Source organism: Luteococcus sp. H91 (genome assembly GCF_038433135.1).
GTDB lineage: Bacteria > Actinomycetota > Actinomycetes > Propionibacteriales > Propionibacteriaceae > Luteococcus.
In genome coordinates this window covers 55,184-95,890 of sequence record NZ_JBCDMV010000024.1, presented here as the reverse complement: position 1 = coordinate 95,890, position 40,707 = coordinate 55,184, and the positions used below count along the sequence as shown (strand labels likewise).

Below are 40,707 nucleotides of genomic sequence, written 5' to 3'. Positions count from 1 at the left end.
TGGGTGTGGATCTTTGGATCGGGGGGTGGGGGGTACCAGGACTTAAAGTCCCGGGCACTGTGCCGTCTGCGGCCTGACTCCGAGTCACCTTGCCATTGGTAGCCTCGCGGCATGAAGGGCGTACACATGTGGGCCGACGCGTCCATCGCCGAGCTCTACGAGTGGTTCGGCGACGAAACCGCACCGACCTCGCCGGTGTGGGGGGCCGTCTGCCGCTGGGTGGCGCACGAGCCGGAGCTGGCCGCCCTGCTGGATCCGCTGCCCGGCACGAAGCGTCAACCGAACCTCTTCCTGGGCGCATTGCGCTACCTGGACGCCCCACTGGAGCCGGGCCCGGGACTGCTCGACTTCGTGCGGCAGCGCTGGCCCGAGATCGAGCGGATCATCCTCACCCGGGCCACCCAGACCAATGAGCCGGCCCGCTGCGCGGGGCTGGTTCCCGCCCTGGGGCTGATCGAGCAGCAGACTCGTCAGCCGCTCGCCCTGATCGAGGTGGGCTGCTCCGCGGGGCTCTGCCTCTTCCCCGACCACTATGGCTATCGCTGGGAGCAATCCACCGGCGTCGTGGAAGTGCGGCCGACGGAGCAGGCGCCGGTCTTCCGCTGTGAGGTCACGGGACCGGCGCCGCTGCCCACCGAGCTGCCCAGGATCGGCTGGCGCGTCGGGATCGACCTGAACCCCTTGGACCCTGCCGACGAATCCGACGCCAGATGGCTGCGCGCCCTGGTCTGGCCGGGCCAGGAAGACCGGGAGCGTCGGCTGGCGGCCTGTCTGGAACTGACGGCAGGCCTGCCCGCCCAGCGGGTGCGCGGCAATGCGCTCGCTGTGCTCGAGGAGGTCGTCGACGCGGTACCGGACGGGATGACGCCCGTCCTGCTGCACTCCGCGGCCCTGGCCTACTTCCAGCGGGAGGATCGGGCGCGCTTCGTGGAGCTGGTGCAGGGGATGCGGTCACGTGGGGTCCGCTGGCTCTCCAGCGAGGGGGAGAAGGTGCTGCGGCCGATCCGTGACCGACTTGCCGAGCACGACGCCTGGCAGGGTGACCCGTCCTTCGTGATTGCGTTGGACGCGCACCCCCTGGCCAGGGTGGCGCCGCACGGCCAGTGGTTGGCCTGGCTGTCCTCCGGGAACCAGACGGTGGCCGCGAGCGACCCGATCGAGGTCAGCTTGCCCGACTTCGCCCCTTCTTGATCAGGCCGATCACCAGCAGGAAGATGCTGGCGATCATTCCCAGGATGGCGCCGATCAACGATCCGACGAAGACCGCGATGGTTCCCCCGTTCATCTGCTTGCCGATGAAGCCACGAAAGTCGTCGGAGGCCTCGCAGGTGACGCGGTACCGGCCGGCCTCGGGGGCAGTGAAACTCGCCACGCCGAAGTACTGGCGGCTGCCGCTGCTCGCGCTGACGCTGCTCTCCGACACCTCCACCTCGCCGGCGGGCCCCCGCACCTCGCAGGACGCGTCGGTGCGGGTGGTGCTCCACACGGTGCGGCCCTCACCCGCGTCGAGTTGCACGGAGGCGTAGCCGCTGGCCAATGACACCTTGTCGTCGTCGATGGAGGACACCCCCCTGATCAAGGACAGGACCCCGACGGCCAGCAGCACCAGGCTGAGCACCAGCAGGCCCGAGCCGAGCCAGACCAGGAGCCGACCACGCCGCGGCTAGTCCGGATCCGCAGGCTGTTGCGGCGGCTGGTAGCCCTGCTGACCCCAACCAGGTGCGTACCGTGGAGAGCCGCCTGCTTGAGGCCCCGGCTGTGGCTGTCCCGGCGGCGGGTATCCCGAATAGTGATCTCCCACCGGAGGGTAGGCGCCCGGCTGCGGTTGTGAGCTAGCCGGTTGACCGGGATTGGAGCCGATGCCGGGGTAACCGCCCGGGGCTGGCGGGTAGGGCTGGGTTGGTCGGTTGCGGGGTGACCGACCAGGGATCCTGGGAACTGGGTGGCTGCGACATCTCGGCTCCTCTGGGTCAGGTGGTGAGCACAGCCTAGGAAGAGGTTGGCTCACCCCGTCGGTGAGGGCCGGGCCGGTCAGTGGGCGATCAGCTGGAAGCCCAGCTGGGTTGCCATCTCCTGCGCAATCTCGGTGAGGTTGTCGACGTGGATTGTTGCGCCGCGCAGCCCGTCCAGCCCGCGGATCCCGGAGAGCTCGCCGCCCTGCAGCACCACCTGCTCGCAGCTGGCCTGGGTGAAGGTGGCATCGGTGAGCACACAGTCGGTGAAGGTGACGTCCAGCAGTCGGGCGTTGGTGAAGTCGGCGCCGGTCAGTTCACAGCCGAGGAACTCCACCCGGGTGAGACTGGCGAAGCGGAAATTGGCCATTCCCAACAGGCATTCGGTGTGCGAGACGTCGGCCAGGGTGCAGCCGGACAGGGCGAGCCCCACCAGCCGGCAGCGTTGCCAGGCCACGCGTTTCAGGCCCGACTCGGTGAAGGCAGCATTGGCCCCGTCCGCCCCGTCCAGCCGGACGTCCACCCAGGTGGTGCGGTACCAGTCGGAATCGGCCAGGCTGCCGCCGGCAATCTCCAGACTGACGAGTTCGGTGAATTCGCTGGAATGCGCGTCCAGTGCCAGCGCCCGGACGCGTTGTTCGGTGACCAGTTCGTCACTGCCTGCCTGCGCGGGGCCCACCTCGGCCACGTCGCTCAGGGTGACATGGCGCGGGCCGAGCTTCGGCGCCGTGGCTGGGCGGGGCAGGGCTTGCATGGCCGCCACGATAGCGAGGCGCGCCGCTGGGGCAACGCGGTGTCCACCGTCGGGTTAACCGGTGTGGGGCCTCGCGGGTTAAACTGTCGTGCCGAGCTCTCGGTAGACATCTGTGAAAGGGAAGTACGTGGTCTCCACCAATGATCTGAAGAATGGCATGGTCCTCGACCTGGACGGCCAGCTGTGGCAGGTGCAGTGGTTCCAGCACCACAAGCCGGGCAAGGGCAACACCGTCGTGCGCAGCAAGCTGAAGCACGTGCTGACCGGCAAGGTGGTTGACAAGACGTTCAACTCCGACACCAAGGTGGACACCGCCACGGTCGATCGTCGGGACATGCAGTACCTGTACCACGACGGCGACGGCTTCGTCTTCATGGACACCGAGAGCTACGACCAGATCACCATCCAGGAGGAGACCGTCGGCGACGCCAAGGACTACCTCCTGCCGGAGGCCGTCGCCACCGTCGCGATGCACGAGGGCAACCCGCTGTTCATCGAGATGCCCGCCTCGGTTGAGCTGGAGATCACCTACACCGAGCCGGGCCTGCAGGGCGACCGCTCCACCGGTGGCACCAAGCCCGCCACGCTGGAGACCGGCAAGCAGGTCAACGTGCCGCTGTTCATCACCACCGGCGAGAAGATCAAGGTCGACACCCGCACGGGCGAGTACCTCTCCCGCGTCAGCAACTGATGAGCGACGACGAGATCGTCGGGACCCCCGTTCCGGGGCGCCCCGACCTCCTCAAGATCTCCGCCGAGCCCGTGCCGGTGGTGCCCAATCCGCACCACAGCACCCGCACCAAGGCGCGCAAGAAGGCCCTGGACATCCTCTTCGAGGCCGAGCTGCGGGATCGTGACCTGCTGACGACGCTGGACGAGTACATCGCCCACGGTGAGCCGCCGGTGCGCGCCTTCACCGAGGAGATCATCCGGGGGATCGACGAGCACATGGGGATCATCGACCAGCGCGTCGCCGAGTGCTGCAGCGCCGAGTGGACGATGGAGCGGATGCCCCGGGTCGATCGGAACCTGGCCCGGATCGCCGTGTGGGAGATCGACTACTCCGAGACGGCCGACGAGGCCGTGATCTCGGAGGCCGTGGCCCTGGCCACCGAGTTCTCCACCGACGATTCGGCCTCCTTCATCAACGGCCTGCTGGCGCAGGCCATGCGGACCAAGAAGACCCCCGAGGCCTGAGGTCTCCACCAGTGCGGCCGCCGTGGTCACGGACCACGGCGGCCGCGCTGTGTGCGCGTCGACTCACCGCGGTTCGACGGCCACCTTCACGCCCAGTTGGTCCGCCACCGCCTGAACCGCCCGATCCACCTCGGTCAGGGCGAAGCTGTGGGTGACGATCTTCTCCGCGTCGATCGCCCCGGAGGCCAGGACCTGGACCGCGCGGTGGACGTCGCTGCGCCGGGCATTGGATCCGCCGGTGACCTGCAATTCCTTGTAGTGCACCAGGTTGGGATCCATCTCCACCGTGCTGCCCTTGGGGAAGCCGGCGAAGTAGTTCACCCGGCCCCCGACGCCCGCCAGGTGCAGGGCCTGGTTGGCCAGCGGCAGCGCCCCGATCGCCACCACCACCACGTCGGCGCCCTGGCCGTCGGTGACCTCGTCGACGACGGCCTGGAGATCCTCGGTGGTGGGATCGACGGCATGGCTGGCGCCCAGCTCCAGCGCGAGTTCCCGGCGGGGCGCGGAGCGGTTGGTGACGATGATCCGGCTGGCGCCCTGCGCCTTGGCCAGCTGGGTGTGCAGCAGGCCGATCGGGCCAGCGCCGAGCACCACCACCGTGTCCCCGGGGCGGGTGGTGAACTGGCTCGCGCCGTTCAGCACGCAGCTCAGCGGCTCGGCCAGGCACAGGGTCCGGGCGGGCATCTCGGGCGTCAGGATCACATTCCCGTGAGCCACGGCGTGCGCCGGCACCACCAGGTATTCGGCCAGGCCACCATCGATGGCGTAACCGATCAGTTCCAGGTTGGCGCAGAAGTGCTCCCGGCCAGCCAGACAGGCGGGGCAGCGGTTGCAGCTGACCACGATGGAGACCGTGGCCTGGGCGCCGATCGGGTAGCCGTCGACGCCGTCGCCGACTGCTTCCACCCGGCCGGCGATCTCATGGCCCAGCACGACGCCCGGCCGAATGCCCGCCGTCTTGGCGCCGCTGATCAGCCGCAGATCCGTGCCGCACAGCGTGGTGGCCTCGATCCGCAGCAGTACTTCGCCGGGCCCAGCTTCCGGGACGCGTCGACGGGTGAGCTGGAAGTCGTTGGGGGCATTCAGCACCGCTGCGTGCATATCCATGGCCCCGACTCTAGCCAGTGGCACCCTCACGAACTAGGGTGAATTTCACATGGCCTGTGTGAGTTTGGGCTCACGGGCGCCAGGACGACCAACCCAGGAGAACGCAATGACGCGTCTTGTGAACAATCCCGACGACTTCCCGGCCGAGGCGGTTGCCGGCTTCGCCGATGCCTTCAGTCAGTACGTGAAGCCCGTCTTCGGTGGCGTGGTGCGCTCCACCAGGACCCCGCAGGGCAAGGTGGCGCTGGTGGTCGGCGGCGGGTCGGGCCACTACCCGGCCTTCGCCGGTTGGGTGGGCCCCGGTTTCGCCGACGGTGCGGTTTGCGGCAACATCTTCTCCTCGCCGTCGGGTGCGCAGGCCTACAGCGTGTGCAAGGCCGCCGAGCGGGGCGCCGGTGTGCTGATCGGCTTCGGCAACTATGCCGGCGACGTGCTGCACTTCGGTCAGGCCGTGGAGCGGCTGAAGACCGATGGCATCGAGGCCCGAACCCTGCTGGTCACCGACGACATCGCCTCCGCGTGCCCCGAGGAGCACCTCAAGCGCCGCGGCATTGCCGGCGACCTGCCGACCTTCAAGATCACCGGCGCCGCATGCGAGGCCGGCTTGGACATCGACGAGGTGGAGCGGGTCTTCACCAAGGCCAACGACGCCACCCGCTCCTATGGCGTGGCCTTCGCCGGCTGCACCCTGCCCGGCGCCGACCATCCGCTGTTCACCGTCCCCGACGGCCGGATGGGGATCGGCCTGGGCATCCATGGCGAGGCCGGCGTCGACGAGGCGGACCTGGGCAGCGCGGACGAGGTGGCCAAACTGCTGGTCGACGGGCTGCTGGCCGATCACCCGGTCACCCAGGGTGACCGGGTGGTGGCCATCCTCAACGGTCTGGGCGCCAGCAAGTATGAGGAGATGTTCGTGGTCTGGCACAGCGTCCAGCGTTATCTGCGCGACGCCGGGCTGGACATCGCCCAGGGTGAGGTGGGGGAGTTCGTCACCAGCCTGGACATGGCCGGGATCAGCCTCACCCTGGTCTTCCTGGACGACGAACTGGAGCAGTACTGGTTTGCGGCCTGCGACACCCCCGCCTACCGTCGCGGCTCGGTGGGAGAGATCGAGCGGGACGACGCCGAGTTGCAGCAGGAGGCGATCAAGGCCACCGTTGCGGCGCCCGGCAGCGAGGGCTCGCAGCAGGTTGCGTGGGCCGTCACCGACGCCCTGGACGCCCTGGCAGTCCTGCTGGCAGACAAGGAACGGGAGCTGGGAGACCTGGATGCGGTGGCCGGGGACGGTGATCACGGCAGTGCCATGCACAAGGGATCCGCTGCGGCGGCCGCCACGGCCAAGGATCTGGCAGCGCAGCAGGCCGGTGCCCAGACCCTGCTGGCCGGTGCCGGCCAGGCCTGGTCGGATGCCGCGGGCGGCACATCCGGCGCCCTGTGGGGTGCCCTGTTGACCGCGATCGGTGCGGTGCTGGGCGATCAGGACGATGCCGACGAGCAGGCAGTGGGCACGGCCCTGACCGCCGCGCTGGACGCCGTGGTCCGGCTGGGCGGCGCCACGGTGGGGGACAAGACGATGGTGGACGCCCTGGCCCCCGCCGTCGACGCGTACCACGCCGCCACGGATCCGGCTGCCGGCCGGGCAGCCGCCGTTGACGCCGCGCGCCGGGGCGCGGAGAGCACCAAGGATCTGGTGGCCAAGGTGGGGCGCGCCCGTCCGCTGGGAGAGCGTTCGCTCGGCACCCCCGACCCTGGCGCGACGTCGTTGGTGATGGTGCTGGAGGCGTTGGCGGGGCGCTTCTGAGCTGAGGAGATGCTGGTGCCCGGGCGGCCGCCCGGGCACCAGCCAAGCACTGAGCCCGCGGGGCGGCACACTGATGCCATGAGACGTCCGATGATGGTCACCGGCACGCTGCTGCTCGCCCTGCTGGGAGGTTGCTCCGCGACAACCCCGGCCGAGCCCGCCGGCACCCGCACGTCGTCGGATCCCGGCTCGAGCATCCCCGCGGCCAGTGCCCCCGCCAGCACGGTTCCGGCCAGTGCAGCTCGGGCCAGCGCGGACCCCGAGGTCAGCGCCACGGCGGGGCCCACGGGGAGTGCCAGCAACCAGTCGAGCGCCACCACGGTCGCCCAGACCAAGGCCGACGGCGGGGTCACCGGCACCTCCGGCGCTGCCCACCTCTACTACATCTCCCTGGACGACGGAGGCGCCCTGGGTTGCGGCGACACGGCCGTGGCGGCGATCGCCCTGCCGGCCAGCAACACCCCGGTGCGCGACGCGATGACCAAGCTGCTGGCCAACCACTCGGAGGAACTGGGCATGTCCGGTCTGGCCAATCCGATCGGCCGGTCGCACTTGAGCTATGTGGACGGCAAGTACGACCGGTCGACCGGCCTGGTCACCGTCTGGCTGGAGGGGCGCTTCTCCCAGTCCGGCACCTGCGACGATCCGCGGCTGGAGGCCCAGCTGGAGATGACCGCCATGAGCGCGGCGCCCGGAGCCAGCAAGGCGCAGGTCTTCATCAACGGCAAGAAGCTGGAGAGCTACCTGGACATGCGCGACTGACGATCCCATTCGCGGGCGAACTGGCGTGACGGCATCCCGGTGCTGATAGGGTTCCCGTCGATCAACTCACCCGCAAGGCCTTGCCCGGCTCGGGCAGGGGAGGATGGCCATGACCTCGTCCCAGTTCGCCTCACAATCGTCGGTTCCCGCGATTCTGGTCCTGGAGGATGGCCGCTTTTTCCGCGGCGAATCCTTCGGAGCCACGGGTACCACTTTCGGGGAGGCAGTCTTCTCCACCGGCATGAGTGGTTACCAGGAGACGCTGACCGATCCCAGCTACCACCGCCAGGTGGTCGTCGCCACCGCGCCGCACATCGGCAACACGGGGTGGAACGACGAGGACGACGAGTCCCAGCAGATCTGGGTGGCCGGCTATGTGGTGCGCGACCCCGCCCGCGTCGCCTCCAACTGGCGCAGCCGCCGCACCCTCGACGAGGAACTCATCCGGCAGCAGATCGTCGGGATCAGCCAGATCGACACCCGCGCCCTGACCCGTCACCTGCGCGAACGGGGCGCGATGCGGGTTGCGATCAGCACCGAGACGCTCGATCCGGAGGCCCTGAAGCAGCAGGTGCTGGCCCAGCCCGAGATGGCCGGGATGAACCTGGTCGACGACGTCACCACCCCCGAAGCTGTGGTGGTTCCCGCCAACGGCGAGAAGTTGTTCACCGTCGCCGCCATCGACCTGGGCATCAAGTCGAACACCCCGCGCCGGATGGCCGAGCGGGGGATCGAGGTGCACGTGCTGCCCGCCGGCACCACCATGGAGCAGATCGACCAGCTCCGGCCCGACGGCGTCTTCTTCTCCAATGGCCCCGGCGACCCGTCCACCGCGGAGCACGCCACGGCCCTGCTGCGCGAGGTGCTGGCCGCCAAGTACCCCTACTTCGGCATCTGCTTCGGCAACCAGATCTTCGGGCGCGCCCTGGGCTTTGGCACCTACAAGCTGAAGTACGGCCACCGCGGCATCAACCAGCCGGTGATGGACCGCACCACCGGCAAGGTGGAGATCACCGCCCACAACCACGGCTTCGCCGTCGATGCACCCACCGACCAGGCCACCGAGACCGACTTCGGCAGCGTCACCGTCAGCCACCTGTGCCTGAACGACGACGTGGTGGAGGGCCTGGAACTGCGTCGCGACGGCGAGCTGGTCGGCTTCAGCGTCCAGTACCACCCCGAGGCCGCGGCCGGCCCGCACGACGCCGATTATCTGTTTGACCGTTTCACCGACGTGATGGTCGCCAGCAAGAACCAGGAAGGCAAGAACTGATGCCAAAGCGCACCGACATCAACTCGATCCTGGTGATCGGCTCCGGCCCGATCGTGATCGGCCAGGCCGCCGAGTTCGACTACTCCGGCACGCAGGCCTGCCGGGTGCTGCGCGCGGAGGGCTACCGGGTGATCCTGGTCAACTCCAACCCGGCCACCATCATGACCGACCCGGAATTTGCCGACGCCACCTACGTCGAGCCGATCACCCCGGCCTTCGTGGAGAAGGTTATCGCCAAGGAGCGTCCCGACGCGATCCTGCCCACCCTGGGTGGCCAGACGGCGCTCAATGCCGCGATCGCCCTGCACGAGAACGGCATCCTCGAGAAGTACGGCGTGGAGATGATCGGCGCCAACTTCGACGCCATCCAGCGCGGTGAGAACCGTGAGATGTTCAAGGAGATCGTCGAGTCCCTCGACGTTCCCGGTGGCGAGGCCGGCGTGGCCCGTTCCGCGATCTGTCACAGCATGGACGAGGTGCTGGCCGCCGCCGAGGAACTCGGCTACCCCGTGGTGGTGCGGCCGTCGTTCACCATGGGCGGCCTGGGGTCCGGCTTCGCCCACGACGAGGCCGAGCTGCGCCGCATTGCCGGCGCCGGCCTGGATGCCAGCCCCACCACGGAGGTGCTGATCGAGGAATCGATCCTGGGTTGGAAGGAGTACGAGCTGGAGGTGATGCGTGACCGCAAGGACAATGTGGTCATCGTCTGCTCCATCGAGAACCTGGACCCGATGGGCACCCACACCGGCGACTCGATCACCGTCGCGCCGTCGATGACCCTGACCGACCGCGAATACCAGTTCATGCGCGACGTCGGCATCGCGATCATCCGCGAGGTGGGCGTCGACACCGGCGGCTGCAACATCCAGTTCGCCATCAACCCGGTTGACGGCCGGATGGTCGTCATCGAGATGAACCCGCGCGTCTCCCGCTCCTCGGCTCTGGCCTCGAAGGCCACCGGCTTCCCGATCGCCAAGATTGCCGCCAAGGTGGCCGTCGGCTACACGCTGGACGAGATCGACAACGACATCACCGGCAGCACCCCGGCCAGCTTCGAGCCCACCTTGGACTACGTCGTGGTGAAGGTGCCGCGCTTTGCCTTCGAGAAGTTCCCCACCGCCGACGACACCCTCACGACGCACATGAAGAGCGTCGGTGAGGCGATGGCCATCGGCCGCAACTTCACCGAGGCGCTGGGCAAGGCCCTGCGTTCGCTGGAGGATCCCAAGGCCCCCTTCCTGCTGACCATGCCCACCCGCAGCAAGGATGAGCTGCTGGCCAGCGCCTCGCGTTCCCACGACGGCCGCCTGGGCGAGGTCTTCCAGGCGTTGATGGCCGGTGCCAGCGTCGAGGAGGTCTTCGAGGCCACCAAGATCGACCCGTGGTTCATCGACCAGCTGGTCGCGTTGAGCGAGATTGCCCGCGAGGTGGCCGATGCCCCCGAGCTCACCCCCGAGTTGCTGCGTCGGGCCAAGCGGCACGGCTTCTCCGACGCGCAGATCGCCGCCGCCCGTAAGCTGTCCACGGACGTGGTCCGCGGCGTGCGCTGGGCGCTGGGCATCCGCCCGGTCTACAAGACGGTGGACACGTGTGCCGCCGAATTCGCCGCCCAGACCCCCTACCTCTACTCCTCCTACGACGAGGAGAGCGAGGTGGCGCCGCGCACCAAGACCGCGGTGCTGATCCTGGGCTCCGGCCCCAACCGGATCGGTCAGGGCATCGAGTTCGACTACTCCTGCGTGCACGCGGCGATGGCGCTGTCGGAGGCCGGCTACGAGTCGATCATGGTCAACTGCAACCCGGAGACCGTCTCCACCGATTACGACACCTCCGACCGGCTGTACTTCGAGCCGCTCACCCTGGAGGACGTGCTGGAGGTCTACCACGCCGAATGCCAGGCCGGCCCGGTGGCTGGCGTGATCGTCCAGCTCGGTGGCCAGACCCCGCTGAAGCTCGCCCAGCAGTTGAAGGACGCCGGGGTGCCGATCGTCGGTACCAGCCCCGAGGCGATCCACCTGGCCGAGGAGCGCGGCGCCTTCGAGGCGGTGCTGGCCGACGCCGGCCTGCGCGCCCCGGCGCACGGCATGGCCGTCAGCTTCGACCAGGCGCGCAGCGTCGCCGAGCAGATCGGCTACCCGGTGCTGGTGCGCCCCAGCTATGTGCTGGGCGGCCGCGGGATGGAGATCGTCTACGACGAGGCCAGCCTGCAGCGCTACATCTCCAGTTCCACCCTGATCAGCGCCACCAGCCCCGTGCTGGTGGACCGCTTCCTGCTGGATGCGGTGGAGATCGACGTCGACGCCCTCTACGACGGGACCGAGCTCTACCTGGGCGGGGTGATGGAGCACATCGAGGAGGCGGGGGTGCACTCCGGTGACTCGGCCTGCGCGCTGCCGCCGATCACGCTGGGCAGCGAGGTGATCGACCAGATCCGCACCTCCACCGAGGCGATCGCCAAGGGCGTCGGGGTGCAGGGCCTGATCAACATCCAGTTCGCCCTGGCCGGCGACGTGCTCTACGTGCTCGAGGCCAATCCGCGCGCCAGCCGCACTGTGCCCTTCGTCTCCAAGGCCACCGCCACCGGGCTGGCCAAGGCGGCGACCCTGATCATGATGGGCGCCAGCATCGCCGGGCTGCGGGAACAGGGCGTGCTGCGCAGCGGCGTCGACGGGGCGCACACCTGGCCCGGCGCACCGATGGCCGTGAAGGAGGCCGTGCTGCCCTTCAACCGCTTCCGTACCGCCGACGGGCACAACGTCGACACCATCCTGGGCCCGGAGATGCGCTCCACCGGCGAGGTGATGGGGCTCTCCCAGACCTTCGGCGAGGCCTTCGCCAAGGGCCAGATCGCGGCCGCGCAGTTCCTGCCCACCTCCGGCACCTTCTTCGTCGCCATGGCCAACAAGGACAAGCGGCACTCGATCTTCCCGGTCAAGCGGCTGCACGATCTGGGCTTCACCATCCTGGCCACCGAGGGCACCGCGGCCGTGCTCAGCCGCCAGGGCGTCAGCACCACGGTCGTCCGCAAGCTCTCCGACGGGCGTGGCCCCAACGGCGAGCCGACCATCGTCGACCTGATCCGCGACGGCAAGGTGGATGCGGTCTTCAACACCCCCGGCAAGCCCACCGGATCCGAGCGGGCCGACGGCTACGAGATCCGCGCCTCCTCTGTGGTGCACAACGCCCCGTGCATCACCACGGCTCAGGGGCTCGCGGCCACCGTCCAGGCGGTCGAGGCGCTGTGTGCCGAGGCGGCCGATCCCGAGGCGCACCCGATCGGCGTGAAGTCGTTGCAGGAATGGGCGGACGACGTCGAGGCGGCGATCGCGAAGGCCGAGCAGTGAACGAGCTCGCCACCCGGGCGCTGCTGCTGGGCTACCGCAATGCGGTGCGGCCCGGGCTCTTCCGGCTGCGCGACGGCGACCCGGAGAAGATCCACGAGGACATGATCCGAGTGCTCGGTGCCGCTGGTGCCGTGCCCGTGCCGATCCGACGGCTGGGGGGCCGGGCGCTGGGCGCGGCCGGGCAACAGACCGTGGTGGCCGGCGTCAGCTTCCCCGGCCGGGTCGGCGTCGCCGCCGGACTGGACAAGCAGGGCGTCGCGGCGCGCGCCTGGGCCGGCCTGGGCTTCGGCTTCGCCGAGCTCGGCACCGTCACCGCGCAGGCCCAACCCGGCAACCCCAAGCCCCGGATCTTCCGGGCCAAGCAGTCCCAGGCGATCATCAACCGAATGGGCTTCAACAACGGGGGAGCGGCGGATCTGGCCCGACGGCTGGACGGCTGGGGCGTGCGCCGCGGCAATCGCGCCGTCGGCATCCCGCTGGGGATCAGCCTGGGCAAGACCAAGATCACCCCGCTGGAGGGGGCCGTCGAGGACTACCTGACCAGCCTGAGACTGCTCGCCGACAAGGCCGACTACATCGCGATCAACATCTCCAGCCCCAACACCCCGGGGCTGCGCAAACTGCAGGACGGCGACGCCCTGCGCGAACTGACCCGGGCGCTGGTGACCGAGACCAAGACGCTCGACCCGAGCAATCCGGTGCCGATCTTCGTCAAGGTGGCGCCGGATCTGTCCTGGGATGCGCTCTACGAGGTGATCGGCACCTGCGAGTTGGCCGGGGTCAGCGGACTCATCGCCACCAACACCACCCTGGAACGGCACGGCTTGGTGGGCGCCGACGTGAAACTGGCCGACGAGGCCGGTGGCCTGTCCGGCGCCCCGCTGACGGTGCGCTCGCGGCAGATGGTGGCCAAGATCGTGCAGCACTCGTCGCTGCCGGTGATCGGGGTGGGCGGGATCATGACCCCCGCCGACGCCCGGGCGATGTTCGACGCCGGTGCCCAGCTGGTGCAGGTCTACACCGGCTTCATCTACAACGGCCCCGCCCTGGTCAAGGGCATCAATCAGCTCTGACGAGGCACCCTCGTCAGAGCGCAAGAGCGAGGAAGTCGCTTCGCTCCGCTTTGCCGGTTCCGGGCAAGCGCACCGGCTCCTTCGTCGCCTGCTTGCCCGGGATGCTCTCGGTTCGTTCCTCACCGTCGAGCATCGCTCCATACGCAGGACTATCGAACAGGAGAGATCGTGAACTACTCAGAACGGCTCAAGGCAGTCACCGCAGAGCGGGGCGCGCTGTGCGTCGGGATCGACCCGCACCCGCAGATCCTGGCGGCCTGGGGGCTGGACGACGACGTCAAGGGCCTGGAGGTCTGTGCCCGTCGGATGGTCGAGGCGCTGGGGGAGCACGCGGCGGTCTTCAAGCCACAGAGCGCCTTCTACGAGGTGCACGGCTCGGCCGGGATCGCCGTGCTGGAACGGGTGCTGGCTGACGTCCGGCAGGCCGGGGCGCTGAGCATCCTGGACATCAAGCGGGGCGACATCGGCTCCACCATGGCCGGCTACGCCCGGGCCTATCTCACCGACGAGGCCCCGTTGCGGGCCGACGCGATCACCCTGAGCCCCTACCTGGGTTTCGAGTCACTGCGCCCGGCCATCGACCTGGCGCACCAGAACGGCCGTGGCCTCTACCTGCTGGCCCGCACCAGCAATCCCGAGGGCGGGGACGTGCAGTTGTCCACCACGGCGTCGGGTGCCAGCGTCTCCCAGTTCATGGTGGACGCCGCAGCGGCGGAGAACGAGCGTTCCGGGCAGTACGCCATCGGCCTGGTGGTGGGCGGGACGCATGCCGATCCGGGCTGCGACGTGAGCGCCTTCAACGGCTCGATCCTGGTGCCGGGGATCGGTGCCCAGGGTGGCACGATCGACGGCCTGCGGGAGATATTCGGCGATGCCGTCGGCAAGCTGCTGCCGTCGGCCAGCCGCCAGGTGATGTGCGGCGGGCCTGACCAGGAGGGGCTGCGCGCGGCGCTGGCCGGGCTGCTGGGCCAGGGCTGAGGCCGCGGGTTCACCAAGCGTTCACCCCACCGGGGGCGACATTGCTCACATGTGCCCCCAAAACGGCTGCGGCAAGCGGTTTTCGACTGTAGCTTTGGGATCGGACCGGGCTGCGGGGACTGCCCGGCAACACGGATTGGAGACCTGTCGTGGCGATTCCCACCCTGTCACCCGAGCAGTTGCAGGCCGCACGTGAGGCGGCCACCCAGGCCCGTCGCGCGCGGGCTGACCTGAAGGAGAAGGTGCGCTCCGGGACGCTCAGCCTGGGGCAGGCGCTGGACATCGCCGCGAAGGACGATGTGCTGGCGCACGTGAAGGTGGTGGACCTGCTCAAGGCCATGCCGAGAGTGGGTGACAAGCGCGCGACCGAGATCATGGAGCGCCTGGAAATTGCGGCGAATCGCCGAGTGCGGGGGCTGGGACGTCACCAGGTGGCTGGCCTCAAGGCCGAATTCGAGTAACCTCGGCCCAGCAGGAAGATCCAGCATCGACGAAGGAGTGCTCGTAGCGTGACCGAGCAGCAGCAATCGCCGGCCGCGCCGCGGGTCAGCGTCATCAGCGGCCCCACCGCCGTCGGCAAGGGCACGGTCGTGACCCGGCTGAAGCAATTGCACCCGGAGGTCTACGTCTCCGTGTCCGCCACCACCAGGGCGCCGCGCGTCGGCGAGGTGGACGGCGTGCACTATCACTTCGTCACCGACGAGCGCTTCGACGAGCTGGCCGCCACCGACGGGTTGTTGGAGTGGGCCGTGGTGCACGGCAAGCACCGCTACGGAACCCCACGCGGCCCGGTGGAGGCCGCGGTCGCCGCGGGGCGTCCCGTCGTGCTGGAGATTGACCTGCAGGGCGCGAGGCAGGTTCGGCAGAGTTATCCGCAGGCGCAGCAGATCTTCCTGGATCCACCGTCCTGGGAGGAATTGGTGCGACGTCTGGTGGGTCGCGGCACCGAGACCGAGGCCCAACGGGAGCGCCGGCTGGAGACCGCCCGGGAGGAACTGGCTCGCAAGGGGGAGTTCGACCACGTCGTCGTCAACCATGAAATCGATCAAACCGTGCAGGATTTGGTAGGCTTGCTGGGCTTGTGACCTCTGGGACGAGAAATCGTCACCAGACCACCACCTCCCGGCTCCTGCAGGATCCCGGGCAACCCGCACCATCGAACGAAGGTTCACCTTGACCACACACATTCCCGAGGGCGTCACCAACCCCCCGATCGACGAGCTGCTCGACAAGGTCGATTCCAAGTACCGCCTGGTGCTGTTTGCGGCCAAGCGCGCGCGTCAGATCAACGCGTACTACTCGCAGCTGGGCGAGGGCCTGCTGGAGAATGTCGGCCCGCTGGTGGAAACCGGTGTGCAGGAGAAGCCGCTGAGCATCGCCATGCGTGAGATCCAGGCCGACGTGCTGGAGTGCACCGAGATCGATCCCGAGGCCGAGGCAGCCGCCCGCGCCGAGGCCGCGCAGGATCCCGAATTCAGCATGATCGCCGATCCCTTCGGCGACATCGACCCCGCCTGATCCCCAGGGAATCGGGCATGGTCACCCCCGATGCCACCGGTCGTCGAGTAGTCCTCGGCGTCGCCGGTGGCATCGCCGCATACAAGGCCTGTGAGGTGGTGCGCCGGCTGCGCGACGCCGGCTGCGATGTCACCGTCGTGCCCACCGCCCATGCGTTGAACTTCGTCGGGGAGACGACGTGGGCCGCGCTGAGCGGCAAGAAGATCAACACCGACGTGTGGAGCGACGTCACCGAGGTGCCGCACGTCCGGCTGGGGCAGACCGCCGATCTGGTGCTGGTGGTACCCGCCACCGCCGACCTGCTGGCCCGCGCCGCCACCGGCCGCGCCGACGACCTGTTGACCAATGTGCTGCTCACCGCGCACTGCCCGGTGGCGATGTTCCCCGCGATGCACACCGAGATGTGGGAGCACGCCGCCACCGTCGCCAACGTCGCGACGCTGCGCAGCCGCGGCGTCGTGGTCAAGGATCCCGATTCTGGCCGCCTGACCGGCGCCGATTCCGGCCCGGGGCGGCTGCCCGAGCCGGCCGAGATCGCCGAGATCGCGTTGCAGTTGCTGGCCGGTGGCGCACCTGCCGCTGCCCAGGCCGCGGCGCAGGACCTGGCCGGCCGGCATGTGGTGGTCTCCGCCGGTGGCACCCACGAGGCGCTCGACCCGGTGCGCTACCTGGGCAACTCGTCGTCGGGGCTGATGGGCGTCGCGATTGCCCGGCAGGCCGCACTGCGCGGTGCCCGAGTGACCCTGGTGGCAGCCGCCATGACCGCGGAGCCGCCGTCGGGCGTGGCCGTGGAGCGCGTCGTCTCCACCGGTGACCTGGCGACGGTGATGCAACGGCTGGCCGGCGAGGCCGATGTGCTGGTGATGGCCGCCGCCCCCGCCGACTTCACCCCGCAACAGGCGGCCGACAGCAAGATCAAGAAGGACGGCGACGGTGGACTCACCCTGCACCTGGTGCAGACCACCGACGTGCTGGCCACCCTGAGTCATGCCAAACAGGGTCACGCGAAACGCGATGGCCAGGTGATCGTTGGCTTTGCCGCGGAGACCGCCACCAGCCGGGAGAACCTGCTGGAGCTGGGCCGCTCCAAGCTGGCTCGCAAGGGCTGTGACCTGCTGGTGCTCAATGACGTCTCGTCCGGCAAGGTCTTCGGCCAGCCCACCACCCAGGTGACGGTGATCGACAACGACCGGATCCTGGCCGAGAGGACCGGCAGCAAGGCTGCCGCGGCCGCCGCCATTATGGACGCCGTCGCGGGGTTATTACAGTAGAACTTGCCCCTGCCGCGCGGGGGCCGTGGTTGGGCATGTGGCCCAGCAGATACACGTAGAGGGCTGGGCTTGTTGCCCGGCAGAATGGAGCAACCCGTGAGCAGACTGTTCACATCCGAATCCGTGACCGAGGGCCATCCGGACAAGGTGGCTGACGCGATCAGCGACGCCGTGCTGGACGCCATGCTGGAGGCTGACAAGGGCTCCCGCGTTGCGGTCGAGACTCTGGTCACCACCGGTCTGGTGGTGGTTGCCGGTGAGGTGACCACCGAGGCCTATGCCGACATCTCCGGCCTGGCCCGCCAGACTGTGCTGGACATCGGCTACGACTCGTCCGACAAGGGCTTCGACGGCCGTTCCTGCGGCGTGAGTGTCGCGATCGGTTCCCAGTCGCCCGACATCGCGCAGGGCGTCGACAAGGCCTTCGAGAACCGCACCGGCTCCGGCGACGCGCTGGACATGCAGGGTGCCGGCGACCAGGGCCTGATGTTCGGCTACGCCTGCAATGAGACCGCCAGCCTGATGCCGCTGCCGATCGACCTGGCGCACCGGCTCTCCGAGCGGCTGACCGCCGTGCGCAAGGACGGTGTGCTGGACTACCTGCGCCCCGACGGCAAGACCCAGGTCACCATCGACTACGACGAGACCGGTCACCCGGTGGGCATCGACACCATCGTCGTCTCCACCCAGCACGCCGAGGGCATCTCGATCGAGAAGACCATCACCCCGGATCTGGTCAAGCACGTGATCGAGCCCGTGCTGGGCAACTACGAGCTGCGTAGCCGCGGGCTGAAGACCTACGTCAACCCGACCGGCAAGTTCGTGATCGGCGGCCCGATGGGCGACGCCGGTGTCACCGGCCGCAAGATCATCGTCGACACCTATGGCGGCATGGCCCGCCACGGTGGCGGCGCCTTCAGCGGCAAGGATCCGTCGAAGGTGGACCGCTCCGCGGCCTATGCGATGCGTTGGGTGGCGAAGAATGTGGTGGCCGCCGGCCTGGCCGAGCGCTGCGAGGTGCAGGTGGCCTATGCCATCGGCAAGGCCCACCCGGTGGGTTTCTACGTCGACACCTTCGGCACCGGCACCGTCTCCGAGGCGCAGATCCGCGACGCCGTGCTGGAGGTCTTCGATCTGCGCCCCGCCGCCATCGTGCGCGACCTGGACCTGCTGAACGTGAAGTACTCGACGTTCACCGCCTACGGCCACTTCGGCCGCCAGCTGCCCGGGATGAACTGGGAACGGCTGGACCGCGTCGATGCCCTGAAGGCCGCGATCCGCTGATCGACTGACGCCTGTGGCGTCGTCCGACGTCGCATTGAGGGGCTTGCTGACGCATTGAGGTGGGTAGAACCACCTCAATGTGCACCCAAGCCTCTCAATGGTGGTCAGACCGTAGGGCGGCGGCGGGGGTGGCTACTGTGTGCGCTGTGAACCCCGATCCACCGGCCTCATCGTCTGCGCAGGCCAGCTCCACCCGTCGCCTGTTGGCCTATGCGGGGGCATCGCTGATCGCGGGCGGCGCCACCGTGACCGACGCGGAGAACGAGGTCCGACGGCTGGGGCGTCGCCTCGGGCATCCCAACGTGCAGGTCTCCGCCTACCCGACCACGCTCACCCTCGCGCTGGATTCGGGTGAGCCGGCGACGGTGGAACGGATCGACGGTGGTATCCGGCTGGACCAGTCCCTGGAGGTGGGGCGGATCCGGCAGGACCTGTTGGAGGGCCGGCTGGGAATCCAGGAGGGCGTGCTTGCGCTCGCGAATGCGCGCAACAAGCCGCACCTCTATGGCCCGTCCGGCTTCTTCGGCGGGCTCTTCCTGGTGTCGATGGGAATCTGCCTGATCATGCAGCCCGCCTGGCCCAATGTGCTGCTGGCCGGCTTGTGTTCACTGCTGGTGAGCATGCTGATGCGTGCCTCCGGCCGACACGCGTTGCTCGCTGCCCTGCTGCCCACGCTGGCCGCCTTCGTCGTCTCGCTGCTGGTGCTCGGCGCCTGGCGCATGGGGCTGGTCGACGGCCCACTGCGCACCCTGATCTGCCCGATCGCCGTCCTGCTGCCCGGCGCCCTGCTGTCCACCGGCATCGCCGAGCTGGCCACCGGCGCCGTGGTCTCCGGCACCGCCCGGTTCTTCCACGGCATGGTGCAGTTGTTGCTCTTCGCTCTCGGTGTGGTGGCCGCCGGCCTGCTGCTCGGGGTACCGCCGTCGGCCCTGGTCAACACGCGATTGCAGGAGATCGGGCTGTGGAGCCTGCCGCTGGGGCTACTGCTGATCTCGCTGGGGATCACCCTGTCGGAGTCGGTGCCGTGGCAGATGTCGCTGTGGACCACGCTGGTGCTGAGCTGCACCTTCGCCACCCAACTGGTCGGCCAGACCTACGGTGGCTCGCTACCGGTGGGCGCCTTCTGCGGCGCGGTGGTGGCCAGCTTCCTGTCGACCGCGATCGAGGCGACGCGGCGCGACGTGCCCCGACTGATCACTTTCCTGCCCAGCTTCTGGCTGCTGGTCCCCGGCACGCTGGGGCTGATGGGCATCACCACCATTGGGTTGGGCACCGGTCACGCCGACGCGGTGATCGCTGTGATCACCCTGGTCACGTCGATCGCACTGGGCCTCTTGGTCGGTTCGGCCCTGGCGCTGCCACTCAAGCGGGTGGCCCGTCGCATGCGTCACCTGGCCATGCTGCGCCGCTGACCCACGTCGCGGGTCGGCAACCCTTCGGGTGGGATCGGGAAATGTCGGAGCCACCCCCTAGCATCGGGTTCGTGATGGAACTTCCCGTGGCCCGCTGCGCGCTCGACGTTCCGCTGCCGCACCTTGACCGCTTCTTCGACTACGAGGTGCCCGAGGCGGAGGACGAGGCGGCGGTTCCCGGTGCCCGGGTGCGGGTGCGCTTTGCCGGCAAGCTGCGCGACGGCTTCATCATCGAGCGGCTGGCCAGCAGTGATTCCGGGGTGCAGCTGGCCCGGCTGGAGAAGGTGATCAGCCCCGAACGGGTCCTGTCGTCGGAGCAGGTGAGCCTGATCCGCGCGGTGGCCGATCACTGCGCGGGCAGCTTCAGCGACGTGATGCGGCTGGCCGTCCCACCCCGCCACGCGGCGACGGAGAAGGCCGAGCCCAAGCCGTGGCCGGAGCCGGTGCTGCCGGCCCGCGTCGACGGGCCGTTGCCGCTCTACCCCCACGGCCAGGACTACCTGGACCAGTTGCGGGACGGGGGAGCGCTGCGTGCCCTGTGGCAGGTGGCGCCCAGCGCGGCCCATGACCCGTGGCAGGGGCTGGTGCAGGCCTGCGTCGCCACGCTCGCCGGTGGCCGAGGGGTGCTGCTGCTGGTGCCCGACGTGAAGGATCTGGAGGCCCTCAACCAGCGGCTGACGGCGGTCCTGGGCGCCGGGGTGGTGGCGGTGCTGCACGCCGACCTCGGCCCGGCCGCCCGCTACCGCAACTATCTGGCGCTCAGTCGCGGGCAGGCGCGGGTGGTGGTCGGCACCCGGGCCGCCGCCTTCGCTCCCGTGCCGCAGCTAGGGCTGGTGGCGCTGTGGGACGACGGTGACGATCTCTACGCCGAGCCCCGCGCACCCTACTTCCACACCCGGGACGTGGCCGCGATTCGCGCCACCCAGGCACAGTGCTCGCTGCTCTTTGCCGGGCGCGGCCGAAGCTGCGAACTGCAGCAATGGGTGGAGCGCGCCTGGCTGGCCCCGATCGAACTTGCCGGGGGAGACTCCCGTCGGACGGCACCCGCGGTGCGGGTGGCCGGCGACTCCGACAAGGCGCTGGAGCGAGACCCGATGGCCACCAGCATCCGGCTCCCCAACCTGGTCTTCGAGACCATTCGCAAGGGTCTGGCGCAGGGGCCGGTGTTGGTGCAGGTGCCGCGCAGCGGCTACCTGGTGGCGCTGGCCTGCCAGACCTGCCGCGCCGCGGTGCGCTGCCCGCACTGTCAGGGACCGGTGCAGGGCCGGCGTCGCGATGGGGAACAGCAGCTCTCCTGCGGCTGGTGCGGCCGGCTGGTGACCGGCTGGCGCTGCCCCACCTGCGGTGACCATCGACTGCGCGCCCCGGTGGTCGGCTCGGTGCGCACCAGCGAGGAGCTGGGGCGGGCCTTCCCCGGTACCACGGTGGTGGATTCGTCGGGTGACCACGTGCGTGACGAGGCCCCCGACGGCCCCGCGCTGGTGATCGCCACGCCGGGGGCCGAACCGGTCGCTCCCGGCGGCTATGCGGCGGCGGTGCTGCTGGATGCCATGATGCAGCTTTCCCGACCGGACCTGCGGGTGGCGGAGGAGGCCCTGCGTCGTTGGGTCAATGTGCTGGGCCTGGTCCGCAGTGGCGCCGACGGTGGCACGGTGGCGGTGGTGGGCCCCAGCGAGGACCGCACCATCCAGGCGCTGGTGCGGGTGGATCCGGGCGGCTTCGCGGCGCGGGAGCTGGCGGAGCGCTTCGAGGCCCGCTTCCCGCCGGCGGTGAAGTTCATCACCCTGGAGGGGCCGCCGTCGGCGCTGGACGAGATGCTGGCAGTGGCCGAACTGCCCGAGGTGGTGGACGTGCTCGGGCCGGTGCCAGCCGGGATGGTGGGGGAGCAGGAGATCAGCCGGTTGACACTGCGTACGCCATTGGCCAACGGCAAGGCGCTCACCGCGGCGGTGAAGGCGGCCAGTGGGGTGCGCTCGGCCAAGAAGATGGACGGCTCGGTGCGGGTCCGGGTGGATCCGGCGGCGCTGCAGTAGCCCGGCGACGACCGGTAGATTGGCCGGGTGAGAATCGTCTTTGCCGGAACCCCCGAGCCTGCCGTGCCCAGTCTGGAAGCCCTGTTGGCCGCCGGACACGAGGTGGTCGGCGTGGTCACCCGGCCCGATGCCCCGGCCGGACGCGGCAAGAAGCTGCGTCCCTCGCCGGTCGCGCTCAAGGCCGCCGAGCTCGGTCTGGAGGTGGTCAAGCCCGCCCACCCGCGCGACGCCAACTTCGTCGAGTGGCTCAGCGCCAAGGCCCCCGATGCCTGCCCGGTGGTCGCCTACGGCGCGCTGGTGCCGCAGCACGTGCTGGACATTCCCACCCACGGCTGGATCAACCTGCACTTCTCGCTGTTGCCCGCCTGGCGCGGCGCCGCCCCGGTGCAGCGCAGCATCATGGCCGGTGAGAGTTCCACCGGTGCCAGCACCTTCGAGCTGGTGGCCGAGCTGGACGCCGGGCCGGTCTACCGCACCCGGACGGAACCGGTCGCCGAACTGGACACCTCCGCCGACCTGCTCGACCGCCTTGCCGTCTCGGGTGCACAGCTGCTGGTGGACACGCTGGCAGACGTCGCGGAGGGCAAGCAGCCCAGCGCGCAGCCCGTCGACGGGATCAGCCTGGCGCCCAAGCTGACCGTTGACGAGACCCGGGTGGACTGGGCCCAGCCCGCCCGCCGGATTGCGGCGCTGATCCGGGGCGCCAATCCCAACCCTGGCGCCTGGACCGAACTCGACGGCCAGCGGTTCAAGATCTGGCTGGCCCGTCCCTCCGCCCTGCCCGACGGCGTCGAGCCGCTCGCGCCGGGCAGGCTGCACACCACCCGCAAGCAAGTCTTCGTCGGCGCCGGCGACGGTGCGGTGGAGCTGCTGCGGGTACAGGCCTTCGGCAAGAAGGAGATGGCCGCCGCCGACTGGGCGCGTGGTCTGCACCAGCCTCCGGTCGGCTTCGACCTGGCCCAGGAAGGGGAACAGTGATGAACCAGCGCGACCGTCGTGACCGCGCCCAGCGGGAGGGTTTCCTGCCCGACCGGGCGCCGGAGCGCTTCATTGACCTGGCCCGGATGGCGGCCTTCGACACGCTGCGCGACGTGCACGCATCCGGCGCCTACGCGAACCTGGCGCTGGCCGAACAGGCCCGTGCGCACGATCTGACCAGCCAGGAGGCGGCGCTGTGCACTGAGTTGGTGAACGGCACCTGCCGCTGGGAGGGCACCTACGACCGGATCATCGAGGCGGCCGGTGACCGCAAGCTGGACACGCTGCAGCCCGCCATCGTCGACGTGCTGCGGCTCGGCACCCACCAGCTGCTCGGGATGCGCACCCCGACCCACGCCGCCGTCTCCACCTCGGTGGACCTGGCCGGCATCGCGCTGGGCGAGCGCACCACCGGGGTGGTCAATGCGATCATCCGCAAGGTGGCGGCCAGGACTTTCGACGAGTGGCTTGACGAGCTGACCGCGGGGATGGGCAGCAATGGGGCGCTGGTGCTGCGCACCGGGCATCCGCGGTGGATCGTCGACGCCTGGGCCAATGTGCTGCCCGCCGACGAACTGGAGCGGGCCCTGGTAGCCGACAATGTTCCGCCGGTGCCCACCCTGGTGGTGCGCCCGGGGCTGTGTGAACGCGACGAACTGTTGGCCGACGGCGGCGAGCCGACGCGCTTTTCGCCCTTCGGTGTGGTGCGGGAGGGCAATCCGTCGGATCTGGCCGCCGTGCGGCAGCGTCGCGCCGCGGTGCAGGACGAGGGCTCGCAGTTGGTGGCCCTGGCGCTCAGCCGGGTGGAGGCCGAGCCGGGCCGCTGGCTGGACCTGTGCGCGGGGCCGGGCGGCAAGGCCGCGTTGCTGGCCGGGCTGGCCCAGAGCGACGGTTCGACGTTGCTGGCCAATGAGGCGCACGAGCACCGCGCCGAGCTGGTGCGCAAGGCGCTGATGGCCTACCCGCAGAACTTGTGGCAGGTGGTGACCGGCGACGGTACCAAACCTCAGTGGGAGCGGGGCAGCTTCACCCGGGTGATGGCCGATGTGCCCTGCTCCGGTCTGGGCTCCCTGCGTCGCCGGCCGGAATCACGCTGGCGTCGCACCCAGGCCGAGGTTGCCGAGCTCTTCGACCTGCAGTGCCGACTGCTGGATTCGGCGATCGATTCCGCGGCAGCCGGCGGGGTGATCGCCTACGTCACCTGTTCCCCGCACCGGGCGGAGACCAGCACCGTCGTCGCCAAAGTGGCCGATGAGCGGGTCGAGATCCTGGATGCCGCGAGCTACCTGCCGGAGGTTGCCGGCTGCCGGGCCGCCACCGACGAACGCTTCGTCCAGCTCTGGCCGCACCGGCACGGCACCGACGCGATGTTTCTGGCGCTCCTGCGGCATCGGTGATTCACGAACTGGACAATCCGACATACCGTAATATTGATTGCAACACGACCGAGAATGTCTTTGGGTAAAGAAGACGGGGGTTCCAGTGGGCAAGGTGATTGCGCGCCGGTCAGAGCTTGACCCGTCGCGTCTGCACAATCCCTTCGCGGATCGGCTCTCCGAGGCGATCTCGGCACGGGGACTGTCGCTGGCCCGGATCCACGCACACCTCAAGACGATGGGCCCGGCCGTCTCGGTGGCGGCCCTCAGCTACTGGGCCACCGGTCGCTCCCTTCCCACCCGATCCAGGTCGCTGGAGGTCGTTCGGAGCCTGGAGCAGGTCTTGCAGGTGGAACCCGGCTGGTTGGTGAGCGTCATGCCGTCCGGTTCCGATCGGGCCGACCTGGCCAGCATTCTGCGCCGTGAGGAATTGCTGCAGGAGTGGATCCAGAAGTATGACCTGCCCTCCTCCGAGGCCTGGAACCATCACGCGATCAGCCACACGATTCTGATCGGCCCGTCGGGCGCCGAGCGGGGTATGCGCACCCGGCTGTTGATGACCGCGGCTCAGCCCAGGGCGCAGCGTTGGGCCGTGGTGGTGGAGAGTGCGGACGACGCGGAGGTGCTGGCGCGGGGTTGCTCACTGGCCCCGCCTCGACGTCAGGTGCGGCTGGCGCCGGATCTGACCGCCGTCGAGTTCGGCCTGGATGAGCCGATCGAGCGTGGCCGCTCGATCCTGGTCAGCCACGAGGTGGACTTTGCGCCGACCGACGTCATGACCGATGCCAGTGGCTATGGGCTGCGGCGACCGGCCGAGTACCTGATTCTGGAGGTGGTCTTTGAGGGCCAGGTGCCGGCCCGGGTGCGACGAATGTTCCGCCCGCCGGGGGAGGCAGCCTCGATCGAGATCGAGTCGAGTGTGCTGATCAGCGCCAACACCGCACAGGCAGTGGTGGATTCACCGGCCGCTGGTCTGCACTACCTGTGTTGGTGAACGGCCACCGTCCCGGGTGACAGCGGCCCCGACGGGGTGCCGCACACCACCAGGTCCGCGCGTTCCCACGGCCGGTCCGCTGCGAAGTGCGCCAGTTCGGCCCGCATCCAGTGGTGCCAGAACTCGACGGTCTCGGCTGCATCGCCGTTCACGCCCTGCACGGTGTCCCGGGCGATCCCGCGTCGCTCGGCTTCGTCGAAGTCGGCCTGCACCCAGATGATCGCATCGTAGAGACCGGTCAGGTGTTCCTGCGCGGCGCCGGTGCCCTCGACCAGGACCAGCGGGGTGTCGGCGGGCACCGTGATCCGCCCCTCCCTGCCGTGCGCCGGCCAGGCCGGCGGCTGGAAGTCCACCGGCTGTCCAGCCCGGAGCGGGCTGAGGACGCCGTCGCCCAACAGACCGAACCATGCGAAGAGCGGCTCATGCCAGGCGATGTCGTCGGTGTGCACCACCACCGCGCCGGGTACCTGGGCGCTCAGCTGGCCTGACAGGGTGGACTTTCCGGAGGCGCCGCGACCGTCGACGGCCACCAGCACTGGCCCAGGGCGATCCTTCCGGGCCGCCACCAGCAACGCGTCGGCAAGTTCACGGACACGGAGCGTCTCCCAGGGGGTGAAGTCGGGTTCGCCGTCGACCAGGCGCATCAGGCAACCTCAGCCGTGATGGTGAAACCCTGCCCGCGCAGGCGTGCCGCATAGGGCTCGCCCAGCCCCGCGGCGGGGGTCGTGACCCCGGTGGCCAAGCCCTCACCGGCGGCCAGCGCCAGCGCGGCCTGGCTGATCATCACGGCCGTGCCGGCATAACCCGGGTCCCGCTGGTCGGCGACGGTGGACACCACCCGTCGACCGGAGGTGGTGTCCGCGTGCACCTCGATGGTGAAGTGGCCCTTGGCCCGGGCCTGCTCGCTGGGGCCGTCGCCGGGGGAGGGCAGCACCCGGTCGGCCACCTGCCGCAGCCCGGGCGTCGCGAGGCTGGCGACGAAGGCCGGCAGCGCCGCGGCGATCCCCAGCCCCGTGACCAGGCCCTTGAGGCCCTTGCCGGTGTCGTGCAGTTCCCGGTAGCGGAAGGACCGGCCGTAGGCCCACGCCTGCAGCGCATTGCTGCGCCGCACGATCTGCTCGTTGTACCGGGCCATGAAGAAGGGCGCCGCGAACTCCCGGGTGTCGGCCGAACTCTCCAACCACACAAAGGAATTGCGCCGGTTGCGGGGCTCGGGTTCGGCGTCGCGATCCGGGCTCAGCGCATACGGATCCGACGACGACCGGCCCGGCGTGCGAACCCCGTGACGGGAGGAGTCGATCTGGGTGCGCAGGGCATCGATGGTGCCGCCCGACATGCCGCCGGAGAAGCTGCGCACGTGCATGGTGGTGGCCAGCAGTTCCCCGGCGCCGGCCTCCCGGGCGGCGGTGGCGGCGGCCAGCACGCCCAGGTCTGAGGGCACCGAGTCGAAGCCGCAGGCGTTGACCAGCGTCGCGCCGGAGGCCTTGGCGGGGGCGTCGAAGGTGTCGATCATGTCCCGGGCAAAGAGCACCTCGCCGTTCAGGTCGACGTAGTGGGTGCCGTGGGCGGCGCAGGCCCCCGCGGTGGCCATGCCGTACTTCACGTAGGGGCCGACCACCGAGATCACGACGGCGGTGCGCTGCGCCATCCGGCCCAGCGAGTCGGCGTCGAAGGCATCGGCGATCACCAGGGGCAGCTCGGGGTGGCCGGTCTGGGCGGCAAGCGCGCGCAGCTTGGCCTCGTCGCGCCCGGCCAGGGCCACCCGCGTGCCGGTGGGTGCCGAGCGCAGCAGCTCGTCGGCAATCAACCTACCGACGAAGCCGGTGGCGCCGAAGACGATGACGTCGAATTCACGATCCATGCCGATAGCCTAGACACATGCGAATCACCCCCTCCGTCCTGAATGCCGACCTGTCCAACCTGACCGGGGAGATCGCCCGGATTCCCAGCGCCGACGGCGTGCACCTGGACGTGATGGACAACCACTTCGTGCCCAACATGACCTTCGGGCTGCCGGTGGTGGAGTGCATCCGCAAGCACACCGACGCCTTCCTGGACATCCACCTGATGATCGCGCAGGCCGACCGCTGGGCGCCCGCCTTCGCCGAGGCCGGGGCCGAGTCGGTCACCTTCCACGTCGAGGCCGCCGACGCCCCGATCCGGCTGGCGCGGGAGATCCGCGCCCAGGGCGCCCGGGCGTCGATGGCACTGAAGCCCGCCACCCCGATCGAGCCCTACGCAGACATGCTCACCGAACTGGACATGGTGCTGCTGATGACCGTCGAGCCCGGCTTCGGTGGGCAGAAGTTCCTCGACCTGGTGCTGCCCAAGATCGAGCGCACCCGGGAAATGGTCAAGAAGACCGGGCAGGAGATCTGGATCCAGGTGGACGGCGGGGTCTCGATGGAGACCATCGAACGCTGCGCCGCGGCCGGGGCCGACACCTTCGTGGCCGGTTCGGCCGTCTACTCCGCCGCCGATCCGGACCAGATGGTCAACGACTTACGCACCAGGGCCGTCGCGGCCTGCCGGCACTGAGGCCCGCGATGGGCACTTCCGTGCTGCTGGCCAGCTTGATGATCGTGCTGGGGTCGGTGGTCTGGGTGCTGTCCTGGGCCGCCGGCAGCCGACGCCTTCGCCCGGGCTCGGTGCTGGGCATCCGAACCCCGTCCACCCGGACCAGCGACGAGGCCTGGTTCGCCGGCCAGGCTGCCGCCACCCGCTGGCTTGGTTGGGAGGCCGCGATCCTGCTGGTCGGCGGGCTGGTGCTGCTTGCGCTGATCGGCGCCGGCGCCACCATCATTGGCGTCAACCTGGTGGCGCTGCCCCTGTTCGCCGCGGTGGTCTGGTGCCAGCTGCGCGCCATCCGCGCGGCGGATCGAGCCGCGCAGCGCGCTGGGTAGGCACCTCGACAAGCTCGATGATCGTACGCAACCACGATGGCCGAGCCTGACGAGGCACGTCGGTGCGTCAGACTGTTTCCAGCTCCGCCAGGTCCTCGTCACTGAGCACCACGTCGCGGGCTCCAAGATTCTCCTCCAGGTGCGCCCCCTTGCTGGTGCCCGGGATGAGCAGGATGTTGGGCGCGTGGTGCAGCAGCCAGGCCAGACCCACCTGGGCGGGAGTGTGGCCCAGCCGCTCGGCGACGGCCAGAACCGCCGGGTCCTCGTCGACGCGCGTGAACCAGCCGAAGGCCGAACCCAGCGGGAAGTAGGGCACATAGGCCACGCCCCGGTCCCGGCACAGCTCCAGCGTCGGCTCGTCGTCGCGCAGCCGCAGGTTGTAGGCATTCTGCACCTGCACCGCACCGGCCTCGATGCCCTGCCGGGCCTGCTCCAGCGTGACGGTGGAGACGCCGAAGTTCTCGATCGCACCCTCGTCGACGAGGCGTCGCATCGCGTCGAGCTGCTCGTCGAAGGGCACCGGCACGTAGTCGGCGGGGGAGTGGTCGTCGACGGGGATCACCCGCAGGTTCATCACCTGCAGCCGGTCGATGCCCAGCGTCTCCAGGTTCTGGTGGGTGTCGCGGATCAGTTCCTCGGGGGTCTGGGCCGGCAGCCAGGCGCCCGCCTCGTCGCGGTAGGAACCCACCTTGCTGACCAGCACCAGATCATCGGCATAGGGGTGCAGGGCCTCGCGGATCAGCCGGTTGCTGACCTGCGGGCCGTAGAACTCAGAGGTGTCGATGTGGTTGACGCCCAGCTCCACGGCGCGGCGCAGCACCGCGAGCGCCTCGTCGCGGTCGGCCGGCTCGCCCATCACGCCGGGGCCACAGAGCTGCATCGCGCCAAATCCCATGCGGTCCACGCTGTGGCCGCCCATCACAAAGAACTTGTCCATGGACGAATACTGGCAGGTCAGTGGCCCTCATTGCGGCGACGCAGGTAACGCTGGAATTCGGCGGCGATCGAATCGCCGGTTGCGGCGGGCAGGTCTTCCTCGTCCTGGGCGGCCTCCAACCGGGAAATGTAGGCCGCCACCTCCGGATCCTCGCTGGCCAGCTCGTCGACGCCGCGCTCCCAGGCCTGTGCCATTTCCGGCAGGTCTCCCAGCAGCAGGGGGGTGTCCAGCAGGTCCTCGATCCGCACCAGCAGCGCCAGTGTGGCCTTGGGGTTGGGCGGGTCGCTGACATAGTGCGGCACCTGGGCCCACAGCGAGACCACGGGCATCCCGGCACGGCGGACGGCGTCGGCGACGATTCCAACGATTCCGGTGGGGCCCTCGTAGTTGGAGGGTTCCAGCCCCAGCGTGGTGGCCAGCTGCGCGTCATTGGCGGTGCCGGTGACGGGTAGCGGCCGGGAGTGCGGGGAGTCGGTGAGCATGGCGCCCAGGATCACCACCATCGTCGGGTTGACGGTGCGCAGGGCGGAGACGACGGCCGCGGAGAAGCTGCGCCAGCGCAGGTTCGGCTCCGGGCCACTGACCAGCACCACGTCGCGTTCCGGGAGCTCCGCGACGGCGATCTGCACGCACGGCCACTCGATCTCCCGCTCGACGGATTCGGCGATGCTGACCCGCGGGCGGTTCATCTGGAAGTCGTAGTAGTCCTCGCCGTCGATCTCGAAGACGACGTCGGCGTCGTAGCTGATCCCAATGTGGTCGATTACATTGGTGGCGGCATCCGAGGCGTCATTCCAGCCCTCGAAGGCCATGATCACCACGGGATTGCGCAGGTTCGCCAGGGAGTCAGCCATGCCGCAACCCTAGTCGGTTCCAGTGACCGGGCAGTTGCCCGGTGCGGGCGGGGTGGCTGCGGATGCCGGGAGGTGTCTGCTGCAATGGATTCATGCGAGGAGCCGTGATTCATGCAGCAGGGGACATCCGCTTCGAACAGCGGGACGATCCCACCATCATCGAACCCACCGACGCCGTGATCCGCACCGTGGCCGCCTGCGTCTGCGGCTCGGACCTGTGGCGCTACCGCGGGATTGCGGAAGTGAAGAAGCCCACCCCGATCGGGCACGAGTACGTCGGCATCGTCGAGGCCGTGGGCGATGCGGTCACCACCGTGAAGGTTGGCGACTTCGTCGTTGGTGGCTTCACCTATTCGGACAACACCTGCCCGTGCTGCCGCAAGGGTGCGCACGCCAACTGTCTCAACGGCGGCGGCTACGACGGTTGTCAGGCCGAGATGATCCGCATTCCGCAGGCCGACGGAACCCTGCTGGCCACCCCCGGGATGCCCGACGAGGACCTCATCCCACACCTGTTGGCGCTCTCCGACGTGATGTGCACCGGCTGGCATGCCGCCGTCTGCGGCGGGGTCGGCCCGGGCAAGACCGTCGCGGTGGTGGGTGACGGCGCGGTGGGCCTGTCCGCGGTGCTGGCCTCGGTGGAGTTGGGTGCCGAGCGGGTGATTGCGATGAGCCGCCACGCGGACCGGCAGGCCATCGCCCGCGAGTTCGGCGCCACCGACATCGTGGCCGAGCGCGGTGAGGACGGGGTCAAGAAGATCCAGGAGATGACCGACGGGATCGGCGCCGACGTGGTGCTGGAGTGCGTCGGCACCGAGGATGCCCGCACCCAGGCCGTGGAGGCCGTCCGCCCCGGCGGCATGGTCGGCGTCGTCGGTGTTCCCCACGGTGGGGTGGATGTGGAGCAGATGTTCTGGAAGAACAAGGGCATCCACGGCGGCGTCGCCCCGGTCCGCGCCTACCTGGAGGAGCTGCTGCAGCTGGTCTGGGAGCGCAAGATCCAGCCCGGCAAGGTCTTTGACCTGGAGCTGCCGCTGTCCGAGGTGGCCGAGGGCTACCAGGCGATGGACGAACGGCGAGCTACCAAGGTGCTGCTGCGCCCCTGACCTGACCGGCACCGGCGTGTGGGTGGTCTGTCAGATCCGGCCGTGCCCGGCGGATGCGCCCGATCAGCTCCACCTCAGAGGGCTCGGCTCACAAGCCACCGGAAGGTGATCCATCCGGAGCCACTCGTCGCGGGTGATCTCGTAACACTCCAACGGGCGCGGCTGGCCAGCGACGACCGGTTCGCGTCGCCCGACGTGGCGGTAGCCGACCCGCTCGGTGACCTTCTGGGAGGCGACGTTGTCCGGCCGGGCGGAACTGGTGGCTGACAGCGCGCCCAGCTCGACGAAGGCGAAGTGCAGAATGGCGGTGCGCATGGCGACGCCCAGCCGACGCCCGCGAGCGGCGGGGTCCAGGAAGGACGAGCTGTCCACCGGTTGGTCGGTGATGGGATCGCGCCCCTCCAGAACCTGGAATCCGACGGGTCGACCGTCGCACTCCACGACGAAGGGCCAGTAGGAGTGGCCTGGTTCGGGCTGGCGAAAGCCGCCCAGCCAGGCGCGCAGCCAGGCCTCGCGATGAGCCGCCAGGCTTCGTCCCGGCACGACGGCGAAGGTGGGGTCGTGGTCGAAGTCGTCGGGCATGAGGCTGACCAGGAGTTCGTCGTTGGTTGCAGTGGCCGGACGGAGAAGTGCGTCGCCACAACGAAGGATGGGCACGGGCAGACCCTACTGCGCGTTCTGCGCCCAAGAATTGTCAGAGGCAGCGCCGAGCGTGCGTCGAGGCGCTGGGCTGCGTTCGGGAGTGGGGGCAGATGCAGGTACCAGAGGTATCGGACGGGAGTGATGACTTCTGGCAGCGGATTGCCAACGGCAGTCCGGCATCCGGGTGTGGTGATCATCCCCGAGGACCTGGTTCTCGGAGACCACGAAATGCTGACAGCGCACCGCGTGGCGTCTCACGGGGCGGATGTGGAGATGTTGCTGCCGAGCCGAGCGAAGGGGGTGAAGAATCCCGATGCGCTTGTGAATGGCGAGGTCTGGGAGTTCAAGGCGCCCAAGAGGGCTTCTGCCAAGAACACGATCTCCTATCATTTTCGACGCGGAGGGAAGCAATGTGACCAACTGGTCATAGACCTCGCTCGATGCGCACTCGCGGAGGACATCGCGATCGCTCAGTGCGAGGAGAGATTCCACCACCAACGGAAGATCCGTCGGTTGATCGTCCTGGACGTTGAAGGCAAGCTCGCCTGCTATGGCGTCAAGCAATAGCATGGTGGTGTAGGGACGATGCGCCAGCCCACAAGGGCAGGCCCATCGTCCCTACTTGCCGTTGTGACCGGGCTCTCCCGGCTCGGCGTGGACGTTGCAGGGGGCGCCCGGGCCCGTCCGCGGATTGTCACTGGTGAGTGAGGTCTGTCACACCGCCCTAGTCTGGGGGTATGACTTCCACACCTGCACTCCGTGACCTGCTGCACCATCGCGTCCTCGTGGCCGACGGGGCGATGGGCACGATGCTGCAGGCCGTCGACCTGACGATGGAGGACTTCGAGAACCTCGAGGGCTGCAATGAGGTGCTCTCGGTCACTCGGCCGGACGTGATCGAGGCCATCCACCGCGCCTACTTCGAGGCCGGGGCGGACCTGGTGGAGACCAACACCTTCGGCACCAACCTGGCGGCGCTGGGGGAGTACGGCATCAGCGACCGGATCGAGGAGCTGGCCGAGGCGTCGGCCCGGATCGCCCGTCGGGTCGCTGACGAGTTCAGCACCCCGGACAAGCCGCGCTTCGTGCTCGGTTCGGTCGGCCCCGGCACGAAGCTGCCCACCCTGGGCCACATCACCTTCGCGGCCATCCGCGACGCCTACCAGCGCCAGGTCACCGCCATGATCGACGGCGGGATCGACGCCGTGCAGATCGAGACCTGCCAGGACCTGCTGCAGGCCAAGGCCGCCATCATCGCCACCAAGCGGGCCCGCGCCGCGGCGGGCATCGACCTGCCGATCTTCGTGAACATCACGGTCGAGACCACCGGCACCATGCTGCTGGGCAGCGAGATCGGCGCCGCACTCACCGCGATCGAACCGCTCGGTGTCGACGTGATCGGCCTGAACTGCGCCACCGGCCCGGCCGAGATGAGCGAACACCTGCGCCACCTGGCCAAGCACTCCCGTGCCGGCGTCGGCTGCATGCCCAATGCTGGCCTGCCCGTGCTCGGCCCCGACGGGGCGACCTATCCGCTGGATGCCCAAGGACTGGCCACCGCACTGGACCGCTTCACCAGTGACTACGGCCTGAGCGTCGTCGGTGGCTGCTGCGGCACCACCCCCGAGCACATCCGGCTCCTCAACGACACGGTGGGCGGTCGAGAGGTCGTCGCCCGCACCCCCGAGCACGTCAACGGCGTCTCCAGCCTGTACACCGAGGTACCCTTCGCGCAGGATGCCAGCTACCTGTCCATCGGCGAGCGCACCAATGCCAACGGCTCCAAGGCCTTCCGCGAGGCCATGCTGGCCGGCAACCTCGACGAGTGCACCGAGATCGCCAAGGCGCAGATCCGCGACGGCGCCCACCTGCTGGATCTCTGCACCGACTACGTCGGCCGCGACGGCGCCAAGGACATGCGCGAGCTGGCCAGCCGGTTCAGCACCGCCGTCACCCTGCCGATCATGCTGGACTCCACCGAACCCGAGGTGATCGAGGCCGGGCTGGAGACCCTGGCCGGGCGCTGCGTGATCAACTCGGTGAACTTCGAGGACGGCGACGGCCCCACCAGCCGCTACGCCCGGGTGATGCCGATCGTCCGCGAGCACGGCGCCGCCGTCGTCGCTCTGACCATCGACGAGGAGGGCCAGGCCCGGACCGCCGAGTGGAAGGTGCGCGTCGCCAGCCGACTGATCGATGACCTGACGCAGAACTGGGGCATGGAGGTGGGCGATATCCTCGTGGACTGCCTCACCTTCCCGATCGCCACCGGCCAGGAGGAGACCCGTCGCGACGGGTTGGAGACCATCGACGCCATCCGGGAACTCAAGCGTCGCTACCCGGGCGTGCGGACCACCCTGGGCGTCTCCAACATCTCGTTTGGCCTGAACCCTGCCGCCCGGATCGTGCTCAACTCGGTCTTCCTGCACGAATGCGTGCAGGCCGGGCTGGATTCGGCCATCGTGCACGCGGCCAAGATCATGCCGATGGACCGGATTCCCGATGAGCAGCGCGAGGTGGCGCTCGACCTGGTGCACGACCGTCGTCGCCCGGCCACCGAGACAGATCCGGGCTACGACCCGCTGCAGCGCTTCCTGGAACTCTTCGAGGGTGTGAAGGCCGCCGACATGCGTGCCTCCCGCGCCGCCGAACTCGCCGCCCTGCCGCTGGCCGAGCGGCTGCAGCGTCGGATCATCGACGGCGAGGCCAAGGGCCTGGAGGCCGACCTGGACGAGGCGATGGCCAGCAAGCCGGCGCTGGAGATCATCAATGAGGACCTGCTGGCCGGGATGAAGGTGGTCGGTGACCTGTTCGGTTCGGGCCAGATGCAGCTGCCCTTCGTGCTGCAGTCCGCCGAGGTGATGAAAACCGCCGTCGCCTATCTGGAACCGCACATGGAGGTGACCGACGACAGCTCCGGCAAGGGCACCATCGTGCTGGCCACGGTCAAGGGCGACGTGCACGACATCGGCAAGAACCTGGTCGACATCATCGTGAGCAACAACGGCTACTCCGTGGTGAACCTGGGCATCAAGCAGCCGATCAGCGCCATCGTCGAGGCCGCGGAGAAGTCCAAGGCCGACGCCATCGGGATGAGCGGGCTGCTGGTGAAGTCCACCATGGTGATGAAGGACAACCTGGCCGAACTGGATCAGTTGGGGCTGGGCACCAAGTACCCGGTGATGCTGGGCGGCGCAGCGCTGACCCGGGCCTTCGTCGAACACGACCTGAACGAGCAGTTCTCCGGCGAGGTGCGCTACGCCAAGGACGCCTTCGAGGGATTGGCGCTGATGGACGCCGTGATGGCCGTCAAGCGCGGTGAGCCCGGCGCGAAACTGCCCGAGATCAAGCCCCGACGCATCCCCAAGGGCCCGGCGGTGGAGATCGCCGAACCCGAGCTGGGTATGCGCTCCGACGTCGCCCGTCCCACGCCCGACGGGGGAGTGGACGTCCCCACCCCGCCGTTCTGGGGCAGCCGGGTGGTCAAGGGAATCCAGCTGGCAGAGGTGGTCGAATGGCTGGACGAGCGCGCCACCTTCCTGGGCCAGTGGGGGCTCAAGCCGGGCCGCGGGGAGGACGGTGCCTCCTACGAGGAACTTGTCCAGACCGAGGGCCGGCCGCGGCTGCGGATGTGGCTGGACCGGGTCAAGACCGATTCACTGGCCGAATTCGCGGTGGTGCACGGCTACTGGCCGGTCTACTCCGCCGACGAGTCGCTGATCGTGCTGGACCCCGACGACCACGGCCGCGAACTGACCCGGTTCACCTTCCCCCGGCAGCGGCGCGATCGTCGGCTGTGCTTGGCCGACTTCTTCCGGGACAAGGCCGAATTCGACCAGTTCGGCCCCGACGTGCTGCCGATGCAGCTGGTCACCATGGGCTCGGCCGTCGCCCGGGAGACCCAGAAGCTCTTCGAGGCGAACTCCTACCGGGACTACCTGGAACTGCACGGGCTGAGCGTCCAGCTCACCGAAGCCCTGGCGGAGCTCTGGCATGCCCGCACCCGCGAGGAACTCGGCTACGCCGCCACCCTGTCCGACGTCGACGAGGCCATCCAGAAGCAGGACTACCGCGGCTCGCGCTACTCCTTCGGCTACCCGGCCTGCCCGGAGCTGGAGGATCGCGCCAAGCTGGTCGAGCTGCTGGAGCCATGGCGGATCGGCGTCGAACTGAGCGAGGAGTTGCAGCTCCACCCCGAGCAGTCCACCGACGCGATCGTGGTGCACCACCCGGAGGCGAAGTACTTCAACGCGAAGTGACTCAGCGGCCGCAGAACTGCTTGGTGGGCCCGTTCCACACCAGCACCTGCGGACGGCCGGTGCAGATCACGCTGGTCACCTGCGGCGGCTGCCCGTTCTGGGCGGTCGCCGCGGGCGCCTGGCCGTAGATCCGGGCCTCGGCGCCCAGCAGGCTGCGCATGAAACTGGGCATCGACGCGGCCTCCATCTTGGTGTCGTCGGGATCCAGGCCGTTCACCTTGGCGGCCTCGCGGTAGGCCTCGTTGCGGCCCATCACGTCGTCGACCAGTTTCTTGCTCTTGGCCGTCTCTGGATCGAAGATGTGCGCGCCCAGGTCATTGCGGATCGTCGCCTCGGGAATCTTGCGGTGCTGTGCCACCCAGCTGGTGAAGCCGGCGTACTCCGCGGCCAGCCCGTCGGTCCACACCTTGCGTTCCTCGGCGGTCATGGCGCGGTAGGGGTTGCCGAAGTCCTTGCCCTTGCCCTGCGTGATGTATTCACTGGTGATGCCGCCAGTGGTGGTCACGCCGCCGCCCAGCAGCCCGCCGTCGGTGGCCTTGACGTCCTTGTACTGCTCGAAGGGGCCGCTGATCACGCCGATCGAGCCGATCAGGGTGCCGTGGTCGGCGATGATCTTGTCGGCCGGGGCCATCGCGAACATGCCGCCCGAGGCGCTCATCCCCTCCACGACGGCGATCACCTTGTGCCCGGTACGTTCCCGGTAGCGGATGATCGCCTCGCCAATCGCCCGGGAACCGTTGATGGTGCCGCCGGGGGTGTCCATCCGCAGCACCAGCCCGTCCACGTCGTCCTTCTCGATCTTGTCGATGGTGTCGGCCACCTCGTAGCCGTAGGTGGACTGGGACAGTCCCATGCCCTGGTCGCCACCGGCCATGATGGCGCCACGGACGTCGATGGCGCGCAGGGTCTTCTTGGCGGAATCCTTGCCCCACACGGTTTCGTAGGTGGTGGTGTCGGCGCTGGCCTTGCCCATGTCACCCATCGCGGCACCGATCCCGGCCAGCGCCATCGCGCCCAGGATGGAGCCCACCAGGGAGAGCCCCAGTAGTACGCCGCCGGCGCCGAGCGCCCCGCCGGCGCCCAGCCCGAAGCCCTTGCGGAACCAGCCGGTCTGCTGGGGGGCAGGGGAGACAGCGGGCGCATTCCATGGCACCACCGGGGGCTGCTGACGGGGCGCCGCGTGGGGCGGCTGCCAGGCGGGGTTGATCGCCGAGTCGTCGCTGTGACGTTCGACGGGGTGGGCTCCGCCGCCGGCGCTCGACGGGTTCTGCCCGGGCTGCGCCTCCTCGTCGGGGCGGGGGGCCTGGTCCTGCGGCTCGTTGCTCATCGTCATTCCTTCCACGCGGCTGGCTTGTCATCGGCGAATCTGTTGCTTTCCATCGTGGCAAACCATCGGGCCTTGTGGTGGTCGCAAACGCGGATCCGGGTCACGCTTCTGGAAGAATGGCCGCACCATGACCAATTCCTTCACCGCCGCCCGTCCCGCTGCCGTCCTGTGGGACTTCGACAGCACCCTCGTCGACACCGAACCGATCTGGATGCGTTGCGAGGTGGAGACCGCGAACCACTTCGGCCTGGACTGGACCGAGGAGGATTCCAAGGCCGTCGTCGGCACCTCCGTGTGGGCCTTGTCCGAGCTGATGGCCGAGCGGCTCGGTCGGGACGACGTGACCGCCGACGACGTGCGGGTGGATCTGGAGGCGCGGGCCGTCGCGGCGATGGCCGACGAGGGGGAGAAGCTCTTCCTGCCCGGCGCGCACGACCTGCTCACCGAGATGCGCGGGCAGGGCGTGCGGCTGGCGCTGGTGAGCTCCACCCCGCGCTACATCATCGAGGCGATCCTGGCGAACTTGCCGGAGCTGGGATTCGAGGTGATCGTCGGCGGCGATGAGGTGGCAAACAACAAGCCCGCCCCCGACGGTTACCAGAAGGCTGCGGAGCTGCTGGGCGTCGAGGTGACCAAGTGCCTGGTGCTGGAGGACTCCCCGACCGGTGCCGATTCCGGCAACGCGTCGGGTGCGGTGGTGGTGGTCATCCCATCGACCGTGGATGTGCCGGAGAAGCGGCGACGCGTGGTGATCGACAGCCTGGACGGCGTCACCTGCACCCTGCTCTTCCAGCTCTACCGACGCTCGATCGGCCAGCCGGCCAAGATGGTGGCGCCGCCCATCCCGCCCACCGAGAACCTGTCCGGCGTCCGAACCGGGCCGCTGCAGGCCGGCGAGCGGGTCACCCTGACCGACAACAAGGGCCGCCGGCACTCCATCCAGCTCACCCCCGGCAAGAGTTTCCACACCACCAAGGGCCACATCGCGCATGAGCGGCTGATCGGCCAACCCGAGGGCGTCACGATCGAGGCCAGCTCCGGCAGCGTCTTCCTGGCGATGCGCCCCCTGATGCACGACTACATGGTGGCGATGCCGCGCGAGGCGGCCGTGATCTACCCCAAGGACGCCGCGCAGATCATCATGTGGGGAGACATCTTCCCCGGTGCCCGCGTGCTGGAGGCCGGCGTCGGCTCCGGTGCCCTGAGCATCGCGATGCTGCGCGCGATCGGCCCCGCCGGCCACCTCAACTCCTACGAGCGTCGGCAGGAGTTCGCCGACGTCGCCCGCAGCAATGTGGAGAACTTCCTGGGCGAACCGCACCCCGGCTGGACACTCACCGTCGGTGACCTGGTGGAGACCATCCGCGACGAGCCGATCGACCGCGCCGTGCTGGACATGCTGGCGCCGTGGGAGTGCATCGATGCGGTGGCCGACGTGCTGGTGCCCGGCGGTGTGCTCACCTGCTACGTGGCGACGGCCACCCAGCTGGGCCGGGTGGCCGACACCCTGCGCACCCACGGGGGCTGGACCGAGCCGCAGGCCACCGAGACCACCTCCCGGGACTGGCATGCGGAGGGCCTGGCGATCCGCCCCGGGCACGGCTCCACCGGGCACACTGGCTTCCTGGTCCACTCCCGACGGCTGGCTCCCGGCGTCGAGGCCCCGATGCGCAAGCGTCGCCCCGCCCCCGGCGCCTACGGCCCCGACTACCACGGCCCGCGACCGAAGAACATCCCGATGACCAACCAGGACGTTCCAGACAACGGAATGGTTGAGCCTGTCGAGGGGCCATGACGTGACCTTCGAGCAGCCCTTCAACCCGGGCAATGCCTACAACCATCGGCTGGAGATCGCCGAGCGGCGGATGGCCGACGCCAGATCCGACGCCCGCAACCTGGCGGCCACCAATGAGAAGCTGAACCAGACCCTGAAGGAGGCCCGCGCCAAGCTGGTCACCCTCAAGGCCGAGGTGGATGCGCTGGCCGCGCCGCCGCTCACCCGGGCGCTGGTGATCGCTCGCCATTGCGCGGATGACAAGGCTGAACGCCCGGTGACGCTGGAGGTCAGCGCCTTCGGCCGGATTCTGCGGGTGGCCGCACTGCCCGAGGTGTACGACGCGGTCGGGCCCGGCGACGGCGTCCTGCTGAACGAGTCCAGCGTCGCCGTATGGCGCTGTGATCCGCTGCTCTCCGGAGACCTGGCCACCGTGGTGGAGGCCGGTCCCGGCGGCGTGGTGGTGGCCGGCCCGGGCGGCGACGAGGTGCTGCTGACCCCCGTCCCCAGCTTGTCCCAGACCCCGCCAGAGGCCGGTGACTCCGTCCTGGTGGATCGCCGCGCCGGGCTCGCGCTGGCCCGCGTCGCCCGTAGCCGGGTGGAGGAACTGGTGCTGGAGGAGGTGCCGGATGTCAGCTATGCCGACATCGGCGGGCTGGCCGAGCAGATCAGCCAGATCCGCGACGCCGTCGAACTGCCCTTCCTGCACCGCGACGCATACCGTCGCTACGGCCTGACCGCCCCCAAGGGGATCCTGCTCTACGGCCCGCCCGGTTGCGGCAAGACGATGATCGCCAAGGCCGTCGCCAATTCCCTCGGCGCCGGGCTGGAACAGGGCGCGGGCTCCTACTTCCTGAACATCAAGGGCCCCGAGCTGCTCAACAAGTACGTCGGCGAATCCGAGCGCCAGATTCGCGCCATCTTCGCCCGGGCGCGGGAACACGCGTCGGAGGGCAAGCCGGTGATCGTCTTCTTCGACGAGATGGATTCGCTCTTCCGCACCCGCGGTTCGGGCGTCAGCTCCGACGTCGAGAACACCATCGTCCCGCAGCTGCTCAGCGAGATCGACGGGGTGGAGGGCATCGACAATGTGATCATCATCGGTGCCTCCAACCGGGAGGACATGATCGACCCGGCGATCCTGCGTCCCGGTCGGCTCGACGTGAAGATCAAGCTGGAACGGCCCTCGCGCGCCGGGGCGGCGGAGATCTTCGCCAAGTACCTGACCGACCAGGTGCCGCTGCACCCCGACGTCGACGATGGCGTTGCCGGGCTGATCGAGCTGGCCTGCGAGCAGGTCTACGCCCGTGACGAGGGCAATCGCTTCCTGGAGGTGACCTATGCCAGCGGCGCCAAGGAGACGCTGTGGTTCGGTGACTTCGCCTCGGGCGCGATGATCCGCAACATCGTGGACCGGGCCAAGAAGGCCGCCATCAAGGATGAGCTGGCCGGCGGCCCCGGTGGGGTCTCCCGGCAGGGGATCATCGACGCCTGTCGCGCCGAGTTCGTGGAGAACGAGGACCTGCCCAACACCACCAATCCCGACGACTGGGCCCGGATCAGCGGCCGACGCGGGGAACGGATTGTCTTCATCCGCAGCCTCGTCGGGGCAGGCCACGGCCAGGCGCTCGACTGATGGCGCGCAGGCCCGTGGGCAGGCAGCCCCGCCCCAGCAAGGCCGAGGTAGCGGTCTCGCGGCTGGAGGCGCACCACCTGGACGCGCTGGTCGACGACGACCTTCTGCTGGCTCCGGCTCGGGAGTTCGCGGCGCAGCGTGCCGGCGGTGAGGGCTTCGCGC

The 40,707-nt window shown here is 69.2% G+C and carries 36 protein-coding genes (1 of these 36 running past the window's edge); 27 read left to right on the top strand and 9 right to left on the bottom strand.

From position 1 onward, the window contains the following. Window positions 1–111 precede the first annotated feature (111 nt). Complete coding sequence (locus AAEX57_RS13130) at window positions 112–1,191, top strand: DUF2332 domain-containing protein (RefSeq protein WP_342092727.1); 1,080 nt, start codon at window positions 112–114, stop codon at window positions 1,189–1,191. Here AAEX57_RS13130 and AAEX57_RS13125 read toward each other — a convergent pair. Next, the gene (locus AAEX57_RS13125; RefSeq protein WP_342092728.1) at window positions 1,163–1,618 is read right to left on the bottom strand and encodes a hypothetical protein; all 456 of its coding nucleotides are present in this window, start codon (window positions 1,616–1,618) and stop codon (window positions 1,163–1,165) included. The two genes, AAEX57_RS13130 and AAEX57_RS13125, sit on opposite strands and share 29 nt — an antisense overlap. Window positions 1,619–2,031: 413 nt before the next feature. Then, window positions 2,032–2,706: a pentapeptide repeat-containing protein gene (locus AAEX57_RS13120; protein WP_342092729.1), complete on the bottom strand. Its 675-nt coding sequence runs from the start codon at window positions 2,704–2,706 to the stop codon at window positions 2,032–2,034. A 127-nt stretch (window positions 2,707–2,833) separates the two neighbouring features. Between AAEX57_RS13120 and efp the strand changes: the two genes are divergently transcribed. Then, the gene (gene efp / locus AAEX57_RS13115) at window positions 2,834–3,397 is read left to right on the top strand and encodes an elongation factor P (protein WP_342092730.1); all 564 of its coding nucleotides are present in this window, start codon (window positions 2,834–2,836) and stop codon (window positions 3,395–3,397) included. After that, the gene (nusB, locus tag AAEX57_RS13110; RefSeq protein ID WP_342092731.1) at window positions 3,397–3,903 is read left to right on the top strand and encodes a transcription antitermination factor NusB; all 507 of its coding nucleotides are present in this window, start codon (window positions 3,397–3,399) and stop codon (window positions 3,901–3,903) included. The genes efp and nusB overlap by 1 nt, the downstream gene beginning before the upstream one ends. Window positions 3,904–3,966: 63 nt before the next feature. On the opposite strand, the gene AAEX57_RS13105 is transcribed toward nusB, so the two are convergent. Continuing rightward, a complete protein-coding gene (locus tag AAEX57_RS13105; RefSeq protein WP_342092732.1) occupies window positions 3,967–5,010 on the bottom strand; it encodes a zinc-binding dehydrogenase in 1,044 nt (347 codons plus the stop codon). Between the two features lie 106 nt (window positions 5,011–5,116). Between AAEX57_RS13105 and dhaL the strand changes: the two genes are divergently transcribed. From dhaL to AAEX57_RS13025, 16 genes are all read left to right on the top strand, one after another. Continuing rightward, window positions 5,117–6,811, top strand: a complete 1,695-nt coding sequence (gene dhaL / locus AAEX57_RS13100) for a dihydroxyacetone kinase subunit DhaL (protein WP_342092733.1) — start codon at window positions 5,117–5,119, stop codon at window positions 6,809–6,811. A gap of 78 nt (window positions 6,812–6,889) precedes the next feature. After that, window positions 6,890–7,573, top strand: a complete 684-nt coding sequence (locus tag AAEX57_RS13095; protein WP_342092734.1) for a hypothetical protein — start codon at window positions 6,890–6,892, stop codon at window positions 7,571–7,573. Between the two features lie 109 nt (window positions 7,574–7,682). Further along, window positions 7,683–8,846 (top strand): glutamine-hydrolyzing carbamoyl-phosphate synthase small subunit, encoded by a 1,164-nt coding sequence (gene carA / locus AAEX57_RS13090; protein WP_342092735.1) that lies wholly within the window; start codon window positions 7,683–7,685, stop codon window positions 8,844–8,846. Further along, window positions 8,846–12,190: a carbamoyl-phosphate synthase large subunit gene (gene carB, locus AAEX57_RS13085; RefSeq protein ID WP_342092736.1), complete on the top strand. Its 3,345-nt coding sequence runs from the start codon at window positions 8,846–8,848 to the stop codon at window positions 12,188–12,190. Before carA ends, carB begins: the two co-directional genes overlap by 1 nt. Continuing rightward, window positions 12,187–13,263 (top strand): quinone-dependent dihydroorotate dehydrogenase, encoded by a 1,077-nt coding sequence (locus tag AAEX57_RS13080; RefSeq protein ID WP_342092737.1) that lies wholly within the window; start codon window positions 12,187–12,189, stop codon window positions 13,261–13,263. Before carB ends, AAEX57_RS13080 begins: the two co-directional genes overlap by 4 nt. Before the next feature lie 168 nt (window positions 13,264–13,431). Then, window positions 13,432–14,241 (top strand): orotidine-5'-phosphate decarboxylase, encoded by an 810-nt coding sequence (gene pyrF / locus AAEX57_RS13075; protein ID WP_342092738.1) that lies wholly within the window; start codon window positions 13,432–13,434, stop codon window positions 14,239–14,241. 149 nt (window positions 14,242–14,390) lie between these two features. Next, window positions 14,391–14,702: an integration host factor, actinobacterial type gene (mihF, locus tag AAEX57_RS13070; RefSeq protein ID WP_342092739.1), complete on the top strand. Its 312-nt coding sequence runs from the start codon at window positions 14,391–14,393 to the stop codon at window positions 14,700–14,702. A gap of 48 nt (window positions 14,703–14,750) precedes the next feature. Next, on the top strand, window positions 14,751–15,326 hold the full coding sequence (gmk, locus tag AAEX57_RS13065) for a guanylate kinase (RefSeq protein ID WP_342092740.1): 576 nt from the start codon (window positions 14,751–14,753) through the stop codon (window positions 15,324–15,326). Between the two features lie 88 nt (window positions 15,327–15,414). Next, window positions 15,415–15,759: a DNA-directed RNA polymerase subunit omega gene (rpoZ, locus tag AAEX57_RS13060; RefSeq protein ID WP_342092741.1), complete on the top strand. Its 345-nt coding sequence runs from the start codon at window positions 15,415–15,417 to the stop codon at window positions 15,757–15,759. A 17-nt stretch (window positions 15,760–15,776) separates the two neighbouring features. Beyond that, window positions 15,777–17,030 carry a bifunctional phosphopantothenoylcysteine decarboxylase/phosphopantothenate--cysteine ligase CoaBC gene (coaBC, locus tag AAEX57_RS13055; RefSeq protein WP_342092742.1) on the top strand — a complete coding sequence of 418 codons (1,254 nt, stop codon included), beginning with the start codon at window positions 15,777–15,779 and terminating at the stop codon, window positions 17,028–17,030. 84 nt (window positions 17,031–17,114) lie between these two features. Beyond that, a complete protein-coding gene (gene metK, locus AAEX57_RS13050; protein WP_342092743.1) occupies window positions 17,115–18,314 on the top strand; it encodes a methionine adenosyltransferase in 1,200 nt (399 codons plus the stop codon). Between the two features lie 146 nt (window positions 18,315–18,460). Further along, window positions 18,461–19,726, top strand: a complete 1,266-nt coding sequence (locus tag AAEX57_RS13045) for a threonine/serine ThrE exporter family protein (RefSeq protein WP_342092744.1) — start codon at window positions 18,461–18,463, stop codon at window positions 19,724–19,726. 74 nt (window positions 19,727–19,800) lie between these two features. Continuing rightward, window positions 19,801–21,759 (top strand): primosomal protein N', encoded by a 1,959-nt coding sequence (locus tag AAEX57_RS13040; protein ID WP_342092815.1) that lies wholly within the window; start codon window positions 19,801–19,803, stop codon window positions 21,757–21,759. A gap of 27 nt (window positions 21,760–21,786) precedes the next feature. After that, window positions 21,787–22,737: a methionyl-tRNA formyltransferase gene (fmt, locus tag AAEX57_RS13035; RefSeq protein ID WP_342092745.1), complete on the top strand. Its 951-nt coding sequence runs from the start codon at window positions 21,787–21,789 to the stop codon at window positions 22,735–22,737. Window positions 22,738–22,823: 86 nt separating this feature from the next. Beyond that, on the top strand, window positions 22,824–24,134 hold the full coding sequence (locus tag AAEX57_RS13030) for an RsmB/NOP family class I SAM-dependent RNA methyltransferase (RefSeq protein ID WP_446721161.1): 1,311 nt from the start codon (window positions 22,824–22,826) through the stop codon (window positions 24,132–24,134). An 85-nt stretch (window positions 24,135–24,219) separates the two neighbouring features. Next, on the top strand, window positions 24,220–25,107 hold the full coding sequence (locus AAEX57_RS13025) for a hypothetical protein (RefSeq protein ID WP_342092747.1): 888 nt from the start codon (window positions 24,220–24,222) through the stop codon (window positions 25,105–25,107). Here the strand turns inward: AAEX57_RS13025 and AAEX57_RS13020 are convergent. Both AAEX57_RS13020 and AAEX57_RS13015 read right to left on the bottom strand, forming a co-directional pair. Further along, the gene (locus tag AAEX57_RS13020; protein ID WP_342092748.1) at window positions 25,092–25,751 is read right to left on the bottom strand and encodes a uridine kinase family protein; all 660 of its coding nucleotides are present in this window, start codon (window positions 25,749–25,751) and stop codon (window positions 25,092–25,094) included. The two genes, AAEX57_RS13025 and AAEX57_RS13020, sit on opposite strands and share 16 nt — an antisense overlap. Beyond that, on the bottom strand, window positions 25,751–26,968 hold the full coding sequence (locus AAEX57_RS13015; RefSeq protein WP_342092749.1) for a saccharopine dehydrogenase family protein: 1,218 nt from the start codon (window positions 26,966–26,968) through the stop codon (window positions 25,751–25,753). The genes AAEX57_RS13020 and AAEX57_RS13015 overlap by 1 nt, the downstream gene beginning before the upstream one ends. A 17-nt stretch (window positions 26,969–26,985) precedes the next feature. Between AAEX57_RS13015 and rpe the strand changes: the two genes are divergently transcribed. Both rpe and AAEX57_RS13005 read left to right on the top strand, forming a co-directional pair. Beyond that, entirely contained in the window at window positions 26,986–27,645 is a 660-nt protein-coding gene (gene rpe / locus AAEX57_RS13010) for a ribulose-phosphate 3-epimerase (RefSeq protein WP_342092750.1), read from the top strand. Window positions 27,646–27,653: 8 nt separating this feature from the next. Next, window positions 27,654–28,010 (top strand): SdpI family protein, encoded by a 357-nt coding sequence (locus AAEX57_RS13005; RefSeq protein WP_342092751.1) that lies wholly within the window; start codon window positions 27,654–27,656, stop codon window positions 28,008–28,010. A 67-nt stretch (window positions 28,011–28,077) separates the two neighbouring features. On the opposite strand, the gene AAEX57_RS13000 is transcribed toward AAEX57_RS13005, so the two are convergent. Beyond that, window positions 28,078–28,947, bottom strand: a complete 870-nt coding sequence (locus AAEX57_RS13000) for an oxidoreductase (protein WP_342092752.1) — start codon at window positions 28,945–28,947, stop codon at window positions 28,078–28,080. 17 nt (window positions 28,948–28,964) lie between these two features. Then, window positions 28,965–29,801: a PAC2 family protein gene (locus AAEX57_RS12995; RefSeq protein WP_342092753.1), complete on the bottom strand. Its 837-nt coding sequence runs from the start codon at window positions 29,799–29,801 to the stop codon at window positions 28,965–28,967. A 92-nt stretch (window positions 29,802–29,893) separates the two neighbouring features. Here AAEX57_RS12995 and AAEX57_RS12990 point away from each other — a divergent pair, with 92 nt between their 5' ends. Then, window positions 29,894–30,907 (top strand): zinc-dependent alcohol dehydrogenase family protein, encoded by a 1,014-nt coding sequence (locus tag AAEX57_RS12990; protein WP_342092754.1) that lies wholly within the window; start codon window positions 29,894–29,896, stop codon window positions 30,905–30,907. A gap of 63 nt (window positions 30,908–30,970) precedes the next feature. Here the strand turns inward: AAEX57_RS12990 and AAEX57_RS12985 are convergent, their stop codons facing one another. Further along, window positions 30,971–31,564, bottom strand: coding sequence for a GNAT family N-acetyltransferase (locus AAEX57_RS12985; protein WP_342092755.1), 594 nt, complete (start codon window positions 31,562–31,564; stop codon window positions 30,971–30,973). Window positions 31,565–31,690: 126 nt separating this feature from the next. On the opposite strand from AAEX57_RS12985, the gene AAEX57_RS12980 reads away from it, so the two are divergent. Both AAEX57_RS12980 and metH read left to right on the top strand, forming a co-directional pair. After that, window positions 31,691–32,116, top strand: a complete 426-nt coding sequence (locus tag AAEX57_RS12980; RefSeq protein ID WP_342092756.1) for a CdiA C-terminal domain-containing protein — start codon at window positions 31,691–31,693, stop codon at window positions 32,114–32,116. A 170-nt stretch (window positions 32,117–32,286) separates the two neighbouring features. Continuing rightward, a complete protein-coding gene (gene metH, locus AAEX57_RS12975; RefSeq protein ID WP_342092757.1) occupies window positions 32,287–35,808 on the top strand; it encodes a methionine synthase in 3,522 nt (1,173 codons plus the stop codon). Window position 35,809: 1 nt separating this feature from the next. Here the strand turns inward: metH and AAEX57_RS12970 are convergent, their stop codons facing one another. Further along, entirely contained in the window at window positions 35,810–37,135 is a 1,326-nt protein-coding gene (locus tag AAEX57_RS12970; RefSeq protein WP_342092758.1) for a S49 family peptidase, read from the bottom strand. A 127-nt stretch (window positions 37,136–37,262) separates the two neighbouring features. On the opposite strand from AAEX57_RS12970, the gene AAEX57_RS12965 reads away from it, so the two are divergent. The 3 genes in view from AAEX57_RS12965 to AAEX57_RS12955 are tightly spaced (at most 1 nt apart) and all read left to right on the top strand, a layout consistent with a single transcriptional unit that may run on beyond the window. Then, the gene (locus tag AAEX57_RS12965; protein ID WP_342092759.1) at window positions 37,263–38,930 is read left to right on the top strand and encodes an HAD-IA family hydrolase; all 1,668 of its coding nucleotides are present in this window, start codon (window positions 37,263–37,265) and stop codon (window positions 38,928–38,930) included. Between the two features lies 1 nt (window position 38,931). After that, a complete protein-coding gene (gene arc, locus AAEX57_RS12960; protein WP_342092760.1) occupies window positions 38,932–40,545 on the top strand; it encodes a proteasome ATPase in 1,614 nt (537 codons plus the stop codon). Beyond that, window positions 40,545–40,707 carry the 5' portion of a GNAT family N-acetyltransferase gene (locus AAEX57_RS12955; protein ID WP_342092761.1) on the top strand. It continues 197 nt past the right edge of the window, so 163 of the gene's 360 nt are visible here — the first part of the coding sequence; it begins with the start codon at window positions 40,545–40,547; its stop codon lies off the right edge, out of view. Before arc ends, AAEX57_RS12955 begins: the two co-directional genes overlap by 1 nt.

Coding starts and splice junctions, on each gene's coding strand:
- AAEX57_RS12970 (WP_342092758.1), bottom strand. CDS start 37,135: ATGAGCAACGAGCCGCAGGACCAGGCCCCCCGCCCCGACGAGGAGGCG.
- AAEX57_RS13040 (WP_342092815.1), top strand. CDS start 19,801: ATGGAACTTCCCGTGGCCCGCTGCGCGCTCGACGTTCCGCTGCCGCAC.
- AAEX57_RS13030 (WP_446721161.1), top strand. CDS start 22,824: ATGGCGGCCTTCGACACGCTGCGCGACGTGCACGCATCCGGCGCCTAC.
- AAEX57_RS13105 (WP_342092732.1), bottom strand. CDS start 5,010: ATGGATATGCACGCAGCGGTGCTGAATGCCCCCAACGACTTCCAGCTC.
- carA (WP_342092735.1), top strand. CDS start 7,683: ATGACCTCGTCCCAGTTCGCCTCACAATCGTCGGTTCCCGCGATTCTG.
- AAEX57_RS13120 (WP_342092729.1), bottom strand. CDS start 2,706: ATGCAAGCCCTGCCCCGCCCAGCCACGGCGCCGAAGCTCGGCCCGCGC.
- AAEX57_RS12980 (WP_342092756.1), top strand. CDS start 31,691: ATGACTTCTGGCAGCGGATTGCCAACGGCAGTCCGGCATCCGGGTGTG.
- AAEX57_RS12995 (WP_342092753.1), bottom strand. CDS start 29,801: ATGGCTGACTCCCTGGCGAACCTGCGCAATCCCGTGGTGATCATGGCC.
- coaBC (WP_342092742.1), top strand. CDS start 15,777: ATGGTCACCCCCGATGCCACCGGTCGTCGAGTAGTCCTCGGCGTCGCC.
- nusB (WP_342092731.1), top strand. CDS start 3,397: ATGAGCGACGACGAGATCGTCGGGACCCCCGTTCCGGGGCGCCCCGAC.
- AAEX57_RS12965 (WP_342092759.1), top strand. CDS start 37,263: ATGACCAATTCCTTCACCGCCGCCCGTCCCGCTGCCGTCCTGTGGGAC.
- AAEX57_RS13095 (WP_342092734.1), top strand. CDS start 6,890: ATGAGACGTCCGATGATGGTCACCGGCACGCTGCTGCTCGCCCTGCTG.
- AAEX57_RS13015 (WP_342092749.1), bottom strand. CDS start 26,968: ATGGATCGTGAATTCGACGTCATCGTCTTCGGCGCCACCGGCTTCGTC.
- dhaL (WP_342092733.1), top strand. CDS start 5,117: ATGACGCGTCTTGTGAACAATCCCGACGACTTCCCGGCCGAGGCGGTT.
- AAEX57_RS12990 (WP_342092754.1), top strand. CDS start 29,894: ATGCGAGGAGCCGTGATTCATGCAGCAGGGGACATCCGCTTCGAACAG.
- AAEX57_RS13020 (WP_342092748.1), bottom strand. CDS start 25,751: ATGCGCCTGGTCGACGGCGAACCCGACTTCACCCCCTGGGAGACGCTC.
- rpe (WP_342092750.1), top strand. CDS start 26,986: ATGCGAATCACCCCCTCCGTCCTGAATGCCGACCTGTCCAACCTGACC.
- AAEX57_RS13130 (WP_342092727.1), top strand. CDS start 112: ATGAAGGGCGTACACATGTGGGCCGACGCGTCCATCGCCGAGCTCTAC.
- carB (WP_342092736.1), top strand. CDS start 8,846: ATGCCAAAGCGCACCGACATCAACTCGATCCTGGTGATCGGCTCCGGC.
- AAEX57_RS13000 (WP_342092752.1), bottom strand. CDS start 28,947: ATGGACAAGTTCTTTGTGATGGGCGGCCACAGCGTGGACCGCATGGGA.
- AAEX57_RS13005 (WP_342092751.1), top strand. CDS start 27,654: ATGGGCACTTCCGTGCTGCTGGCCAGCTTGATGATCGTGCTGGGGTCG.
- metK (WP_342092743.1), top strand. CDS start 17,115: ATGGAGCAACCCGTGAGCAGACTGTTCACATCCGAATCCGTGACCGAG.
- metH (WP_342092757.1), top strand. CDS start 32,287: ATGACTTCCACACCTGCACTCCGTGACCTGCTGCACCATCGCGTCCTC.